Raw genomic sequence first — 55,181 nt, 5'->3', positions numbered from 1 at the left:
GGGACGCAGTGCCATGCTGCGTTTTGAGGCGATGACGCGTCAGATACCAGTCCGCGATGATCGAAGCCTGCTGCTCGACAGTGTAGCTCTGCAGTTTTCGTTCGAGAGAAAGTTCGCCATAGTCGTAGACCCCACCTTCAAACAATCGGGTCATCTTCAACCAGACGCCCGACTGGATCTGCCATACGTGCGCGAGTTCGTGGATCAGCAGCGACATCGCCGATGGCGTGATCGAGAAATCGCCGAGGTAAATGGTTTCCGGGAAATACACCTCGCCGTCCGGAGCCATGGCAGTCGTGGCGGGCTGCCAGAAGGCGTAGCGCCCACGATGAACGATCACCGATTTGAAATCGATGTTGGGACCATACACCCACTGCGCTTCCCGCAATTCGCCAATGGTCAACAAGCGTGTATTTTTGTCGTCCGTCATTGAAAATGGTTTCTGCGGGCGCGCATCGCCATCGTTCTGCTAATCAGCGCGAATGCAACGCAACTCCCGGCTACGATGCCGCAGACAATCAATACGGTCGATAGCGGACGGGTGCTGACTATCACGTCGATCGGGTCCGAGGCTGTCAGCCAAAAACACAGCCACGCCGTTGTCATCCAATATAGCGCAGCCACAAAAGACTTGGCCAAATGCCGAAGAGCAACGGTGATACCAACCATGGCTCCTTGTTTTCATAGACGTGTGGCGCCGTCAATATGGCGGCTGAGGTACTAGCTCTGCTCCCGGGCATTTGCCGCATGCGATAACCAAGACGGCGATATTGACCGTGATTGCGGATTGCATCGCGGGTAGCGCCCGCCTCTCGATCAAGGCACAAAGCCATACATGGACCCCCTATCCCTATTCGGCCTAGCCGCAGTCTCGTTCACTCTGCTATGCTACGCCAAGGAAGCCGGCTCGCACTGGTGGACGCTCGGCTTCGCGTTCGGCTGCGTGCTCGGCTCGATCTACGGTTTCCTTCAGGGCGCGTGGCCGTTCGGGGTGGTCGAGCTCATCTGGACGGTGGTCTCGTTCCGTCGCTGGCTCAAGCTGCGCCAAGCCGTACCGCCTGCCGTGGAACCGCTCGCTTGACACTGCGTTCGCCCGCGCCTAGTTGAACTCTCCCCGACACGACGGTTCCGGCGGCGCTTGTTTGCGTTCGTCGCTATCGTGCGTTCGGATCATCGCTAAGAGATGGGCTTTGTGCAGCCATGCCGAAGCCCGTGGAGCAGGAGAACCAAGTTCATGGCACGTATCGCGGGTGTTAATATCCCGACCAACAAGCGCGTGGTGATCGCGCTGACCTATATTCACGGCATCGGTTCGACCAAGGCCAAGGAAATCGTCGCGAAGCTCGGCATCGCCGACACCGCCCGCGTCCAGGACCTGACCGACCAGGAAGTCCTGCACATCCGCGAGACGATCGACGCCGATCACACCGTCGAGGGCGATCTGCGCCGCCAGACCTCGATGAACATCAAGCGCCTGATGGATCTCGCCTGCTATCGCGGCCTGCGTCATCGCAAGGGCCTCCCGGTCCGCGGCCAGCGCACGCATACCAATGCGCGCACCCGCAAGGGCAAGGCCAAGCCGATCGCCGGCAAGAAGAAGTAATCCGCTTTTTCAACGGATTACTCCGCCGGCGCTGGTCCCAACGGGCCGCCCGGCGTCACGCAGATACAGGTCAGGAAATACACCATGGCACGCGAACCTCAGCGCATTAAGCGGCGCGAGCGCAAGAACATCACCTCTGGCGTCGCTCACGTGAATGCCAGCTTTAACAACACCATGATCACGATCACCGATGCCCAGGGCAACGCGATCTCGTGGTCGTCGGCCGGCGCAATGGGCTTTAAGGGCTCGCGCAAGTCGACTCCGTACGCGGCCCAGGTCGCAGCGGAAGACGCCGGCAAGAAGGCCGCCGAGCACGGCGTCCGCACGATCGAAGTCGAGGTCAAGGGCCCCGGCTCGGGTCGCGAATCGGCCCTGCGCGCGCTTCAGGCAGTCGGTTTCCAGATCACGTCGATCCGCGACGTGACCTCGATCCCGCACAACGGCGTGCGCCCTTCGAAGCGTCGTCGCGTCTGATTCTCCGTCTCCCGTGCGCGGTTGATCGCGCCGCACGGGTGTATTTTATTGGTCGGCGGACACACCCGTTCGCCGGCCCCCAAATTAGGGGAAGCATGTGTCTGTCAACGCAAAGAACTGGCAGGAACTCAAGAAGCCCAGCGGCCTGGAGAAAAAGGCCGGTGGCGACACCAAGCGCAAGGCGACCTTCATCGCCGAGCCGCTCGAGCGTGGCTTCGGCCTGACGCTCGGCAACGCGCTGCGTCGCGTGTTGCTCTCGTCGCTGCAGGGCGCGGCCGTCACCTCGATCAAGATCGAGAACGTGCTGCATGAGTTCTCGTCTCTGGCCGGCGTCCGCGAGGACGTGACCGACATCGTCCTCAACGTGAAGCAGATCGCGATCCGCATGCAGGGCGAGGGGCCCAAGCGCCTTCAGCTCTCGGCAACGGGTCCGGGTGAAGTCAAGGCCGGCGACATCGCCGTCTCGGGCGACATTGAGATCATGAACAAGGATCTCGTGATCTGCCACCTCGATGAGGGTGCGACGCTCAACATGGAGCTGACCGCCGACATCGGTAAGGGTTACGTGCCCGCGACCGCAAACCGCCCGGCCGATGCGCCGATCGGTCTGATCCCGGTCGATGCGCTGTACTCGCCGGTACGGCAGGTTTCGTACAAGGTCGACCCGACCCGCGTCGGTCAGGACTTGGATTACGACAAGCTGACACTGACGATCGAAACCGACGGCACGATCACCCCGGAAGACGCAGTCGGCTATGCCGGTCGCATCCTCCAGGACCAGCTCGCGCTGTTCGTCCACTTCGACGATTCGTCGGTCACGCGTTCGTCGGCCCCGATCGGCCAGGCAGCACCCGCTGCCGGTGGTGCGGAGCCCGCAGGCGACACCCAGCAGATCAACCGTTACCTTCTCAAGAAGGTCGACGAGCTGGAACTGTCGGTGCGTTCGGCGAACTGCCTCAAGAACGACAACATCATCTACATCGGCGATCTGGTCGGCAAGACCGAAGCCGAGATGCTGCGTACGCCTAACTTCGGCCGCAAGTCCTTGAACGAGATCAAGGAAGTGCTGTCGTCGATGGGTCTTCGCCTGGGCATGGAAATCCCGGGCTGGCCACCTGAGAACATCGAAGAGATGGCCAAGAAGCTCGAGCAAGAGATAATGGGCTAGGGCCAAGTCGCACCGGGTTAGCGCAAGCTAACCCGGAGACGACGCCAGCCCGGCCGGCGGGTTTCACCCGACCGACGACGCGGCTTTGCCGCGGCGCCATCCGGTTAAAGGCGAAAGGCCAAGCTAAGGAAGCGTCGTTGGCGTGACCTTATCGTAACCTTTGAACTACGGCGATCGGTCGCGGCCTCAACGGCGACCAGCTCCCGGGTACCTCATACGGCCCCTGAACGAACGAAAAGGTATTAAACATGCGCCATCGCGTAGGCGGCCGTAAGCTTCAGCGGACCTCGGCCCACCGTCTTGCCCTGTTCCGCAACATGAGCGCCGCGCTCATCAAGCACGAGCAGATCACCACCACCGTCGCCAAGGCGAAGGAACTGCGTCCTTACGTCGAGAAGCTGATCACGCTCGCGAAGAAGGGTGGCCTGTCCAACCGTCGTCTCGCGCACGGCAAGTTGCTCGACGATGCGCAGCTGATCAAGTTGTTCGACACGCTCGCGACCCGTTATGCGGATCGCAACGGCGGTTACACCCGCGTCATCAAGGCCGGTATTCGCATGTCGGACGCCTCGCCGATGGCCGTCATCGAGTTCGTCGACCGCGACGTCTCGGCGAAGGGCCAGGATTCGGGTCCGGTGATGTCGGACGAGAATTACAACGAAGCGGCATAATCCCCGCCTATCGTTAGTCGAATTGCAGGCCGCGTTTCCCATACGGGAGGCGCGGCCTCTTTCGTTACGGGTCCCATCCGGCTATGCGCCCGACATGGAGCACCCAGACAGCATTCTCATCGTCGATTTCGGCAGCCAGGTAACCCAGCTGATCGCCCGCCGCGTGCGCGAGGCTGGCGTCTATAGCGAGATCGCCCCCTTCCAATCCGCCGAGGCCGCGTTCGACCGGATGCAGCCCAAGGGCATCATCCTCTCCGGCGGCCCCGCCTCGGTCACCACCGAGAACTCCCCGCGCGTGCCGCAGCGCTTCTTCGAGGCGGGCATCCCGATCCTCGGCATCTGCTACGGCCAGCAGGTCATGTCCGCACAGCTCGGCGGCAACGTCATCGTCTCGGGCGACGGCGGCGAGTTCGGCAGCGCGTTCATCGAGGTCAAGTCGAACTGCGCGCTGTTCGACGGCCTCTGGGCTGAGGGCGAACGTCATCAGGTCTGGATGAGCCACGGCGACAAGGTCGACGCGATCCCGCCCGGCTTCACCCCCGTCGCCACCTCGACCGGCGCGCCCTACGCGATCGTCGCCGACGAGGCGCGGCGGTTCTACGGCGTGCAGTTCCACCCCGAGGTCGTCCACACCCCCGATGGCGGCAAGTTGATCGCCAACTTCGCGCGCCACGTCTGCGGCCTGAGCGGCGACTGGACGATGGCCGAGTTCCGCGAGACCAAGATCGCCGAGATCCGTGCGCAGGTCGGCAAGGGTCGCGTCATCTGCGGCCTGTCGGGCGGCGTCGACTCGGCGGTGGCCGCGGTGCTGATCCACGAGGCGATCGGCGAGCAACTCACCTGCGTCTATGTCGATCACGGCCTGATGCGCGCGGGCGAGAGCGAGCAGGTCGTCAGCCTCTTCCGCGGCGCCTACAACATCCCGCTGATCCACGTGAACGTCGAGGAGCTGTTCCTCAGCGGTCTCGCCGGGATTACCGACCCCGAGCTGAAGCGCAAGTTCATCGGCAAGACCTTCATCGACGTGTTCGACACCGAGGCCAAGAAGCTCGGCGGCGCGGAGTTCCTGGCACAAGGCACGCTGTATCCCGACGTGATCGAAAGCGTCAGCTTCACCGGTGGTCCGTCGGTGACGATCAAGAGCCACCACAATGTCGGCGGCCTGCCCGAGCGCATGAACATGAAGCTCGTCGAGCCGTTGCGCGAGCTGTTCAAGGACGAGGTCCGCGTGCTCGGCCGCGAACTCGGCCTGCCTGAGATCTTCGTCGGTCGCCACCCGTTCCCCGGACCCGGCCTCGCGATCCGCATCCCCGGCGAAGTGACCAAGGAACGCTGCGACATCCTGCGCAAGGCCGACGCGATCTACCTCGAGGAGATCCGCGCGGCGGGGCTCTACGACACGATCTGGCAGGCGTTCGCGGTACTGCTGCCGGTCCGCAGCGTCGGCGTGATGGGCGACGGTCGCACCTACGACAACGTGCTGGCCCTGCGCGCGGTAACCTCGACCGACGGCATGACCGCCCAGGCGTTCCAGTTCCCCGGCGATTTCCTGCCGCGCGTCGCGACCCGGATCATCAACGAGGTCAAGGGCATCAACCGGGTGACCTACGACTATACCTCGAAGCCCCCCGGCACGATCGAGTGGGAATGAGGAGGGGCGCCGTAACCCCGCGCAGGTTCATCATGCCGCGGTTGCATGTCCGGAAGATTAGCGCCCCTTTCTTCTGAACCGGGATCGATCGTTTTTTTGGTTCTCGAACCTCTTGAAACGCGATTTCGGGCGAAATATTTTGCCGCTGCCGGGCGCCGAATGGGTCCGGCGGGACATTGAGGGCGTCGGCTCTCCTCCGACGCTTCTCATGCCCAAATTGCTTCATCAGGAGGATTTGGAAATGAGAAACACGTTTGACTTTGCACCCTATCGGCGGTCGACCGTCGGCTTCGACCGGCTGTTCAACCTGCTCGAAACCGGGCTTCGCGAGGATGAAGGGTATCCGCCCTTCGACATCATCCGCGACGGCGAAGACCGGTACCGGATCACGCTCGCGGTCGCCGGATTCCGTCCCGACGAGATCGAGATCGTCGCGCAGCAGAATCAGCTCGTCGTCACCGGTCGCAAGGCCGACGAGAAGGACGGGGCCCAGTATCTGCATCGGGGCATCGCCGCGCGGTCGTTCGAGCGGCGGTTCCAGCTCGCCGACTTCATCGAGGTCGGAACCGCCCGGTTCCAGGACGGGCTGCTCAGCCTCGACCTTCAGCGCGTGGTACCCGAGGCAATGAAGCCGCGCCGGATCGAGATCGATGCGGTGCGGTCGGCAGAGCAGGTCGAAGCGCACCCTGAGAAAACGCTCGAAGCGGCGTAATTGCTCAAGCATTGCCGGCCCGGGTCGCCGGGTCGGCAATGCCTTTCCAAGTACCGGCAACAGGTCCGTCGCAGTCTTCTCGTGCCGGTTGCGATGGTCAACCGGGCGTATCCGCTCTATCCAGCTCGGCGATAGACAGATTGGGTACGAACGACAGATGCGAAGGTGCCGCCGTTTTTCGATATCGCATTGGCGTGGCACTGGCATCGCGAGCGGATATTCGACCATGCTGCGTTGCACGTCGGTCGGGTCCGAGTGAAATTCGACCGGCTCCGATCACTGACGGGAGTGCTGATGGCCGTCGTCGGTGCGCCGCTACTGCTCGGCGCGGCAGATCCCCCGGCTTGGACGCGGCCGCAGGCGCCGTTCCCGATCGCCGGGCCGATCACCTATGTCGGCAGCGAAGGGATCGCCGCCTACCTGATCAAGACGAATTCGGGTGCGATCCTGATCGACGGCACGCTCGCCGAGAATGCCGGCATGATCGCGCACAACATCGCCGCGACCGGCGTCCGTCTCCGCGATGTAAAGCTGATCCTGGTCACCCATGCGCATTTCGATCACGCGGCTGGCGTGGCTGCGCTCAAACGTGCGACCGGTGCCCGGGTGGTCGCTGGCGCGCGGGATGTCCGCGCGCTCGAAACCGGTATCCCACCGGGCGAGACCAGTTACGGGGTCATTCGCTTTCCAAAGGTGCCTGTCGATCGCGGCGTGCGTGACGGTGACACGGTCACGCTCGGCAACGTTACGCTGACCGCACGCGCCACGCCGGGGCACACGCCCGGGTGCACGACCTGGACAATGAGCATCCCCGCCAAGCCGCGTCCGCTTGACGTGGTCTTCCCATGCAGCGTCAGCGTTGCGGGCAACCGCCTGATCGGCAACCGCACCTATCCGGGTATCGTCGGCGATTACCGCCGCAGCATCGCGATGCTCGGCACGTTGCACGCCGACATCGTCCTGCCGTCGCACCCCGAACTCGCCGACGTGATCGCGCGCGGCAAGCGCCGTAAGGCGGGCGATGCGGCCGCGTTCGTCGATCCGACCTTGCTGCCGAAGATCGTCGCGAAGGCGCGGACTGCGTTCGACGCCGACCTCGCCAAGCAGGCACGCTGAGCGACGATGCTGGTTCTTTGCGGCATCGCGGTGATCGTCGCGGGCTTCCTGCTCCGGTTCAATCCGCTGCTCGTCGTCGCGGTGTCGGCGCTCGTAACGGGCCTCGCCGCCGGACTCGCTCCGCTCGCGATCCTCGCGGCGTTCGGGAAGGCCTTCAACGAGAACCGCTACGTCACCGTGATCTACATCGTGCTCCCGGTGATCGGGATGCTCGAACGCCACGGGCTTCAGGAACGCGCGAGGCTCGCGATCGGCAAGCTCCGCGGCGCGACGGTCGGGCGCTTGCTGATCGGCTACCTGTTGTTTCGCCAGCTAACCGCAGCGCTCGGCCTGACGTCGATCGCCGGTCCAGCACAAAGCGTACGCCCTCTGGTGGCACCGATGGCCGAAGCCGCAGCGGAGGCGCAGGGCGTCGCGCCCGGCGGGGACCGCATTCCCGCGATGGCCGCGGCGACCGACAATATCGGGCTGTTCTTCGGTGAGGACATCTTCATCGCGATCGGCTCGATCCTGCTGATGAAGGGCGTGCTTGAGGGCTATGGCATCGTCATCCAGCCGCTCCACCTTTCGATGTGGGCAATCCCTACCGCAATCGCCGCGTTCTTCATCCACGGCTTCCGCCTGTGGCTGCTCGACCGCCGACTGGCGCGCGCGGGGTGATCGGCACCGGCTTCATCTACGGTGTCGCCGGTCTGATGTTCGCGGCGTTCGGGGTCTTGAGCTTTACCGATCGCGCCAACCCGAAGCGCTTCGGCAATGCGGCGTTCTACGCGGTGCTGGCGATCAGCTTCCTGCTCGGCGGGCGGCTGGGCGATATCGGCAACGGTATTGTCGTCCTCGCGCTCGTCGCGATCGCCGGCTCGGGTGCGATGGGGCGGGGCGGGCGTGCCACCACAACGCTCGACCAACGGCGTGCCGAGGCGGCCCGGCTCGACAATCGGATATTTCTGCCCGCCCTGATCATCCCGGCTGCCGCACTCGGCGGCACGGTCCTGTTCCGCGCAGTCCCGAGCCTCGTCGACGCGAAGCAGGCAACGCTCGTCGCGCTGACTTGCGGCGTCCTGATCGCGCTGGTCGCGATGCACCTCTGGTTCCGCCCGCGTGTCGCGACACCGCTCGCCGAGGGCGTCAGGCTCATGGACGCGATCGGCTGGGCCGCCGTGCTTCCGCAGATGCTGGCGAGCCTCGGCGCGGTGTTCGCGCTGGCCGGCGTAGGCGATGTCGTCGGCGGTCTCGCCGGCCACGCGATCCCCGAGGGCAGCCTGATCGGCGCGGTGCTCGCCTATACGCTCGGGATGGCGCTGTTCACGATGATCATGGGCAACGCGTTCGCGGCGTTCCCGGTGATGGCCGCGGCGATCGGCATCCCGTTGCTCGTGCGGCATTACGGCGGCGACCCCGCGGTGGTCGCGGCGATCGGCATGCTCAGCGGGTTCTGCGGCACGCTGATGACGCCGATGGCGGCGAACTTCAATCTCGTCCCCGCCGCGTTGCTCGAGTTGAAGGACAGGAACGCCGTCATCCGCGCGCAGGTGCCGACCGCGCTGCCGCTGCTCGCGGTCAACATCGGCTTGCTGTACTGGCTCGGGTTCAGGTGACTGTGAGGGGTTTGCGATGACCGACTGGACGATGACGCGACGATCCGCGCTGACCGCGATGGCGGCGACGATCGCGGTACCCGCGGCGGCCAAGCGCTCGGTACGGTTGATCGCCGGCACCTACGCGCGCGAGGGTGGCAAGGGCCTCTACCCGATCGCCTACGATCCCGATCGCGACCGGTGGCAGGTCGAGGCCGCGATTGCCGGAGTCGACGACGCGTCGTTCGGCGTGGGAGGCGGGCCCGGCGGTGCCTATTATCTCGTGCGCGAAAAGACGCAGGGCGAGATATCGGCCTATGCGCCCGGCTGGACGAAGCGGGGCACCGCACCCACGAAGGGCGCCGATCCGTGCTACATTACGCTTGATCGTGCCAGCGGCTGCCTTGCGGTCGCGAATTATTCCAGCGGCGGCGTGGCGTTCCACCGGCTCGATCCGCGGACCGGCGTGCCGGGCGACCCGGTGCTGTTCGATCATGTCGGCAAGGGGCCCAACACGGCACGTCAGGAAGGGCCGCACGCGCATTGGGTCGGGTTCAGCCCGGACCGGCGGTGGCTCCACTCGATCGATCTCGGGACGGACACGCTCTACGCCTATCGCTTCGATCCGACAGCGCGAACGTTGGCTCGCCCGGTTGTTGCCTGGCATGCGGATTCCGGCGCGGGGCCACGTCACCTCGTCCATCACCCCAGATTGCCGCGCGCCTATGTCGTATGTGAACTCTCCAACACGCTGGTGACGCTCGATGCGGGCGCGGACGGCCGCTTCGTCACGCGGTCGCGCCTGTCGACGTTGCCGGCGGGCTATCGTGGCGCGTCACAGGCTGCGCATATCGCGATCGATCCGACCGGCCGGCGGCTCTACGTCTCGAACCGCGGCCAGAACGGCATCGCCGTGTTCGCGCTCGATGCGGCGGGCGTACCGACCCTACTCCAGCACATCGCCAGCGGTGGCGACTGGCCGCGCTTCTTCCTGCTGCTCGACGACGCGCGCCGGATGGTGGTCGCCAACGAGCGATCGGGCACGCTGGCGATCTTTACGATCGGTCTGGACGGCAAGCTGTCCGCCACCGGGCAGCAGCTCGCCGTACCGGGCGCGGTCTTCCTCGGCCGGCTTTGACCGGTCAGCGCGCGCGGCGTTCGAGCAGCGGCACCGCCGCCTCGTAGCGCGCCTGCGCCGCGAACGGCGTCGACCCGGTGGTCACGTCGATCGTCTGCCGCGCGATCGGTCCTGCGCCGGGTACGGCCGGCGACCAGCGTGGCAACCCGGCGGCGTTGGGATTGCCCATCTTGATGAAGGCGGCGAAATAGCCCTGGAAGACCGCCGAGATCCGGCGGTCGTCCGCGGTCCAGGCATAGGCCGGGTTGGTATCCAGATTGCCCAGCGCATATTCGATCTCCGCGCTGTGCACCGCGCCGAGCGGTGCGACATCGGGATTGGTCAGCGGCGGCAGCGCGCGCGGCCGCGGGTGCGCGAAATAATAATAATAGGTCGGCTGTCGCGACCGGCGATGCAGGTCGAACCATTGCCAGGTCGATGCGCCGAGAAACGCGTCGCTCGCCAGCGCGGTCGCGGCGGCGGGAACCGCGGCGTCGGACGCTGCCGGATACAGCGCGAACAACGCGTCCGGGTCCGCGTAGAGCGTGCCGATCGCGGCGCGGTAGTTGGCGACGGTGGGCGGCTGACCGCGCAGGATGCTGGTCCACGCGCCCTCCTGCGAATTCGAACCGACCAGCAGCGGCACGCGCGCGGCACGGCCGGCGGCATAGGTATCGATCGGCGGCTCGGTGAGGAACAGCCCGTCGACGATGAAGTCCGCCCCCGCGTGCGTCTGGGCCTGCGCCTTGAGCAGATCGGCCGCGGGCATCGCCCGCAGCGCGGCAAGCGAGGGCGCTCCGGCGGCGCGGGCAAATGCCTCGCCCTGCGTCGTGGCGGTGGCGAGCGACTTCGGCCGGAACGTCGGCGGCAGGACACCCCCGCTTTCGCCGATCGCGCGCGCGAACCGAGTCCGGGTCAGCGGCGACGTCATCAGCACGCTGACCGACATCGAGCCTGCGCTTTCACCGCCGATCGTGATCCGTGCGGGATCGCCGCCGAACGCGGCCGCGTTGCGACGGACCCATTCGAGCGCCGCCGCCTGATCGAGCAAGCCGTAATTTCCCGCGGCGTGTGCCGGGGATTCTGCCGCCATTTCGTTGGTCGCCAGGAAGCCGAAGACGCCCAGCCGGTAGTTGATCGTGACGACGACGATCCCCTGCCGCGCCATCGCCGCACCGTCGTAGCGCAGTTCGGAGCCGTCGCCGGCGATCGCGCCGCCGCCGTGGATGTAGAACAGTACGGGAAGCTTCGCGCCCGGCTTGGTACCGGCAGGCGTCCAGACGTTGAGCGTCAGGCAGTCCTCGTCGATCCGCGGCGAGCGAAATTTCATGTCGGCGAACAGAGGCTGTTGCATGCACCGCGGGCCGAACGCGTCTGCTTTGCGCACGCCGCTCCAACGGGCGGCAGGCTTGGGCGGTTGCCATCTGAGCGCACCGATCGGCGGCGTGGCGTAGGGGATGCCGAGATACGCGTCGACGGGCGCCGCTGCCGCCGCCGCCGTCGAAGTCGCCAGATGCGTGCCGCCGAGCGTGCCCTCCGCAACGCGCGCCTGTTGCGCGATCGCCGGTACCGCCAGCATGCCGCTCGCGAGAGCCGCTCCCCCTGCCATGGCCATTGTCGCTGCCCGCATGTCATCCTCCATTTTGGTTTGGTGCGATGGTTGCAGGTTGCCGGGACGTTGCCAAGCTGAACGGCGGTCGCGGGTCCATTCCCCCGTCGGACACCTGGTGGGAAACGATCCGGCGTATCGTCAGGCGCCAGTCGGTTCGACAACCCCGTCCGCAACGCCAAGCTCGAAGTCGGAGACGATCCGGATCGCGCCACCGAGGCGTCGATAATGTTCCGCCCGGCGATACGCACCGCTGTTGCGGACCGAGTAGCTGAACGGCGCACGCCCCGCGATCACGAGCAGCGTCGTCGTGTTACCGACCGCCGACACGATCCGGCCGCCGAGCGCCGCGATCCGCTCCGCCAACGCCCCGTCGCGCGGCGCGCCGAGGAGCGCGATGCGCTCGCCAGCGAGCGGTCCAGACGGCGCTGGACGAGGGGCGGGGCCAGGCTTGCGCGGCGGGGCGAGCCATTCGTCGAGCGCGATCCCGGTATGATCGATCGCCTTGACGATCACCCAGCCGGCCGCGCGCGCATCGCTGAGCGCGTCGTGATGCTTGTGCGCGATGCCGAGATATTGCGCGAGCAGGCCGAGGCGGTGGCTTTCCAGATCGGGCCAGGCGCGCTTGGCGACGCGGACGCTGTCGAGCCATACCGTCTCGATCGCCGGGCGGTCATGGACCCGGCAGGCGGCTGCGAGGGCACCCTTGTCGAAATACGAGTGCGCGACCGTCGTGCGGCCGCTCAGATGACGATCGACGATGGCATGGACGTCGGCGAAGCTCGGCTGGCCGACGACGTGATGCTCGGCGATGCCGTGGATGCGCGTGTTGAACAGGTGGAATTCGTCGCGCGGGTCGACCAGCGTCTCGTAGTCGAAGATCTCGCGGCCGTCGCGGAACCCGACGATGCCGATCTGGCAGATGCTGCTGACCCGCGAACACGCGGTCTCGACGTCGATGACGACGAAGTCGGGCTGCAGGGTGACGGCATCGGCGAGCATCGCGGTCGAGAGCATCCCACCTCCATGCACGCATGCGAGAGCTGGATAAACATCTTTGACGACAAGGACATGACGGTCGCGGAAAAGCTGGTGCCCCCGGCGAGATTTGAACACGCGGCCTACGGTTTAGGAAACCGTCGCTCTATCCGGCTGAGCTACGGGGGCATCCGGTTGCGCAGTACGACGGTCGGATGAGGCGATCAAGCGCCCGGTTCGCGATCGGCTTGAGCTGATTGCGTGGCCACTACGGGCAGGGCGATCAGACCGGCACTTGGGTGGTGGGGATCTTGTAGAGGCGCGATCAAGGGCGACGGGTATCGATTACGATGCCCCGTCGCCGCTTGCCGTACAGTGCGGGCGGTTAGGCCTTGACGTGCTGCGAGATGTACTTGTTCATCTCGAACATCGTGCACTTGTCACGCCCGAAGACCTTCTTCAGCTTCTCGTCAGCCAGAATCTCGCGCTTGTTCTCGGGGTTCTGGAGGTTGTTGGCCTTGATATAGACCCACACCTTGCTGATCACTTCGCTGCGCGGCAGACGATCGTTACCGACGATCTCGCCGAGCTCGGGAGAGGGCTGGACGGGGGCGTGGATGCCGCCGGTCTTGGGAGCTGTAGCCATAAGCATTCCTTCCTGTTGCGCGCGTGCGTTAGGCACTGCGCGCGTGGTCACGCCTTGGTGAGCGCGTCCGCCTTGTGCGCTGCCTTGCCGCCCTTGTCACTCCTTACGATGAACTGCGGCTCCTCCTTGGACGCCTTGACGGTGTGCCCCTTGATCTTGGTATCGGTGGTCTGCTTCTTTTCGACCGTGCCGTGCGCCTCGCCGCCATGCGATTTCCAAGTGACCTCGTCGCCCTTCTTCGGATCCTTCATCGCGCCATCTCCTTGATTTGAAAGGATCAAGCGCGGGAACGCGACATTGGTTGCATCGCCTGCGGGTTGCGAAGCCGCGGCTCGGGGGGCATCAGGGCGGCAATCAAGGAGACCAACCGATGAAGACCCGCGCCGCCGTAGCCTTCGAGGCAAAAAAACCGCTCGAGATCGTCGAACTCGACCTCGAAGGGCCGAAATTCGGCGAAGTCCTCGTCGAAATCATGGCGACGGGCATCTGCCATACCGACGCGTACACGCTCGACGGGCTTGATTCGGAAGGGTTGTTTCCGAGCGTGCTGGGGCATGAAGGCGCCGGCATCGTCCGCGAAGTGGGCGCAGGCGTGACCAGCGTCGCGGTCGGCGATCACGTGATCCCGCTCTACACGCCCGAGTGCCGCCAGTGTAAGTCGTGCCTGAGCGGCAAGACCAACCTGTGCACCGCGATCCGCGCCACGCAAGGGAAAGGGTTGATGCCGGACGGCACGACGCGGTTCAGCTACAAGGGGCAGCCGATCTTCCACTACATGGGCTGCTCGACCTTCTCGAACTTCACCGTCCTGCCGGAGATCGCGGTCGCGAAGATCCGCGAGGACGCGCCGTTCGATACGTCGTGCTACGTCGGCTGCGGCGTGACGACGGGCGTCGGCGCGGTGGTGCACACGGCGAAGGTCCAGCCGGGCGACACGGTCGTCGTGTTCGGGCTTGGCGGGATCGGGCTGAACGTGATCCAGGGCGCGAGACTGGCCGGTGCCGGGATGATCGTCGGCGTCGACATCAATCCAGACCGTGAGGAGTGGGGCCGCCGCTTTGGCATGACGCACTTTGCCAATCCCAAGGATGTGGGCGACATCGTCCAGCACATCGTCGCGCTCACCGATGGCGGCGCGGACTATACGTTCGACGCGACCGGCAACACGACCGTGATGCGGCAGGCGCTCGAGGCGTGCCACCGCGGCTGGGGCACCTCGATCGTGATCGGCGTGGCCGAGGCGGGCAAGGAGATCTCGACGCGGCCGTTCCAGCTCGTCACCGGGCGCAACTGGCGCGGGACGGCGTTCGGCGGCGCGCGGGGGCGGACCGATACGCCGAAGATCGTCGACTGGTACATGAACGGGATGATCGAGATCGACCCGATGATCACGCACCGCCTGACGCTCGACGAGATCAACAAGGGCTTCGACCTGATGCACGCCGGCGAGAGCATCCGCTCCGTCGTGATCTACTGAGAGGGGGGCATGTTCACGCACATCATGCTCGGCGCGAGCGATATCGCCGCGTCGAAAGCGTTCTACGACGCGGCGCTGGGCGCGCTCGGCGTGCCCGAGGGCGTCGTCGATGAATGGGGGCGGGTGGTCTATGCGCACGACGGCGGGCGCTTCCTGCTGACCAAGCCTATCGACGGCGAGCCGGCTAGCCACGGCAACGGCAGTACGATGGGGTTCGCTGCGGCCTCTACCGATGCGGCCGATGCTTGGCATGCTGCAGGGCTGGCGCACGGCGGGACGGCTTGTGAGGATCCGCCGGGCGTGCGTGAGGCCACCGGGGGGCGGAAGCTGTACCTCGCCTATCTGCGCGATCCGTCGGGCAACAAGATCTGCGCATTGCACCGGGTCGCGTGATGGAAACCGTCTCCACCAGCAAGGCGTATGGCGGCACGCAGGGCGTCTACCGCCACGCGTCGACCGCGACCGGCACGGACATGACCTTCGCGGTCTATGTGCCGCCGCATGACGAGGGCGCGCGGTTGCCCGTGTTGTGGTTCCTGTCGGGCCTGACCTGCACGCACGCCAACGTCATGGACAAGGGCGAGTATCGGCGCGCGTGTGCCGAACTGGGCGTGATCCTTATCGCGCCGGATACCTCGCCGCGAGGCGACGGCGTGCCGGATGACGAGGCGTACGACTTCGGCAAGGGCGCCGGCTTCTACGTCGATGCGACCGAGGAACCCTGGACGAAGAACTTCCGTATGCGGTCCTATGTCGAGGATGAATTGCCGGCGCTGATCGCGGCGGAGTTTCCGGTGGCGGATATGGCGCGGCAGGGAATCTTCGGGCACTCGATGGGTGGGCATGGTGCGCTGACGATCGTGCTGCGCAACCCGGAGCGGTTTTGCAGCGTGTCGGCGTTTGCGCCAATCGTAGCGCCGTTGCAGTGCGCCTGGGGCGAGAAGGCGCTCGGCGGCTATCTCGGGGCGGATCGGACGGCATGGCGCGTGTATGACGCCTGTGCGCTGATCGAGGATGGTGCGCGGGTGAAGGACATCCTGGTCGATCAGGGGGATGCGGATGGTTTCCTGGTCGAGCAGTTGAAGCCCGAGTTGCTGGTGGCGGCGTGCGAGGCGGCGGGGATCGACCTGACGTTGCGGATGCAGCCAGGGTATGATCACAGCTACAACTTCATCTCGACGTTCATGAGCGATCATGTGGTGTGGCACGCGGAGCGGCTGAAGCGCTAACCGCGGCTTTGATGGTTCGAGGCCGTCGGTCTGCAGGTCGTGCCCTCACCCTCGCCGTCTTCGCCGTCTCTCCCTCTCCCGGTGGGAGAGGGAAGGGGCCCGCGGCGTCTTCGCCGTGGGAAGGGTGAGGGCAAGGGAGAGTCCGCGGTCTGTATAAGCCAGCACGTAGCTCCACCCACACGTCATCCTGACGAAAGTCAGGACCCAGGGTCACGAACGCTATGCTGATTGGCTCTGGATCCTGACTCGTCAGGATGACGGCGGCGTCGTGGGGATCCTCCCCGCCCGGGGGATGTGGTTGGCGCTGCCAGACGGAGGGGGCGGTAAGGGAAACGTCTGTTTCGTGCCCGCCCCCTCCGTCACTTTCGGCGCCACCTCCCCCTGGCGGGGGAGGATCAGTCAGATCGCCATCCTGTCCGACGGCTTCGTAACGCAACGGCCTTGCCTCGAACGTGCCCTCAGAACTTGAACCCGGCCGCCACGCCATACCGGCGTGGTTCGATTGTGAAGATGTTGGTGAATAGCCCGGCCGACTGGTCGGTCACATACTGCCCGGTCGTCGCATCGTTCTTGGTCAGGTTCTGCACATAGGCGCGGACGTAGAAGCGGTCTTCGCGGGCGTTGAGCTGGACCTGCATGTTGACCACCTCGTAGCCGGGAATCCGGTCGATCGCGGTGTTGAAGATGCTCGCCGCGAACCCGCCGGTATAGTTGAGGTCGGCACGCGGGACGAGGCTCATGCCGTTGGCGAAGTCGATCGTGTACTGCGCGCCGACCGACCATTTGTACGTCGGTGCCTGTGGAAGACGGTTGCCGCGGATGTTGGTCGTCACTCCGTCGAGCACCGACACGCCGCTCGCCGCGGCGTTGGCCCCGAGCGCGGAGCAGATCCCGAACGCGCCGGTCGCCGCCACCGTCGGGATCGCGGTCGGTGCGCGCAGACCGATCTGCGAATTGACCGCCGCGACATAGCCGTTCGACAACGCCGCGTTGCCCGCCACGTTCGGGACGACGACGCAGTTCGACGCGTTGGTGATGTCCTTGATGATCACCGCGTCCGACCGGCCGCCCGACACGTCGCGCGGGTTGACCAGCAGCTTGTCGGTCGACACCTTCGAATGCAGGTAACTCGCGTTCATGTTGACCACGAACGCCGGGATCGGGCTCATGATCGCCTCCGCCTCGACGCCGTAGATATCGGCGTCGACATTGTCGTTGACTGAGGTCCGCGCGACGATCCGGCTTAGCTGCAAGTTCTTGTACTGATAATAGAAGCCGGTGAGATTTAGCCTGAACTGGCCACCGCCGAAGGTGTTCTTCGAGCCGATCTCGTACGCGTTGACCTGCTCGGGCAGGAACGTGCTGCTGACGTTGAACATCGGCAGCAGCGGCGGATTGATCCCGCCCGATTTATAGCCGCGCGAGTAGGATGCGTAGAGCAGGTTGTTCTCGGTGATCCGATAGTCGAGCACCGCGCGCCCGGTCAGCCGGGAGAAGCTGACCTGCGCGTTGGCGAACTCCTGGCGGCCCGGCAGGTTAGGGTCGAAATCGACCGTGCCGTAGTTCAGCCCCTGCTCGATTCCGGTCGCGCCGATCGGCGTCAGCACGTTGAGCGCGAGGTTGCGCGCCTCGTCGGTCTTCTTGTCGTGGTTGTAGCGCAGGCCGACGGTCAGCTTGAGCTTGTCGGTGAACTTGAAATAGGTCTCGCCGAAGATGCCATAGGATTTCAGGCGGAACTCGGTATCGCTGTTGCGATAGAAGGGCGTCGACAGGAAATAGCCGTTGCCCGCGGGCAGCCCGGCCCCCGCCGCGTTTGCCGAGCCGAGAATGCCCGAGGCGTAATCGAGCCCGAACGCGTTGACGAAATAATCGGTGTTGGTGGATTTGCTGTCGACATAGATGCCGCCGAGCAGGAAGTTGAACATGCCCTCGAAATTGCTGTCGAGATGCGCTTCGGCGGAATATTGGCGGTTCACCTGGCGCGAGCGATCGAAGTCGAGGCTCTGCGGATAACAGCCGATCGAATTGCCGCCGTAGATGCCGACGTTGTTGGGGTCTGCCGCCGACTGGCACGCGCCGCCCGCGGGCCCGTTGGGGATCAGCGTCTGGCGCACGCCGTTCAGGAACGCGAACGGCGATCCGGAGCGGGCGAGCGCGTTGAGCGTCGCAAGCCCGACATTGTTGGCCAGCGGGTTCTCGACCGCGAGGTTATAATCGGTCGTGCTGTCGACCGCGTTGCGCGTGTAGCCGCCGGTGAAGTTCAGGCTGACCGGGCCGAAATCGTGGAAGATCTTGGCGGTATATTGCTCCTCCTCGGCGAAATAGGTCGGGCTGTAGTCGAGCGACACGGTCCGCACGTTGGCCGGGTTGACGACGCCGGTGTAGGTATCCTGACCATAGAGGCTCTGCAGCCCGAAGCGGGCGAGCGCTGGGTTGTTGACCGCGAAGAACTCGTTCGAACTGAGCACCGCCGACAGCGTCGAATTGCCGTTCGCTGTCTCGTTGGCGAGCCGGTCGGGCAGGCAGCCGAGGATGCCGGTCGGGTCGCGGTGGCAGAGTTGCTTCTGCAACCGCGAACGGTCGTCCTTCTCGCGGAAATAATAGCCGATCAGGTCGACCCGGGTATCGCTGGTCGGCTCCCACGACAGCGTGCCGCGGATCGAATACAGATCGCGCCCGTCGATCTTGCGGCCGTCGTAGAGGTTCTTGGTATAGCCGTCGCGGTTGAGATACGTGCCCGCGACGCGGATCCCGAGCGTATCGGTGAACGGCAGGTTGAGCATCGCCTTCACGCGCTTCGAATCATAGTTGCCGTATTCGAACTCGGCAGCCGAATGTACGCCGGAGAGGTCGGGCTTTGCCGAGATGAAGTTGACCACGCCCGACGTGGCGTTGCGGCCGAACAGCGTCCCCTGGGGCCCGCGAAGGACCTCGATCCGCTCCAGGTCGAAGAACTCGCTCTCGAACAGCCGGGTGGTGACCAACGGCATGTCGTTGATGTGGATCGCGGTCGCGGTGTCGCAGGTCGCGCCGGTGCACAGGTCGCCGATCCCGCGGATCGTGAAGCTCGACGTCGTGAAGTTGGTCTTGGTGAAGGTGATGTTGGGCAGCGTCTGCTGGAGCGCGCTCGGATTGACGATCTGCTGCTTGGCGATGTTGTCCGCGGTAAAAGCGCTCACAGCGATCGGAACATCCTGCAGACGTTGCGATTGGCGTTGCGCGGTAATCACGATATCCTGCGACGCGTAGGGATCGGCGGTGGACACGTCTCGTGTCGTCTGCGTCGACGGCGCTTCCTGCCCGGGACCATTGGTGGGCGCGGTGTTTTCGGCCGATGTGGTGGTGGCGGTCTGCGCCATTGCCGGCGCAATCGACAGGAGTATCATCGCCGATGCGGCGAGCAATTCGAACTTTGCCATGGCAGTCCTCTCCCCGATCGTGCCGGTCTATGCCGATTCACGATTTAGATTTTCAGGTATGGCGAAGTAACGACCAAAAAAATCAACCGTCAACGCTTTTTGAAGCCCGGATTACGGGGATTTACGGCGCGTTGCTCAAATGAAACAGTTGCAAAAGAGGACCCATGTTCCGATGTTTGGGTATGCTGACAAAGGGTGTTGCGATGCGGGATGAACTGAACGGGTCCGACGGGCGGCCAGCTGGGGGCGATGTACTGGGTCCCGACGGCAAGGTGATTGTGCCCGAAGACGTAGCGTCGGCGATCCGTACGCTGATCCGCTGGGCGGGCGACGATCCGACCCGCGAGGGGCTGCTCGATACGCCGCGTCGTGTTGCACGTGCGTGGAAGGAATATTGCGCAGGCTATGGCGACGATCCGGCGAAACACCTCGAACGCGTGTTCGAGGAGGTCGGCGGGTATGATGAGATCGTCCTGCTGAAGGACATCCCGTTTCAGTCGCATTGCGAGCATCACATGGCGCCGATCATCGGCAAGGCGCACATCGCGTACCTGCCGCGCGACCATGTCGTCGGCATTTCGAAGCTCGCGCGCGTGCTGCACGGCTTCGCGCGGCGGCTGCAGGTGCAGGAGCGGCTGACCGCGGAAGTCGCCGACTGCATCTGGGACAACCTCAAGCCGCAGGGCGTCGCGGTGGTGATCGAGGCGAGCCATGCCTGCATGACGGCGCGCGGTGTCCGCACGCCGGGGGTGACGATGGTCACGAGCCGGATGATGGGCGTGTTCCGCGATGACGAGCGCAGCCGCAAGGAAGTGCTGGCGTTGATGGGGCGCGGCGTCTGATGCGAACCGTCCTGGTGACGGGCGGGGCGAAGCGGTTGGGTGCGGCGATCGTCCGGCGGCTGACTGCGGACGGGCATGCGGTGGTCGTGCACCAGGGGCATTCGCCTGATGAGGCGGCGGCGCTGGTGGCGGAGATCGTCGATGGCGGCGGGCGTGCTGCTGCGGTGGCGGGTGACCTGAGCGATCTCGGCGAGATCGGCGACCTGTTCGCGGCGGCGCGGGCCGCGATCGGGGGGCCGATAGACGGGCTGGTGAACTGTGCGTCGAAGTTCGAGTTCGATCGTCCGCCGAGCGTCGATCCGGTGCTGTTCGCCGAGCTTGGTGCGATCAACTGTGGCGCGCCGGTGCTGCTCGCGTCGGCGCTTGCGTCGCAGTACGATGTCGTAGATGGCGCGGTGGTCAACGTGCTCGACCAGAAGGTGGCGAACCTCAATCCGGACTTCTTCTCGTACAGCTGCGGCAAGATCGCGCTGGAGGGGGCGACGACGATGCTGGCGCAGGCGCTCGGCCCGCGTATCTCCGTGAACGCGGTATCGCCGGGGCTAACCTTGCCGAGCGGGGACCAGAGCGAAGAAGAGTTCGCGGCCGTGGCGAGCGACAATTTGCTCGAGCGTCCGGTTGGCGCCGAGGCGATCGCGGATGCGGTCGCGTGGCTGCTGAACGCAAAAGGCGTGACGGGGCAGAATGTATTCGTTGATTGCGGACAACGGTTTCTGACACGCGATGGCGATGTGATGTTCGAGGGACGCAATGGCTGAGTTCACGACGATCCTCGACGGTTTCGAAGTCATGATGCGGCTTGGCATCCATCCGCACGAGGTCGCGCCGCAGCGCGTGGTCGTCTCGGTCGAGATGACGGTGATGTATTCGGGCCCGCTCGGCGAGGATGCGATCGAGGAAGTGCTCGACTATGATTTCGTCCGCACGGGGATCCGCGCGCTGACGGCGGAGCGCCCGTTCGCGTTGCAGGAGACGCTCTGCGAGGCGATAGCCGGGCTGTGTTTGGCGGACGAGCGGGTGAGGCGGGTCAAGGTCCGCACGGTGAAGGCCGATGTCTACCCCGACGCCCGCGTTGGCTGCGAGATCGTCCGCACTCGCTAATCCTCCCCGCATGCGGGGAGGGGGACCAGCGTAGCTGGTGGTGGGGGCGTGCCGCCAGCGTTACGCGTGGGGAGGCCCCCCTCCACCCCCACGCAAGCGCGTGGCGGTCCCCCTCCCCGTGCCGGGGAGGATTACCCGAGCGCAAATGGCGCACTGCCCCCTCTCCCCTCCGGGGAGAGGGCTGGGGTGAGGGGCTGTTCCAGGCGGAGCACTGCTTGGCTGCCCCTCACCCCGACCCTCTCCCCGGAGGGGAGAGGGAGGTGCGCATCAGGCTCGGTTGGCGGCCGACAATACCGCGCGGACCGAGGCGGTGGCGATGTCGGTGTCCATGCCTACCCCGAACACAGTCTTGCCCTCGGCCGTCCGGCATTCGACGTACGCCGCCGCCTGCGCATCCGCGCCATGGCCGATCGCGTGCTCGTTATAGTCCACCACGTCGAGCGTAGGCCCGGTCGACTCCGCGATCGCCGCGATCACGCCCGAGATCAGGCCATTGCCACGCCCGGAGATCGACCGCTCCTCGCCGTTGATCGCCACACGACCGATGAACAACCGCTGCCCTGACGCACCGCTTTCCTCATAGTCGCGCAGTTCCACCCGGTCGTCGGCCTGCGGCATGTAGGTCCGCTCGAACAGGCCCCAGATATCCGCGGCGTTCAACTCGCGGCTGGTCTCGTCGGCATAGGCCTGGACGTGCCGGCTGAAGTCCGCCTGCAACCGCTTCGGCAGCTTCAGCCCCTTGTCCTGCTCGATCACCCAGGCGACGCCGCCCTTGCCCGACTGCGAGTTGACGCGGATCACCGCCTCGTAGCTGCGGCCGAGATCGGCGGGGTCGATCGGGAGATACGGCACCTCCCACAGCGTGTCGTTCTTCGCCTCCTGCGCAGCGAAGCCCTTCTTGATCGCGTCCTGATGCGACCCCGAGAAGGCCGTGAAGACCAGGTCGCCGGCATAGGGCGTGCGCGGGTGGACGGGGATGTTGGTGCAGTAATTGACCGTGTTCACGACGCCGTCGATGTCCGACAGGTCGAGCTTCGGATCCACCCCTTGCGTGTACATGTTGAGCGCGACGGTCACGAGATCGCAATTGCCGGTGCGCTCGCCATTGCCGAGCAGGCAGCCCTCGACGCGGTCCGCGCCCGCCATCATGCCGAGCTCCGCCGCCGCGACGCCGGTGCCGCGGTCGTTGTGCGTGTGCAGCGAGATCGCCACCGCGTCGCGGTTGCGGATGTTGCGCCCGAACCACTCGATCTGGTCAGCATAGATGTTCGGCGTCGCGCACTCGACGGTGGCGGGCAGGTTGAAGATGATCGGGTTCTCGGGCGTCGGCATCAGGACGTCCATCACCGCCTCGCAGACTTCGAGGCTGAAATCGAGTTCGGCGGTCGAAAAGGTCTCGGGGCTGTATTCGAACTGCCAGCGGACGTTGGGCTGCTTGGCGGCTTCGTCGCGCAGCACCTTGGCGCCATCGATGGCGATCTGTTTCACCTGCGCGCGGTCCATGCCGAACACGATCTTTCGCCACGCCGGCGACACCGCGTTGTAGAGATGGACGATCGCCGTCTTCGCGCCGATCAGGCTGGCGAAGCTGGTCTCGATCAGGTCGCGGCGCGACTGGGTCAGCACCTGGATCGATACGTCGTCGGGGATGCGGCCGGTTTTCACGAGGCCGGAGATGAAGTCGAATTCGGTCGCGCCGGCGCTCGGGAAGCCGACCTCGATCTCCTTCAGACCGACCTTGCAGAGCAGGTCGAAGAAGCGCGTCTTCTTTTCCGCGTCCATCGGGTCGATCAGCGCCTGGTTGCCGTCGCGCAGATCGGTGGAGAGCCAGCGCGGCGGCTTGACGATGGTCTTCGACGGCCATTGGCGGTCGGGCAGGTCGACTTGGGGGAAGGGACGGTATTTGGTCGATGGGTCGCGCAGCATGGCTCGTGTCTCTCGTATCGTCGGGAGCGTTCGGGTCAGCCCTTAGGCGCGAGGCGCGGGGCATGGCCACCGCGCAAACGATCGGCGCGCCTAAGGGCGCGTAAGTCGAAGCAGCAGGAGGCGGCCGTGCGTCATTGATGGCGTCCTATCGCGCGGACACGTCCCGTGTCCAGCGCGATAGGGATTTTATATGTTGATTGCGCTCCGTGGGAGCTCGGGGGTATATTATTGCGCCGAGAACGCGGCGTTGATTGTCAGGTCAACCTTGTCCGACACGACCGGGGCGTAGGCGCCGAGGTTGAAGTCGCTGCGCTTGATCGAGGTGGTCGCGCGGAAGCCGAAGTTGAGCTTCTTGTTCATCGGGTTCGCGCCGGCGCCGACGAAGGTCGCCTGGAGCACGACGGGCTTGGTGACGCCCTTGAGCGTGAGGTCGCCAGTGATCGTCGCCTTGTCGCCGGTAGCGACGACCTTGGTCGAGACGAACTTGGCGCTCGGGTAGGTCGCGGCGTCGAAGAAGTCCTTCGACTTCAGATGGCCCGCGAACGGCGCTGCGGTGACCGAGAGCTGGTCGATCGCGAAATTCACTTCAACCTTGGTCGCGTTCGGCTTGGCGGGATCGATCGTGATGCTGCCGCCCGATGCGCCGAGCTGCCCTTCGAGCATCGAGAAGCCCATGTGGTTGACCTGCCACGTCACCTGCGTGTGGTTCGGATCGACCGCGTAGGTGCCGGCGGCGACGCGTGCCTTGACGGGGGCGCCGGGGATGGCGGCGGTCTGCGCCATGATGGGCGCGGCGGTGAGGGCGAGGATCGTGGCTAGGACTAGGCGCATGCGGGGTCTCCTGTTTGACGCGCGATGCTGACCGACGGGAGGGGGCGCGTCAAACGACGTTATGCCAACGCTGTGTTTCGGATTTGGGTTGTGGGGGAGGGGGAGAAGAGAGCACCGCTCGTTCTTGTTCCCCCGCGGACGCGGGGGCCCAGCTAAACCACGACCACCGCCCGAGACCCTGGACCCCCGCGTTCGCGAGGGAACAGAAAGGAGAAGCCGGCCCCACCTTACAATACCACCCCGGCGAAGGCCGGGGCCCAATTGCGGGATGTTGCCGACTGAGGACGGCGCTCCTTTACTAAAGCCTTCCCAATTGGGCCCCGGCCTTCGCCGGGGTGGATTGGGGGTATGGGAGCAACCGAAACGCGCTCCTCACGCCAACCCGTCGGCCCCGGCGAAGCCGTGCCCTATGGGCAGGCTTCGTCGTGCCGGCCGCGCTCACGCGCGTTCGCTTCGCTCAGTTGCGCTCGCGATCCACCAGAGCATTCTTCCCAATCCACGGCATCATGCCGCGCAGTTCGCTGCCGATCTTCTCGATCGGATGCGCCAGCGCCTGCTTCCGCGCCGCCTTCAGTTCCGGCTGCCCCGCACGGTTGTCGAGGATGAAGTTCTTCACGAACCGGCCCGACTGGATGTCGGCCAGTACGCGCTTCATCTCGGCCTTGGTCTCCGATGTGATGATCCGCGGACCCGTCGTGATGTCGCCATATTCCGCAGTGTTCGAGATCGAGTAGCGCATGTTGGCAATGCCGCCCTCGTACAGCAGGTCGACGATCAGCTTGGTTTCGTGGAGGCACTCGAAATACGCCATCTCGGGCGCGTAGCCGGCCTCGACCAGCGTCTCGAACCCGGCCTGGATCAGGTGGGTGATGCCGCCGCACAGCACGGCCTGCTCGCCGAACAGGTCGGTCTCGCATTCCTCGCGGAAGTTGGTCTCGATGATGCCCGAGCGACCGCCGCCGACGCCCGATGCATATGCCAGAGCGATGTCGTGCGCGTTGCCCGACTTGTCCTGGTCGATCGCGATCAGGCAGGGGACGCCGCCGCCGCGGACATATTCGCTGCGCACGGTGTGGCCGGGGCCCTTGGGCGCGATCATGATGACGTCGAGATCGGCCCGCGGCTCGATCAGGCCGAAATGCACGTTGAGGCCGTGCGCGAACGCAATCGTCGCGCCCTGCTTGAGGTTGTCGTGCAGGTCGGCAGCATAGATCGCCGCCTGATGCTCGTCGGGGGCGAGGATCATGACGATGTCCGCCCAGGCGGCGGCTTCCTTGTTCGACTTGACCGCGAAGCCCGCCTCGATCGCCTTCTTGGCGGTGGCCGAGCCTTCGCGGAGTGCGATCGCGACGTCCTTGACGCCTGAATCGCGGAGGTTCTGTGCGTGGGCATGGCCCTGCGAACCGTAGCCGACGATCGCGATCTTCTTGTCGGTGATGAGGTTCAGGTCGGCGTCGCGATCGTAATAGACACGCATTGGATGGTCCTTTCGATAAGATGTGTCCCTCCGCGAAGGCGGAGGTTCAGGCTGGGCTCCCGCCTTCGGACGCCCTTCAAAGTATTACTTTGAAGGAAAGCCCTTCGCGGGAGAACAAAACTCGTGGTGGTTAGGCCGGCTCTTTGCCGCGGGCGATCGCGACGATGCCGGTTCGGGCGACTTCGATCAGACCGACTTCGCCCATGAGTTCGACGAACTTGTCGATCTTGTCGATCCCGCCGGTGACCTCGAACACGAAGCTCGACGTCGTCGCATCGACCACGCGCGCCCGGTAGACGTCGGCGAGGCGCAGCGCCTCGATCCGGTGGTCGCCGGTGCCACGCACCTTCACCAGCGCGAGCTCGCGTTCGACGTGCGCGCCCTGTGCCGTCAGGTCGGTGACCTTGTGCACCGGCACCAGCCGATCGAGCTGGGCAATGATCTGCTCCATCGTCGCCGGCGACGCGCTGGTGACGATAGTGATCCGGCTGACCGACTTGTCCGCGGTGATCTCGCTCACCGTCAGGCTCTCGATATTGTAGCCGCGCGCGGTGAACAGGCCGGCGATCCGGGCGAGGATGCCCGGTTCGTTGTCGACAATAACGGCCAGCGTGTGCCGCTCGGCCTTTTCCTGGGAAATGTGCATCTTAAACCAGCGCCTTCGCTTCGTCGTCCATCGTGCCGGACACTTCATTCGCCTGCAGGATCATGTCGGTATGCGCCGCGCCCGACGGGATCATCGGGAAGCAGTTGGTCAGCTGCGACACGCGGCAATCGACGATCACCGGGCCGTCATACGCCAGCATCTCGGCGATCCCGCTGTCGAGCTGGTCGCGCGTCTCGATCAGGATGCCCTTCCAGCCATACGCCTCGCCGAGCTTGACGAAATCGGGCAGCGAATCCGAATAGCTCTCGGCATAGCGGCTCTCATAGGTGAGCTCCTGCCACTGGCGGACCATGCCCATATATCGGTTGTTGAGGATGAAGATCTTCACCGGCAACCGGTATTGCGATGCGGTCGCCAGCTCCTGGATGTTCATCTGGATCGACGCCTCGCCGGCGATGTCGATCACCAGCGCATTCGGATTGCCGAGCTGCGCGCCGATCGCGGCGGGCAGGCCATAGCCCATCGTGCCGAGACCACCGCTCGTCAGCCACTTGTTCGGCTTCTCGAACCCGAAATGCTGCGCCGCCCACATCTGGTGCTGGCCGACCTCGGTCGTGATGATCGGCGACCGCGCCTGCGTGGCGTCGAACAGCGCCCGGATCGCGCGCTGCGGCATGATCTCGGTCGGATCGTTCTCCGGGAAATCGAGACACTTCACCGCGCGCCAGCCGGCAATCCGCCGCTGCCAGTCGGTCGTGTCGGGCTTGGGATGCTGGCGGCTCTTCCAGATCCGCACCATGTCCTCGAGCGCATGGCCGACGTCCGCGATGATCCCGAGATCGACGCGCACGGTCTTGTTCACCGACGAGCGATCGATGTCGATATGCACCTTCCGCGAGTTCGGGCTGAACGCGTCGAGCCGCCCCGTCACGCGGTCGTCGAAGCGCGAGCCGAGCGCGACGACGAGGTCGGCCTGGTTCATCGCCATGTTGGCCTCGTACGTGCCGTGCATCCCAAGCATGCCGAGCCACTGCGGGCCGGACGCGGGATAGGCGCCGAGGCCCATCAGCGTCGACGTCACCGGCGCGCCGGTGATGCGGACGAGTTCGCACAGCAACTGGCTCGCGGCCGGGCCGGAATTGATGATGCCGCCGCCCGTGTACAGGATCGGACGTTCGGCCGCGGCGAGCATGTCGACGAGCTGCTCGATCTGCGACTGGTCGGCCTTCACCTGCGGGCGATAGGTCTTGTGCTGGATCGGGCCGGGCTTCTTGTAGCGCGCGGTCGCGACCTGCACGTCCTTGGGAATGTCGACGACCACCGGGCCGGGACGACCCGAGGTAGCGATATGGAACGCCTCGTGGATCACGTCGCCAAGCTTGGCGGGATCCTTCACGAGGTAATTATGCTTCGAGCAATGGCGCGTGATGCCGACGGTATCGGCCTCCTGGAACGCGTCGGTGCCGATCAGCGCGGTCGGCACCTGGCCGGTGATCACGACCATCGGGATCGAATCCATCAGCGCGTCGGTGATCCCGGTGACCGCGTTGGTCGCGCCCGGGCCCGAGGTGACGAGCACAACGCCGGGCTTGCCGGTCGAGCGGGCATAACCCTCGGCCGCATGCGTCGCAGCCTGTTCGTGGCGCACGAGGATGTGCTTGATCCGGCCACTGCGGAACAGCGCGTCGTAGATCGGCAGCACGGCACCACCCGGATAGCCGAAGACGACCTCCACGCCGAGATCGCACAGCGCCTCGATCAGGATATCGGCTCCACTCTTCTCGGTCATTTCATATCATCCTTTGCGAGAACGCTGCCTTTAGCGTCTCGTGGAGGGGGCGGCTACCGATATAAAAGATGCGTGTCAAACATCATTTGAGCAATATAGTTTCAAATTGCTGCATGCGCGTTGGGAGATCTAGGGCTTCGGTGCGGGTCCAAGCAGCGGGTGGCTGGTGCCGGAGCCACGTATATTGGCGCTTGGCATAGCGTCGCGTGGCGAGCGATCCGGCGGCGATGGCGTCGGGTTGCGAGGTCTCGCCGCGGACGAGCGCGGCGATCTCGGGTACACCGATCGCGCGGCGGATCGGGGCGTCCTGCGGGATGTCGGTGCGGGCGAGCAGCGCGGCGATCTCCTCGCGGCTGGTATCGGCCATCTTGGCGAAGCGCTGGTCGATGCGCGCGTTGAGCCAGTCGCGGTCGGGGATCAGGATCAGCGCGCAGACGTCGATCGTGTCGCCGATCCCGCCGACCTTCTCTGTCTGCCAGTCGGCAAGCGTGCGGCCGGTGCCGCGGACGACTTCTAGCGCTCGGGCGACGCGGGTGGTGTCGGCTGCGTTGAGCTTGGTCGCGGCTTGCGGGTCGAGTTGCGTGAGCGCGGCGTGCGCCTCCGCCACGGGGAGGGCGCGGACTTGCTCGCGAAGGGTCGGGTCGATGTCTGGGACGGGTGCGATACCGTCGAGCAGCGTGCGGATATAGAGCCCCGTGCCGCCGACCAGGATCGGCAGCTTGCCCTCGGCGAGCGTGTCGCGGATCGCCTGCGTCGCCTCGGCGGCCCAGCGCGCGGCGGAGTAGCTCGCGTCGGCGGCATCGACATGGCCGAACAGCTGGTGCGGGGCGCTCGCTTCTTCTTCGACCGAAGGCCGCGCAGTGAGGATGCGGAGGTCGGCATAGACCTGCGCGGAATCGGCGTTGATGACGACGCCGTCGTGGCGCGCGGCGATGGCCAGTGCGAGCGCGGACTTGCCGCTCGCGGTCGGCCCTGCGATGAGCGCGACCTTCGGGAGCGCGCCCGTTGATTGGGAGATGGGTATGTTCACGGCAACGCTTATAGCCTCGGGCACGCTGACCGCAGGCGATATTTCAACCGCGATGGACCGCTTGCGCGACGCAGGCTGCGCACCGGGCGCGAGCGGCTGGATCGATGAGGGCGAGGCGGCGGACCTGATCTTCGGGATGGCGCCGGACGCAGCCCGGGTCGCGCTGGAGGGTGCGTTCGTCGGTACCGACGTAGTCGTTCAATCGAGCGTGACGCGTACCAAGACGCTGCTGGTCGCCGACATGGACTCGACGATGATCACCGTCGAATGCATCGACGAACTCGCCGACTACGCCGGCATCAAGCTGCAGATCGCAGAGATCACCGAACGTGCGATGCGCGGCGAACTCGATTTCGAAGCGGCGCTGGACGCCCGCGTGGCGCTGCTGAAGGGGCTGGCGGAAAGCGACATCGAGCGCTGCCTGGCCGAACGCGTGAAGATCATGCCGGGCGCGAAGGCGCTGGTGCGGACGATGCGGTCGCGGGGCGCTCTTGCGGTGCTGGTATCGGGCGGCTTCACGCGGTTTGCCGAGCCCGTGGCAAAAGAGATCGGCTTCGACCGTGCGATCGCCAACGTGTTGAAGATCGAGGGCGGAACGCTGACGGGGACGGTGACCAAGCCGATCGTCGGGTCGAATACGAAGCTGACGACGCTGCACGCCGCGATCACCGAGCGGGGGATTGCGGTGGAGGAATCACTCGCGGTCGGTGATGGCGCGAACGATCTGGCGATGATCGAGGCGGCGGGGCTGGGGGTAGCGTATCACGCCAAGCCGATCGTCGCGGCGGCGGCGGCTGCGCGGATCGATCATGGCGACCTTACTGCGCTGCTCTATGCGCAGGGTATCGCGAAGCAGCACTGGCTGCTGGACTAGCCGTCGTTGCGATCCTTCCCCGCTAGGGGGAGGTGGCACCGAAGGTGACGGAGGGGGAGGACACGGAACGCTGGTTTCCCTTACCTCCCCCTCCGTCTGGCAAGGGCCAGCCACCTCCCCCTGGCGGGGGAGGATCAGAGGGTCGCGTCAGCCCTTCGCCAGCGGCGTGCCGCTCGCGTCGCACACATAGGTCGCTAGTTCCTCGCGCAACGGCAAACCCTTGATCGGGCGCAGCGGACCGTCATGCGCTACGTTGGTCTCGACCAACGCACGGTTGGGGCCGACACCAAGCACGTGGAACAGGCGCTTGCCGCAATCCGTCTCGGTGCGCGCATAAGCGACCTTACCGTCATGCTCCTGGCGCAGGATCGCGATGATCGTCCCGCCGACCGCCTTGCGCTCACGCAACAGGAAGTGGCGCGATGTCGGATCGGACGGGGTAGGGATCAGCCGCCCCTTCACCGTCAGCTGCTCGGGCTTGGGCACCGCAACCTCGGTCTCGGCCAGATTACGCAACGACACGCCGTTATCCACCATCGCGTCGGTATTGATAGTCGCAGGCTGCTCGCCAGAACACGCGGCCAACAGCGCTGCGCCGGCAAGTGCCAGCGCCAAGGTCTTCGAAATCATTCATCTAGCTCCCGGTCGATGTCGAAACGAAACGACCGGTCCGGCTATTTGATCCCTGCCGCATCGCAGCGCACGTCTGCGAATGCGGCGGGTCGGCGCAATATGGCGGTAGGGCCGCGGCAGTCCGCGCCACGGCCGTGAAGGTTCAGGGCGCGACGATCACGCAGGGAACACCCGCCGCCGAGCAGGCGCGCGTCGCATCCGCCTTCGATGCGAAGCCGCCGGCCTGCAACCGCGTCACGCTGCCCGCCTCGGCGTAGAACGGCTGGGCGCCGCGAAGCTTGCCACGCACTTGGTTCCACAGCGTTTCCGCGTTGCCCTGATCGCGGAATGCGCCGAGTTGGACCCGCCAGTTTCCGGTCGCGCGAACCACGGCTGGCTTGGGGGCGGCAGATTTGGTCGCGCTCCGCTTTGCAGCTTCCGATTTGGCCACCTCCGCCTTGGACGGCTTTGCGGGCGATGGCGCGGCTACGGGCTCGCGAACCGGAGCAGGCACACGCGCCGGCAACGAACTGGCAGGCAGGTTCGCGGGCCGCGGCATGTCGGCGGGACGCGACGCAGGCACGGTAGCCACGCCGACTGTCGATCGCGGCGGCGTCGAAGGCGGCGACGCCTGCGCCTGCAACGCATAATGCTGCGCCAGCGCGGTGCCCTTTTCGCGGTCCGCCGGCGAGATATACTGGTCCATCTGCGTCAGCGTCTGCGAGGCGGACTGGAGCCCCGATGCCGAAGCGCGGCTCATCAATGCATAGGCGCGCGGATAATCCCGCGTCACGCCGTCGCCGTTGAACAGCATCGTCCCCAGCACGAGCTGCGTCCTGGGTTCGCCGCGCGCCGCCGATTTCTCGAGCCACGGCAACGCATCGGTCTTCTTGCCCGACTGGAACAGCGCCAGACCGTAATTGTCCTCGGCCTGGAGATGCCCCTGCATCGCCGCCTTGCGGAACCAGCTCTCGGCCAGCGTCAGGTCGAGCGGCACGCCGCGACCGAGCTTGTACGCCTGCGCAAGATTGAATTGCGCATCGGCGTCGCCGGCGATCGCGAGCGGACGCCAGACGCCGACCGCGCGTGCGAAATCGCCCTTTGCCCAGGCATCGACCCCTGACTTGACGTCGGCCCCCGCCGGCGCGGCTGCCGACACGCGATCCGCCGTCAGCATGCCCCCCGTCGCCAGCATGCTGCCCAGCACCACAGCACCCCAGAAACGTCCGTGCCCAGCCTTCATCGGTCTACCTCGTGTCAATATCGCACCACCATGCCGCCGTTCGTCCGGCAAGGGAAGGCGGGGCAGGAATTCTGCCCCGATCGCATCCATTATGACTCCTAAATGCACCCATTATGACGTCGCGTTAACCTATTCTTATGCCCGCGCATGGCATTCCCTCGGTCGACAAAAGGGGTTCGGGGACTATGCGCGTTCTAGCGTTCGCATCGCAGAAAGGGGGATCGGGGAAGACGACCTTGACCGGCCATCTCGCGGTCCAGGCCGAGCGTGCCGGACACGGTCCCGTCGTCCTGATCGACATCGATCCGCAAGCGTCGCTGTCCGACTGGTGGAACGAGCGCGTCGCGGACGAGCCCGCCTTCGCGCAGACGACCGTCGCACGCCTCGCCGCCGATCTCGAGATCCTCCGCCAGCAGGGCTTCAAGCTGGCGATGATCGACACCCCGCCGGCGATAACGATGGCGATCCAGAGCGTCATCCAGGTCGCTGAACTGATCGTCGTGCCGACCCGCCCCAGCCCGCACGATCTGCGCGCTGTCGGTGCGACGGTCGACATGTGCGCCCGCGCCGGCAAGCCGCTGATCTTCGTCGTCAATGCCGCCACGCCCAAGGCGCGGATCACCGCCGACGCGACGCTCGCGCTGTCGCAGCATGGCACGGTCGCTCCGGTAGTCATCCACCAGCGCACCGATTTCGCGGCGTCGATGATCGATGGCCGGACGGTCATGGAGGTCGACGCGAAGAGCCGCTCGACCGCCGAGATCGAGGCGCTGTGGACTTATGTCTGCGACCGGCTAGAGAAAAATTTCAGACGCACCGTCTTCGCCGTGCCGGCCGCCGCGGCAATCCGTCCTGCTGCCGGGGGCTTCGGCCGTCGGATCGTCGGGTGACGCGATGACCCAGCCCAAACCGATGGCATCGCTGTCGCCCTCGTTGCTGGCGCGCAAGGGTACCGCGCGGCCGGCCATGCGGCCTCAGGATGTAACTGGCGCGGCACCGGCCGATGTCGGCGAGGATCTCGGCTGGAACGACCTGGGCGAGGGGCCGGACCGCGACGGGATGCCGTCCGTGCTGATCGAACGCGACGCGCTGGCGACCGAACTCGAACAGCGCACGGTCGCCGTGACACCGGTATCGCTTGCCGCCGCATCGCGGATCGGCCGCGAGGCCGCTGCAAAGACCAGAGTTACGAAGGCGGCGTTCACGTTGCGGCTCGATGCCGATCGGCACCTGAAACTCAGGCTGGCGAGCGCCGTCACCAAAACCTCTTCGCAGCAGCTGGTCATCCAGGCGCTAGACGAATTCCTGCGCCGCCTGCCCGAAGTCGATGCGCTCGTCGCGCAATTGCCGCGGGCAAAGCCCCGCAAACGTTAAAACAGGGATTTTCCCGATGAACACGCGTGCACTATTTCTTGGCGGCGTCTCCGCTCTGCTGCTCGGCGGAACGATGGTAGGCTGTGCGGCCAATGGCGGCGGCGTGGCATCGGCCGGCGATCGCAGCGCCGTGCTGGCGGCAAAGGGCGCTGCAAACGGTGCCGCGGGTGACGCGGGCAGGGCGCAGACCGCCTTGGCGAGCCGCAATGGACCGGCTGCGGTTGGCTATGCCGAACACGCGGTGGCGCTGATGCCGCAATCGGCCGCCTATCGGATGCTGCTGGGGCAGAGCTACCTCCAGGCCGGCCGTTTCACCTCTGCGGGCCACGCCTTCGCCGACACGCTTCAGCTGTCGCCCGCCAATGGAAAGGCCGCGCTAAACCTTGCCTTGTCGCAGATCGCGACGGGGGATTGGCAGGCGGCCCGGCGCACGCTGGACAGCAATGCAGCGATCATCCCGGCAAGCGACCGCGGGCTGGCGATGTCGCTGGCCGGCGACACGGCGGGCGGAATCGCGGTCCTCACGGAAGTCGCGCGGTCGCCGCAGACGAGCGCGAAGGTCCGCCAAAATCTCGGGCTGAGCCTCGCGCTGGCGGGGCAATGGCAATCGGCGCGCGTCGTCGCGGCGGCGGACATGGCGCCTGCGGATGTCGATGCGCGGCTTGAGCAATGGGCGACCTTCGCGCAACCCGCCAAGGCCTCGGATCAGGTTGCGAGCCTGCTCGGCGTGCGGGCGGCGGCGGATGGCGGCCAGCCGGTTGCACTGGCGTTGAACACGCCTACGCCAATGCTGCCGGGAGCGCCGGCTGCACCCGAACAGGCTCTTGCGGCGGCCGATCCGGTTGCGGTGGAGGCTCCGGTAGAGGTCGCTGCCGTACCAACCGCCGCGCCTGTCGCGGGTTTCTCGAAGGTGTCGTTCGGGCCACGGCAGGAATTCGTCCAGGCCCTGCCGACGATGATGCTCCGCCCGGCGGGCGGTCCGATCAAGCTCGCCGCAATGCCTGCTCCATCGGGACGCGGCATGGCGAGCGCGGCCTATCAGGTGAAGGCGCCAGCCGCCGGCCATTGGTACGTGCAGTTGGGGGCGTTCGACAGCGCGGGCGTTGCACGGGATGCATGGGGTCGTGCCGCCAAGCGGTTCGCGGTGCTCGCCGGCTACACGCCCAACGGCATGAATTTCAAAGCGGACGGCGAGGATTTCTACCGTTTGTCGGTCGGTGGCTTCAGTCGGTCTGCGGCGGATACGATGTGTCGCCAGTACCGCGCGAAGGGCGGCGCGTGCTTCGTCCGGATGGGCGCGGGCGATGCGATGGCGCAGTGGCTGCGGAAACCGGGGATGCAATTGGCTGCGCGTTAGAGGCGCTGCCCGCAGAGTGCCAACCACCCCGGCGAAGGCCGGGGCCCAACTGGGGAGCGGAGGTAACTCAGGGGCTGCCCTCAGTTACAGCGACCTTTCCAATTGGGCCCCGGCCTTCGCCGGGGTGGTATGGTGGGTGTATACCCAGCCTCACCGAACCTCGCGGCCACCTTTCCACAATCGCAACACCCGGCCCTGTACCGGTAGCCCATCAAATGGCGTATTCCCCGCCTCGGCCTTGAACGCCTCGCCGACGATCTGCCAAGGCGCCAGTTGATCGAACAGCATCAGGTCGGCAGGCTTCCCCATCTCCAGCGTCCCCGTATCGAGCCCCAGCACCCGCGCCGGGTTGCGCGCCAGCAGCGCGAACAGCCGCTCCAGCGTCAGATGCTCGTCGCGCACCAGCATCAGCGCGAGCGGCAGCAGCGTCTCCGCGCCCGCCATGCCGCTGCTCGAATCGGTGAACGGCAGTCGCTTCTCCTCTGGCCCGCGTGGCTCGTGGCCCGAGCACAGCACATCGATCGTTCCGTCCGCGATCGCCGCCAATGCCGCACGCCGGTCGCTGTCCGCGCGAAGTGGCGGCGAGAGCAGCGCAAACGAGCGGAAGTCGCTGACCGCGATCTCCGACAAATGGAGATGCGCGGGCGTGACCCCGCAGGTCACCGACACGCCGCGACGCTTTGCCGCGCGGATCAGGTCGAACCCGGCCGCCGTAGTCACCTGGCGGATGTGGATCCGCGCGCCGGTATCCTCGGCGAGCATCAGGTCGCGTGCGATCGCCAGCGCCTCGGCCACCGCCGGCGCGGCGGGGAGGCCGAGCCGCGTCGCCGTCTCGCCTTCGGTCGCGACTGCGCCGGCGGTGAGGCCACCATCCTCGGCATGCGCGATCACCGTTACGTCGAGATCGCGCGCATAGGCCAGCACGCGCCGCATCACGCCACTATCGGCGATCCAGTGCTTGCCCGTGCCGACCGCCTTCGCGCCCGCCGAGAGACAGATCGCCATCTCGGCAAGATCATGGCCTTCGAGCCCGCGCGTGGCGGCGGCGATCGGGTGAATCCAGAGGTCGGGCTTGCCGATCAGCGCCGCACGCTGGACGATGCCGGGGTCGTCCAGCACGGGCGACTGATCGGGCATCAGGCCGATCCGGACGATCCCACCGGCCCGGAACGCGGCGCGATCGACCTTGGCCACGCCGAGATCGACGATCCCCGGCGCTATGGTCTTGCCAGCGCAATCGATCACTTCGGCATCGGCCGGAATGTCGACGATCCCGGTCGCGACGATCACGCCGTCGCGGACCAGAAGATTGCCCTTCGTCACGCCGCCGACGGGGCAGACGAGCGTGGCGTTGGTGAGTGCGAGGATCATGCCCAACCCTCCACGCCGCGCGCTCTTCGGGTCAGCACGTCGAGGCAGGCCATGCGGACCGCGACCCCCATCTCGACCTGCTCGGTGATCGCCGAGCGGGCGTGATCGGCAACCGCCGAATCGATCTCGACGCCGCGGTTCATCGGGCCGGGGTGCATTACCAGTGCCTCGGGCGCGGCCTTGGCCAGCCGGTCGAGCGTCAGGCCGTAGCGCAGCCGATACTCGCGCGTGGAGGGCACGTAGGCGCCATCCATCCGCTCGTTCTGCAACCGCAGCATCATCACCACGTCCGCACCCTCCAGCGCCTTGTCGAAATCGGTGAACGCGGTGACGCCCATCCGCTCGATCATTGGCGGCATCAGCGTCGACGGCGCGCAAACGCGGACCTCCGCGGCAAGCGCGGTGAGGGCGAGGATGTTCGACCGCGCGACGCGGCTGTGCAGCAGGTCGCCGCAGATCACCACGCGCTGGCCCGCGATCGAGCCTTTTCGCCGCCGGATCGTCAAGGCGTCGAGCAGCGCCTGGGTAGGATGCTCATGCCGCCCATCGCCGGCGTTGAGCACCGGGCAGTCGACCTTGTCCGCGATCAACCGCACCGCGCCGCTCGACATATGCCGGATCACGATCACGTCGGCGCGCATCGCGTTGAGCGTCATCGCGGTGTCGATCAGCGTCTCGCCCTTCTTCACGCTCGACTGCGCGGCGTGCATGTTGACGACATCCGCCCCCAGCCGCTTGCCCGCGATCTCGAACGACAGCAGCGTCCGCGTGCTGTTCTCGAAGAACGCGTTGATCTGGGTGAGCCCCGCCAGCCTCTTGTCGGGCGTGGCGTGCGTGCGGTTGGCATCGACCCACGTCTCCGCCTCGTCGAGCAGGAACGCGATCTCGTGTGGCTGGAGCCCGTCGATGCCGGTGAGATGCCGGTGCGGGAAGACGGCGCCGCCTTCGATGAGGGCGGCGGGGCGGTGATCTGAGGTTCGCATTAAAGCCGCGGGATAGTGGCGCGCGGGGCAGGGGGCAAGGCTCAGATGGGCGTGTGCGCGATCCGGTACAGCGCGCCGCGCTCGCCCGACCATATTCGGTAGAGGTCGGGGTCCTTTGGCCAGGCTGTGCTTGGCGTGTCGATCAGCCAGACGAAGTCGAACGCCGCCCGCGGCATCGTCGCGAGTGCGTGGGGGAGGTCGTATTCCGCGTCGTACCGGCATCCCGCGGGAAACAGCGTCTGGCTGCCGGCATAGACGAAGCCCGCGGCGTCCGGGCGATGCACCGTCAGTTGCGACGACGGCATGTCCCACACGCCGTTGGCGAATGCGTCGCGGCGGACGATCGCCATCAGCCCGAGATGATCCATCCGGTGGCTGCTCCACGTCGACTCGCAGGGGAGCGTGGCGAGCACGAACACGCGGCTGCCACGCGGGATGTGGTCGAGCGCGGCGAGCTGGTCTTGCTGTAGCACCGCGGTGCGTGCCCAGCCGATCGTCTGGACCGTCAGCCGCAGTCCGAGGAACGCCACCGCGGCGATGGCCAGCAGGTTGAGGGTACGCTGCGCCATGCTGGTCGGCGACAGCGACAAGATCGCCAGCGCCAGCGCGCAGGGCAGCACCCGCATGTCGGCGAGCGCGGAGCCCATGATCATGCCGGGCATGATGCAGAATGCCGCGAACACCGCTGCCGCCGCGCAGGCTAGACGTGGTTCCATGCGGAAGCCCATCCCGCGCAGGCCGAACACGACGAGCGCGTAGAGCAGCGCGGCACTGGCGATATCGAACACGGCGTTCTGATCGCGCAGCACGGCGAGGACGAAGAACAGCTTCAGCGATCCGTCGAACCAGTGCGAGATGCCGATCGTCGACGGACCGCCCGGCTGGAGCAGCAGGAGCGCGAGCGGGGCGGCGAGTGGCAGGCAGGCGATGATCGCGCGCCAATAAGGGGCGCCATCGCGTCGCGCGGTCGCGAGCTCGATCGCGAACAGGACGAGGCCGAGCAGCCCCCAGCCGGCGAGGTGCGTGATCCAGATTGCTAAGCCGATCGGCACGAAGACCGCGGCGCGGACGATGCCGCGATCCAGCCGCAACCCCAGACGCAACCAAAGCGCGATCGCGGGGAACACCAGCGCGAGCGACAGGCTGTAGTTGAGGAAGCCGTAGTGGAACGGCATGCCGAACACGAGCGGCAACGCGAACGGCGCGGTCGGGGGGAGGCGACCATGCGCCGCGCGTGCGATCAGCAGCATACCGCCGCCCGTCAGCACCGCGGTCGCGATCATGGTCAGCTTGGTGACGAGGACGATGCCGAACGCCGGACCGAATGCGGCCGCGATCAGGTCGACGCCCAGATTGCCGGAGAGCTGCCAGTGCGTCGCGAACCATTGGTGCAGATACGGTGATGTGCCGATCCGCGCGACGATCGTGTAGCGCGCCAGATGGCCGAAGATGTCGGTCAGCGGCGGGATCGCCGGCCATAGCAGCGGGATCGCGAGCAGCAGGCTGACCAGCGCGCTATAGCGGCGCGTGGCCCACCATGGCTTCGGCCTGTTCTGGTCGGTGGCGTGCGGCATGAGCAGGCCATCGCATGCCATCCGGCAAGGGACGGTTAACGGCGTGCTAAATCTGCGCGGTCACCAGCGCGTCGATCGCGCCTTGGAGGATGTACGCCGCCGCCATCTTGTCGACCAGTTCGGCGCGCTTGGCGCGGCTGGCGTCCTGTTCGATCAGCGTGCGGGTGACCGCGACGGTCGACCAGCGTTCGTCCTGGAGGAGGATCGGCAGGCCCATGTCCTTGAGGTTCTGCGCGAACGCGCGCGTCGATTGCGAGCGCGGGCTCTCGCTGCCGTCGAGGTTGATCGGCAGGCCGATGACGAGGCCGACGACCGCCTGCGCCTTGATGATCTCGGCAAGTGCGGCCTTGTCCTTCTGGAATTTCGTGCGGCGGATCAGCAGGGCAGGGCTCGCGAACGACCAGCCAGCGTCGCAGAGCGCGGTGCCGATCGTCTTGGTGCCGACGTCGAGGCCGATCAGCCGGCCGCCGTTCGGGAGCGCATCGCGGAACTGCGCGGCGGAGAGCGTGATCATTGGAAGGCCTTCAGGCGGCGGTTGGCGTCGGCGCGGATGTTCGCCCAGAACAGGCTGTAGTCGTAGACGTGGTAGTTGTTGCCGGGGAGCACGTACGGCCCGAGGTTCGGGCCCTCGCCGATCAGCAGGAATCCGCGGTCGGCACAGCGTGCGGGGACGCTGCCGGCAGTGATCGTCGCGGTCTTCAGGTCCGCGGACGGGACGAGCGTGCCGAGGTTGGCGGTGGCGGGCGCGGCGGTGTACGGCATCCCGGTCAGCGGGTTGGTGCACACCATCGGCGTGCCTCTGCGCGGCTGGCCGTTGAAGCCTGTGGTCTGGTCGTACGCGTCGACGATCAGCGAGGGATCGGCGGGTTCGGCAAAGCTTTCCCACGACAGGATGCAGCCGGTCTGGTCGGCGGCGCGGCATTCGGGGAGGCCCATGCGCGGCAGGTCGGTCGCGCGCGAGACGGGCCAGCCGACGACATAGGCTGCGACGATCCGTGCCTTCAGCTTGGGGTCGGTGGCGATCCGGTCGCGGAGCAGGCGGGTGAGGTGCAATGCGCCCTGGCTATGCCCGGCGAGGATGATCGGGCGCTTCGGGCCGGCCTCCTTGAGGAACCGGTCGAAGGCGGCTGAGACGTCGCCATAGGCGAGTGCGAGCGCGCGTTCGCTGTCCGCGACGCTGGTCAGGAATGCACCAAACGTCGCCTGGCGATACCGCGGCGCCCAGAGGTCGCCGGCTTCGTTGAACGCGCTCGCCTGACCGCGCAAGAACAGTTCTGCCCGTGCATTGGTCTCGGGGTCGTCGATCGGCGCGTTCCAATGGTCGCGGTTGATGTACGAGGTCGGGTGGATGAAGAAGATCGCCGCGCCCGTGCCGGGCTTGCCGGACGTGTAGCCAGGCGGCGTCCAGAGCGCGGGATTGCCGGGCGCATCGGGACGCGCGAGCCACATGATCTTTCGCGCGTAGATGTTGCGCGGGGCTTCGCGTTGCGCCTGGAACGTCTCGCTGGGGACCATCACCGCGCGCATCAACTGCGTGCCGAACAGGCGGTAGGCGAGCAGCGCGGCGATCGCGAGGACGATCATCGCGGCGACGAAATAAAGAAACTTGCGGGCCAAGCGGGACCTTCCGTGCAGGCGGTCCCGCTCCCGTGCCGGAAGCTGGGGAAGGTTGCAACGGGCTCCCTAACGATCCTCCCCCGCCAGGGGGAGGTGGCGCGAAGCGACGGAGGGGGAGGACACGGAGCATCCGTTACACCTTGCCTCCCCCTCCGTCTGGCAAGTGCCAGCCACCTCCCCCTGGCGGGGGAGGATTCGACGATGGGCGGGAAACATATTGCGCCCCCGCCGCGCCGGGTGCTAGCCGCAGCCCATGTCCGTAGATACTGCAACCGTGAAGCGGATCGCGAGCCTTGCGCGCATCGCGATCACCGACGAGGACGCCGCCCGCATGGCGCCGGAACTCGGAAACATCCTCCACTGGATCGAGATGCTCGAAGAGGTCGACACGACCGGTATCGAGCCGATGACCGCCGTCATCCCCAACACGCTGCGGCTGCGCGACGACGTCGTCAACGCCGACCCGCTGACCGGCGGCGGCATCCGCGAGCAGGTTCTCGCCAACGCGCCCGTGGCCGAACACGGGTTCTTCGCCGTGCCGAAGGTGATCGAATAATGACCGACCTTACAGATCTCGGTATCGCAGGGATCCGCGACGGCGTCCGCGATGGCAGCTTCAAGGCGCGCGAAGTCGCCGATGCGTTCATCGTAAAGGTGAGCCAGGCCAAGGCGTTGAACGCGTTTCTTGTCGAGACGCCAGACCACGCGATCGCCGCCGCCACTGCTGCCGATACCGCGCGCGAAGCCGGCGAGACGCTCAAGCCGCTGGCCGGCGTGCCGATCGGCATGAAGGACCTGTTCTGCACCAAGGGCGTCACGACGACCGCGGCGAGCCACATCCTCGAAGGCTTCACGCCGACCTATGAGTCGACCGTCTCGCAGAATTTGTGGGACGCGGGCGCGGGGATGCTCGGCAAGCTGAACATGGACCAGTTCGCGATGGGCTCGTCGAACGAGACGTCCGCATTCGGCAACGTGATCTCGCCGTGGAAGCGCAACGATGGCGGCAATGCGTCGCTGGCACCAGGCGGCTCGTCGGGTGGCTCGTCGTCGGCGGTCGCCGCACGGCTCTGCCCCGGCGCGACCGGCACCGACACCGGCGGCTCGATCCGCCAGCCCGCCGCCTTCACCGGCATCAGCGGCATCAAGCCGACCTATGGCCGCTGCTCGCGCTGGGGGACGATTGCGTTCGCCTCGTCGCTCGACCAGGCGGGGCCGATGGCACGCGACGTCAAGGACTGCGCGATCCTGCTCGAGGCGATGGCCGGGTTCGATGCCAAGGACGGCACCTCTTTGCAGCTCGACGTGCCGAAGTGGGAAGCGGGTTTGTCGGGCAATCTCAATGGCCTGCGCGTCGGTATTCCCAAGGAATATCGCGTCGACGGGATGCCCGAGGAGATCGAGGCGCTCTGGCAGCAGGGCATCGCCTGGCTCAAGGACGCTGGTGCGACGATCGTCGAGGTCTCGCTCCCACACACCAAATACGCGCTGCCGGCCTATTACATCATCGCGCCCGCTGAGGCCTCGTCGAACCTCGCGCGCTATGACGGCGTCCGCTACGGGATCCGCGACCTGCCGACCGGTGCCGGCTTGCAGGACATGTACGCCGCGACGCGTGCGGATGGCTTCGGCCCCGAGGTGAAGCGCCGCATCATGATCGGCACCTACGTGCTGTCGGCCGGCTTCTACGACGCGTATTACACGCAGGCGCAGAAGGTCCGGACGCTGATCGCGCGCGATTTCGAGCGGGCTTGGGAGACGTGCGACGTGCTGCTGACGCCGACCGCACCGTCGGCGGCGTTCGCGCTCGGCGAGAAGTCGGCCGATCCGATCGCGATGTACCTGAACGATGTCTTCACCGTGCCGTCGTCGCTCGCTGGCCTGCCGGCGATGTCGGTGCCGGGCGGTCTCGACAAGCAGGGTCTGCCGCTCGGGCTGCAGATCATCGGCAAGCCGCTCGACGAGCAAGGCGTGCTGAACGCAGGGCTCGCAATCGAACAGCGAGCAGGATTTACCGCGCGACCAGAGGCTTGGTGGTAACATGAGCGACTATCGTATCCAGGGCGAAACTGGCGAGTGGGAGGTCGTGGTCGGCCTCGAAGTGCACGCGCAGGTGACGTCGAACGCCAAGCTCTTCTCGGGTGCGGCAACCGCGTTCGGCGCGGAGCCCAACACGCAGGTGTCGCTGGTCGACGCGGCGATGCCGGGCATGCTGCCGGTGCCGAACCGCGAGTGCATCCGCCAGGCGGTCCGCACCGGCATGGCGATCGAGGCGCAGATCAACAAATGGTCGCGGTTCGATCGTAAGAATTACTTCTACGCCGATCTGCCGCAGGGCTATCAGATCAGCCAGCTCTATCATCCGATCGTCGGTGAAGGCGCGATCGACATCAGCCTCGACGAGAAGAACCCCGATGCCGCGGGCAAGCGGATCGGCGTCGAGCGCATCCATGTCGAGCAGGATGCCGGCAAGCTGATGCACGACCAGCATCCGACCCAGTCGTACGTCGATCTCAACCGGTCGGGCGTCGCGCTGATGGAGATCGTGTCGAAGCCGGATCTGGCATCGCCTGCGGAAACAGGGGCTTACTTGCGGAAGTTGCGATCGATCCTGCGCTATGTCGGGTCGTGCGACGGCAACATGGAAGAGGGCTCGATGCGCGCCGACGTCAACGTCAGCGTGCGCAAGCCCGGCGACGAGCTGGGCACGCGGACCGAGACGAAGAACGTCAATTCGGTGCGCTTCGTGATGGCGGTGGTCGAGCAGGAGGCGAGGCGTCAGGTCGAGGTGCTCGAAGCCGGCGGCAAGATTCAGCAGGAAACGCGGCTCTACGATCCCGATCGCAACGAGACGCGCTCGATGCGGTCGAAGGAAGATGCGCATGATTACCGCTACTTCCCGGATCCCGACCTGTTGCCGCTGGTGCTCGACGACGCGTTCCTGGCCGAGTGCCGGGCTTCGCTGCCCGAGCTGCCGGACGCGAAGCGCGCGCGGTACGAGGCGCTCGGGATTGCACCGTATCAGGCGACGGTACTGACCGCCGAGGTCGAGGCTGCACGCTGGTTCGATGCGTTGCTCGACGCGGGCGTGAAGCCGGCGGCGGCGGCGAACTGGACGACCTCGGAGTTGTTCGGCGCGCTGAACCGCACGGGCAAGGACATCGAGAACTCGCCGGTGTCGCCGGCGCAGGCGGCGGAACTGCTGGGGCTGATCGCGGATGGCACGCTGTCGGGTAGTCTCGCCAAGCAGGTGTTCGAGGTGATGCTCGAGACTGGCGACGGCGCGGCGAAGGTCGTCGAGGATCGTGGGTTGAAGCAGACCAGCGATACCGGGGCTATCGAGGCTGTGATCGCTGACGTGATGGCGGCGAACGCTGACAAGGTTGCGGATTACCGGGGCGGTAAGGACAAGCTGTTCGGGTTCTTTGTGGGCCAGACGATGAAGGCGATGGGGGGGAAGGCTAACCCTGCTGTCGTGAACGAGGTTCTGAAGGGGATGCTTGGGGAGTCGGTGGCTTCGTAAAGCTACCAACTTCCTCGCTCGCTCGCTCTCCCGCACCTGCTGGTCTCCCGCCCTTTCCGTTCTCCCGCGAAGGCGGGAGTCCAGGGTAACGGAACGCAACGCTGCTTGATTCCTGGGCCCCCGCGTTCGCGAGGGAACAGGAAAAGTATAGTTCGCCCGCCCTCAACAGGCACCACCCCGGCGAAGGCCGGGGCCCAGTTGGGGGACGTTGCTGACTGAGCGCGGCGCTTCGTTACTGCGATCTTTCCAACTGGGCCCCGGCCTTCGCCGGGGTAGCGGTAGTTGGGTGGGGTTGGGGAGAAACCGAGAGCGGAGAAGCCTTACCCATCCACCTTCTGCGGATGATGCGGCACTAGGATCAGCGTGTTATCCTCCACCCGCCACGAGGCAAGCCGCGAAAGGAAGTTCATCCCCAGCACGTTCGTCTCGCCAAACGCCGGCGACACCACCACCTGCAAGTCCCGCGCGACGATCGCGCCTAGCCGCAAATTGGCGATCTTGCCTGTCTTCGCCGCGATAGACCCATTGGCGGTCTGCAACACGATCGGCACAACCCCAACGCTCGCGTCGATTCCCGCAGCGTCTGCCGTCTGCTCTGAAATCGCGGTAATCGTCGCCCCGCTATCGATCAGCAGTCGACGACTGACCCCGTCGATCGTCGCCCGCGCCCAGAAATGGCCATCCGGCGACATCCGGATACGGACCTCGCCGCCGACCACCTGCTGGTCCTCGATCTTCAGGAACCGCGCGATCTTGCCGACATACGGGTCGAACTGGCGCCGTTGGTCGACCGCGACGAACAGCAAGCCGACCAGCACGAGCGTCATGCCGATATTCACCAGCGTCCGCACGATCGGAATGCGCTGCGCGACGACGAGCACGACGACGGCGATGCCGAGCGCGACATACAGCGTGTGCAGTTGGCTGGAGTTGGGCAGCGTGAAGATCGACGGGTCCTGAAACAGAGGTGAATGCAGTATCTTAGCGTAGTCGCGGCAACCTGTATCGGTGCTGACCGACGCGCGGGCGGACGACGCGCGAAAAAGGACCGATCCGAAACCGGCCGGATTGCCGTTCCCACGGATTGCGCGTGTAAGTCGAACGCGCTTCACTGAGACGGGGAGGCGGCAGATGGCGACCAGATGGACAATGACGGTCGCGATCCTGACGCTCGTCATCGGTCAGCCGTCGGCTGCATCAAGCCAGTCCAGCGGCGAGCGGCGGCTCGCGGCGATGACGCCGGCGCAGTTCCAGGCCCGAACAACGCTTCAGGACGACGCTTTAGACACTGTTGCGACGATCACCACGGCGAACGGATTCGTCGAACGAAAGCCGCTGCTGGGGCCCGCGCTCGATGACGTCTTTCTTCGAGCTTTTATCGACAAGACGACGGGCCGTACCGCGTATCAGGCGTATGTCAGGATACGGTATCGCGACTATGGCTGGGCGAATTGGAATACGGCCAATTATGCAACGCCCGCGGGACCGCGCGCGGTCGCGGCGCAACGGATTGCGCGCGTCAGGGCATCATGTTCGAGGGGCTTTGCCTGCTTGAGGTCCGAGACCGTCGGGTTTGCGATCGCCGCGCCACTATTGAATGCTAATGCCAAACTGTATGTGGGTGAGGGAACACCGTCATGGCCATTCAAGATATCGGCGCAAAACGGCGGTGAACGCTCGTTCCTGTTCTCGATGGCGGAAATCTCAGGCCTGTTGATGGCGGTCGATGCGTATCGCACCTACCACCATCTGCCGACCTCTTAACGCTTACTGCGCGTCGTCGTCCTGGTTCTTCACGACGCCACCGGTCCCACCGACGCCATCATGCAGGCCGCTGTCGGTGAACGTCTCGGGTTCGTCGCCGCCTTCGCCGCGCTCGACCGCGTCGGAGCGCGACTCCACCGCCTGTTCGATGTCGCTGCGGGTGTCGTCGTCACGATCCTCGGGGAGCGTTTCGGGGTTCGTGCCGGAATGCGGATTACTCATGCTCAAAACTCCGGCTGGACGGGTGCGGGATCGTTCGACGGTGTGCCCGGTGCTGGCACGTCGATGTCGGGTGCTGGCGGATTGAACTCGGGCGGCGGCGCGGTCGGCTCGACGGGCGATGACGGCGTCGGAAATTCTGCCGGGGGTTGAGTAGCCATGATGTCTCTCCTTCTGGGTGTTCAACGCCTGTAATCATCGGGAGTTGCCTATCTGCTTGCCCCGGCATGCAACGTTGGTATAGACGCGCCCGCTACGGCGATGTCCTGTGCGGGCGTGGCGGAACTGGTAGACGCGCTTGGTTTAGGTCCAAGTATCGCAAGATGTGGGGGTTCGAGTCCCTTCGCCCGCACCAGCCCGCCGCGCAGGCGAGGCGACCGCCCGAAGAATTATCCTGAATGCTCTTTTAGACAAAGGCCGGACATGCAGACTGTCGAGACGTTGAACGAGGGCCTCAAGCGCGCCTTTACGCTCACCATCACCGCGAAGGATATCGATGCCAAGGTCGATGTCGAGCTGAAGCGCCTCGCGCCGCAGATGAAGATGCCGGGCTTCCGTCCGGGCAAGGTGCCGGCGAACCTCATCCGCAAGATGCACGGCCCGGCGCTGACGCAGGACGCGCTGAACGCGGCGATCCAGGAGAGCGTCCAGACGCTCGTCGCCGAGAAGCAGCTTCGCCCTGCGATGCAGCCTTCGGTCGAGCTCGAAGACGGCTATGACCTCGGCAAGGACGCCGTGGTCAAGGTCGAGATGGAGGTCCTCCCGCAGGTTCCCGCACCTGCGATCGACGGCATCAAGCTCGAGCGCCTGACCGTGCCCGTCGCCGACGACGCGGTCACCGAGCAGCTCCAGAAGTTCGCCGACCAGCAGAAGAAGTGGGACGACGCAGCCGACGATTACGCCGCGGCGATGGGCGATCTCGTCACCGTCGATTTCGTCGGCAAGACCGCCGACGGCGTCGCGTTCGACGGCGGCACCGGCACCGACATGGGCGTCGAGCTCGGTTCGGGTCGTCTCATCCCCGGCTTCGAGGATCAGCTCGTCGGCGTGAAGACCGGCGACGACAAGGTCCTGAACGTGACCTTCCCCGAGGAGTATCAGGAGAAGTCGCTCGCGGGCCAGCCGGCGACGTTCGACATCACCGTCAAGTCTGTGAAGACCGCGGGCGAGAGCAAGATTGACGAGGATCTGGCGAAGTCGCTCGGTCTCGAGAGCCTCGAGCAGCTCACGGGGCTGTTGAAGGGTCAGATAGAGCAGGAGCATAACGGTCTCACGCGCACGCACATGAAGCGCAAGCTGCTCGACCAGCTCGCCGAGGGTCACGACTTCGAAGTGCCGCCGTCGATGGTCGAAGCCGAGTTCAACCAGATCTGGTCGCAGCTCCAGCACGAAGCCACGCACGAGGCCGATCCGGAGGCCGCGATGGCCGAGATGGAAGGCGAGCGCGACGATTACCGCAAGATCGCCGAGCGGCGCGTGCGCCTTGGCCTGCTCCTGTCCGAGATCGGCCAGGCGAACGGCGTCGAGGTTTCGAACCAGGAAATGCAGCGTCTGCTCGCCCAGGCCGCGCAGCAGTATCCGGCCGAGCAGCGCCAGCAGTTCATGCAGTACGTCCAGCAGGAGCCGATGGCCGCTGCCCAGCTGCGCGCGCCGCTGTACGAGGACAAGGTCGTCGACTTCCTGTTCGAGAAGGCCGAGATCACCGACCGCGAAGCCACGCGCGAGGAGCTCGAGGCCGCGATCGAGAGCGAGGACGGTTTCGCCAGCGGCACGCACACGCATGATCACGACAACCACAAGCCGAAGAAGAAGGCCGCAGCCAAGAAGGCCAAGCCAGCGTCGGACGAGACTGCTTCGGATGACGCCGTGACGGGCGAGGCACCTGCTTCGGACGCGACGGAAGAGGCCAAGCCTGCGAAGAAGGCGCCTGCCAAGAAGAAGGCGGCTCCTGTCGAAGCGGAGACCGCCGTGACGGAGTCGTCGCCGGTTGCTGCCGAGAACGCAGAGGGCACCGAAGCTGCCGACGCACCGGCGAAGAAGCCGCGCGCGAAGAAGGCTCCGACCAAGACCGAGGCGTAACGCAAGTGTGAGCGCCTCAGTAAGTGAGGCGCTCCACCCAACCGGGTCACCTCCCCGGCGTAGGCCGGGGTCCAATTGGAAAGGTAGCTGTAACGATGCGCGATGCTTCGTTATGGACCTGTCCCGATTGGGCCCCGGCCTCCGCCGGGGAAGTGCATTTTAGGGTTGTTCGGTGACTGAAATACCGTCTTCAACTCCGCAAGGGCAGGGCATGACCGAACCGAGAATCGCCGTCCTGCTCCCGTGCTACAACGAAGAAGCGGCGATCGCGCAGACGATCGCCGGGTTCCGCGATGCGCTGCCCGGTGCCACCATCTATGTCTACGACAACAACAGCGCCGATCGCACGATCGAGGTCGCGCGCGCCGCGGGCGCGGTCGTCCGCACCGAACGCATCCAGGGCAAGGGCGCGGTCGTCCGCCGCATGTTCGCTGACATCGACGCCGACATCTACGTCATGGCCGACGGCGACGCGACCTACGACGCCGCCTCCGCCCCGAATCTGGTAAAGCGCGTCCTCGACGAGCAACTCGACATGGTCGTCGGCTCGCGCATCAGCCAGGTCCAGGAAAGCTACCGCCGCGGACACCGCTTCGGCAACGCGCTGCTGACCGGCATGCTCGCCCGCCTGTTCGGTCGCAGCTTCACCGACATCCTCTCGGGCTACCGCGTCTTCTCGCGCCGGTTCGTGAAGAGCTTCCCGTCGCTGTCGGCCGGGTTCGAGATCGAGACGGAGATCAGCGTCCACGCGCTCGAACTCAAGATGCCGATCGGCGAGGTCGAAACGCCTTATTACGCGCGCCCCGAAGGCTCCGAATCGAAGCTCAGCACCTATGGCGACGGCTGGCGCATCCTCCGCACGATCATGACGCTCTACCGGATCGAGCGTCCGCTCTGGTTTTTCGGCGCGATCGGCAGCGTGTTCGGCCTGCTCGCACTGATCCTCGGCATCCCGCTGGTGCTCACCTACATCGAGATCCATCAGGTCCCACGCTTCCCGACCGCGATCCTGATCACCGGCCTCGGCATCTTCGCCGCGCTCAACGTCTTCACCGGCCTGATCCTCGACACGGTCGTCCGCGGCCGCCGCGAAGTCCGCCGCCTGGCCTACCTGGCCTACCCCGCCCCGGGCATCTGACTCCCTCGCCCCTCCGGGGAGAGGGAAGGAGGAGCCACTTGGCGACGGGAGGGTGAGGGGCGGTTGGTGCGCGCCAACATCCCCTCACCCTCCCACCCGCAAGCGCGGGCGGGCCCCTCCCTCTCCCCGGAGGGGCGAGGGCTTAGCAGGGCTTGAACTCCCCTCCCGGACCGCCGATGTTAGCGGTTCACTGGGGCATAAGAGAGATTTCCATGCACAATCCGTTCGAGACCGGCGATTTCGCGAGCCCGTTGGCCAGCGCCGGGCTCGGCCTGCAGCAGACGCAAGCAGGCCTGGTTCCCATCGTCATCGAGCAGTCGAACCGCGGCGAGCGTTCGTTCGACATCTTCTCGCGCCTGCTCCGCGAGCGCATCATCTTCGTAACCGGCGGCGTCGAGGACGGCATGGCCTCGCTGATCACCGCGCAGCTGCTCTTCCTCGAGTCCGAGAACCCGAAGAAGGACATCTTCATGTACATCAACTCGCCGGGCGGTGTCGTCACGGCGGGCATGGCGATCCACGACACGATGCGGTACATCCGCCCGCGCGTCGGCACCGTCTGCATCGGTCAGGCCGCGTCGATGGGCAGCTTCCTGCTCGCGAGCGGCGAGCCCGGCATGCGCGTCGCGATGACCAACGCGCGCATCATGATCCATCAGCCATCGGGTGGTGCACAGGGCATGGCCAGCGACATCGAGATCCAGGCCCGCGAGATCCTGCGCATCCGCAAGCGCATGAACGAACTGTATTCGCAGTATACCGGACAGCCGATCGAAGAGATCGAGCGCCGGATGGACCGCGATACGTTCCTCGAAGCGAACGAAGCGAAGGATTTCGGTCTGATCGACGAGGTGTTCGACAAGCGTCCGGCGGTATCCGAGGATGCCCCGAAGCCTGCCTGATACCCGCCTGAACGACACTGGCATGGGGTGAATCGTAAACCCCGCCGGTTTATTTGATTGTAGGAACTCCGGGGTGCGTTACGGTAGCGGCCCCGGAAACGGCACGTGCACCGACATGCGCGAGAGGTGATTGAATGACGAAGCTGAGCGGTGGCGACTCGAAGAGCACCCTCTATTGCTCGTTCTGCGGGAAGTCGCAGCACGAGGTCCGCAAGTTGATCGCCGGGCCGACGGTCTTCATCTGCGACGAGTGCGTCGAGCTATGCAACGACATCATCCGTGAGGAGACGAAGTCGGCGCTGGTGTCCAAGAAGGACGGCGGCGTGCCGACTCCGCAGGAGATCTGCGACGTCCTCGACGATTACGTGATCGGCCAGAAGCGCGCCAAGCGCGTCCTGTCGGTGGCGGTGCACAATCACTACAAGCGGCTCAACCACGGCGCCAAGGGTGCCGATGTCGAGCTGTCCAAGTCGAACATCCTGCTCGTCGGGCCGACCGGGTGCGGCAAGACGCTGCTCGCGCAGACGCTCGCCCGCATCCTCGACGTGCCGTTCACGATGGCCGATGCGACGACACTCACCGAGGCGGGTTACGTCGGCGAGGATGTCGAGAACATCATCCTCAAGCTGCTCCAGGCGTCCGACTACAACGTCGAGCGGGCGCAGCGCGGGATCGTCTACATCGACGAGATCGACAAGATTTCGCGCAAGGCCGAGAACCCCTCGATCACGCGCGACGTGTCGGGCGAGGGCGTGCAGCAGGCGTTGCTCAAGCTGATGGAAGGCACCACCGCGTCGGTGCCGCCGCAGGGTGGGCGCAAGCATCCGCAGCAGGAATTCCTGCAGGTGGATACGACCAACATCCTGTTCATCTGCGGCGGTGCGTTCTCGGGTCTCGAGAAGATCATCGGCGATCGCCTCCAGGGTAAGTCGATCGGTTTCGGCGCGTATGTCGCCGGGCCGGACGAGCGCAAGACGGGCGAGACGCTGAAGTCGGTTGAGCCTGAGGATCTGTTGAAGTTCGGGCTTATCCCCGAGTTCGTCGGCCGTCTGCCGGTAATTGCGACGCTCGAGGATCTCGACGTCGACGCGCTGGTGAAGATCCTGAAGGAACCGAAGAACGCGCTGGTGAAGCAGTACCAGAAGCTGTTCGAGATGGAGGACGTCGCGCTCGGCTTCACCGACGACGCGCTGGTCTCGGTCGCCAAGAAGGGCATCGAACGCAAGACCGGCGCGCGCGGGCTTCGCTCGATCCTGGAGAGCATCCTGCTCGACACGATGTTTGACCTGCCCGGGATGGACGGTGTCGACGAGGTGATGATCGACAAGGACGTGATCGAAGGCCGCAAGGAACCGATCCGCGTCTATGCGGAGAAGAAGAAAACTGGCGACGCTGCTTAAGCGGAACTGGTTTAAGATACGGAGAGGGGCGTCGAGTGATCGGCGCCCTTTTTTGTTTGCTGAGATATTGCGGTCCACTCTTCTGTAGTTCCCCCGCGAAAGCGGGGGCCCAGGGTACCAAGCGGTAGCGGTCGTAACTCTTGGACCCCCACCTTCGCGGGGGCACGGTGAACTGTGACTTGAATCTCAACGAGCGATCGATCCGCCCGTCCTCGCCGATTTCCCCATTGCTGCTTCTCCCATTCTTGCTTCGGAAAGGGGCGAGCCTGGTTGCAACGGCACCACGGGAAGGTGCCGAATCCGGTGCTAAATCTGCGCAGTCAAAAGCCGAACGCGTTCCAAATCCGTTGGACGTCCGAACAGCCTGAGCATCTCGGCCAGTTCAGCACGGTCAGGCACATAAACTACGGACCCTTCGACGAGGACAGGCACGCGCGTCCGGGGCAGCACCTCGGTCCAGCCCAGCCCCGTAGCAACATGAAACCCCGCCATGATCTCGACTACCAAAGGCGGTGACTCCCACCGCCCGAACAGCGTCGACCGGAAGAGCGCACTCGCACCGTCATTGGTAGGTACGATCCCTACCCGATCCATTACCCGCTGAGCATCTGCCACGCTCATGAGCACATCGACATCGCCGACCTCGATCGGCGCACCGCCGCGCTGGAAATGACCCACCACGGGTCTTGAGCATCCCGCATCGCATCGACGGTCATGACGAGCGTTTCGCGGAGATCGGAAGTCAGCATCGCCGCAACCTAGCCGATCCTTACCACTCCGCAATCGCCCCGACTCGGACCCTTATCGGCCCTCGCGCATTCGTTATCCAAGTGGAACGAGGGAGCATGCATGACGATCGAAGTGGCCGACCGACCGAACGAACACGTGGTGGAGACGATGCCGGACCGTCTGGCGCTGCCGATCTGGACGCTGATCGCGCCGGGCTTGGGGCTGCTCGCCGTCCTCGTCGGCCTCGCCAAGATGGGCACGCTCGGCACCGCCGCCGCAGTCATCGTCCTGATCGGCAGCGTGCTCGCCGCCGTCCATCACGCCGAGGTCATCGCGCACAAGGTCGGCGAGCCGTTCGGGACGCTCGTCCTTGCGATCGCGGTCACCGTGATCGAGGTCTCGCTGATCGTCTCGCTGATGCTCTCCAACGCCGGTGACGCGACCACGCTCGCGCGCGACACGGTGTTCGCGGCGATCATGATCATCCTCAACTTCATCATCGGCATCTGCCTGCTCGCGGGCGCGGTGCGGCATCATGAGCAGCGGTTCACGCTGAAGGGCATGACGGCGGCGCTTGGCGTGCTTGCGGCGATGGCGGTGCTGTCGCTGATCCTGCCGAATTACACCTCATCGACGCAGGGCCCGACCTACGCGTCGTCGCAGTTGATCTTCGTCGCGGTCGTGTCGCTGATCCTCTACGGTACGTTTGTGCTGGTGCAGACGGTACGCCACCGCGATTATTTCCTGCCGTCGACCGACGACAAGGACGATCACGCTGCGCCGCCATCGGGCCGCGCGACGGGCATCGCCTTCGCCGCGCTGCTGGTGGCGCTGGTGTCGGTGGTGCTGCTCGCGAAGACGCTGTCGCCGACGATCGAGGCGGCGGTGCTCGGTGCCGGCCTGCCGCTTACCGTGGTCGGCGTGGTGATCGCGGCGCTGGTGCTCGCGCCCGAAAGTCTTGCCGCCTACAAGTCGGCGCGGCGCAACCGGTTGCAGACCAGTCTCAACCTCGCGCTCGGCTCGGCGCTGGCGACGATCGGGCTGACGATTCCGAGCGTGGCGATCGTGTCGCTGGTGCTCGACCTGCCACTCACGCTTGGCATCGACGCGAAGAGCATGACGCTGTTGGCTCTGTCATTGTTCGTGGCGACGCTGTCGCTCGGCACCGGGCGGACTACGGTGTTGCAGGGCGTCGTCCATCTCGTGATCTTCGCCGCTTATCTGTTCACGACGGTGGTGCCGTAAGTTCAGGGACCCTGCGTCGACAAATAGGCGATGACGTCGGCGCGGTCCTTTGAATCGGGGAGGCCGGCGAAGGCCATCGTCGTGCCGGGCACCATCTTGCGCGGGTTGGTGAGCCAGGCGTCCATGCGCTTTGCATCCCAGTTGCCGCCGAGCGACTTTAACCCGGCGGTGTAGGAGAAGCGCGGGCGTCGCTCGCCGATCGGGCCGCCCATAACGTCGTAGAGGTTCGGCCCATCGGTATCGCCCGCATATTGCCCGATTGTGTGGCAGGCGGTGCACTGACGAAAGACGCGTTCGCCGCTGGCGATCTGGCTGGTGGTGCCGGAGTCGGGGCTCGAACCGCAGCCTGCGAGCGCCAGTGCCAGCAGGGGCCACCGCGGCAGGGTCATCGCTTCTGGCGTGCGGCCAAGGCGAGACCGGCGGCGATCTGCACGACGGCGTAGAGGCGACGGCGGCCGGGACGGTCGACGAACGGCTTCACGACTTTCTCGGTCCCGAGCGCATCGTCCTTCCAGAGATCGACGTGGCGGCGGGGTTGGAGCAAGCCGATCAAGCCGTCGCCGACCATGAAGATCGCTGCCATCTCCGCCGCGCGCGACGCCCAGATGTTCTCCTGCGGACGCAGGGGGCCAGGAGTCACGAGCGTCGTCTCCTGGGGCCCTGGGCCCCCGCTTTTACGGGGGAACGGTGGAAAGGTCATTGGGGCTTGGCCTTCGCAGCTTGCGCGGCTTTCCAGGCAGCCACGTCCTCCAATGCAACACTACGCCGCAAGACCAGCGCATCCGGATCGATCACGACATGCGCGCCCGCCGGGACCGACAAGCTCGCCTTCCCGCCCGTCATCGGCAAAGTCCGCGTCTTCCCATCGATCTGTACCTGTACCGGCAGCGGGAACGGGCCGTTACCCGGCACCTTCCAGGCCAAAGCCAGCGTATTTCCCGTCCGCGTCTCGACCAGTTCGGGCAAAGCCGCCTGCCGGAGATACACGTCGAAGAACCACGCATAGTCCTTCCCCGTCACCTTCCGGACGAGCGCTTCATATTCCTTCGTCGACCCGAACCGCGGCGCGAAATTGCCCGGCTTCGGATCCGCGCGCCCGTACACCGCCAGCCGTGTCACGTCGAAGAACGCCTTGTCGCCGATCAGTGCCCGCAGCGTGTGGAGCATCCACGATCCCTTATAATAGATGTCCTGCCCCGCACCGCCCTTGTCGAGTTCGTACACCTCCTCTTCGGTGGTGACGCGCTGCTGCGTGATCGGCTTGCGGTTCATGATCGACGCGCGCTCGCCCTGCATCATCGCTGCATAGCGCGCACGCCCCTCGCGCCACTGGCCATAGAGCGGCTGCATGTACGTGCCATAGCCCTCGTGCAGCCAGTAATCGTCCCAGTTCGCGGCGGTCAGCTGATTGCCGAACCACTCATGCGCGAATTCGTGCTGGAACAGCCAGTCGAACCCCTCCGGCGCCTTCGCGTACTCGTTGCCGTACGCGTTGATCGTCTGGTGCTCCATGCCCTTGTGCGGCGTCTCGACCACGCCGAGCTTCTCGTCGCCGAACGGGTAGGGGCCGATCATGCTCTCGAAAAAATCGAGCGTTGGCGCGAACTCGGCGAACAGCTTTTCGGCCTGCGCCTTCTCGCCCGGCAGATACCAGTAATACATCGGGATGCTGTTGCCGAAGCGGCTCTTGTACGCGCCGCTGATTTCCTCGTACGGCCCGACGTTCAGCGCGATACCATAGGTGTTGGGATGCTTGGCGCGCCAGTTCCACGTCGTCCGGCCGTCCGCTAGCGTATCGACGCCGAGCAGCACGCCGTTCGACGGCGCCTTCAGCCCCTTCGGCACGGTGATGTGGAGCGTCACCAGCGCGGGCTCGCCGGTCGGGAAGTCGAGGCACGGCCAGAACAGGTCGCAGCCATAGCCCTCCGCGGTCGTTGCGAACCAGGTGCGGCCGTCGGGCGTCTTCGACCAGACCATGCCGTCGTCCCACGGCGCCTTCACCGCGACGTGCGGCGTGCCGCCATAGGTGATCTTCGCGGTGACCTTGCCGCCCGCGGGGACGGGCTTTGGCAGCGTGATCATCAGTCGTCCCTCGGGATTGCTCCAGGCCGAGGGCTCGAGCGGAAC

At 65.7% G+C, this 55,181-nt stretch carries 56 protein-coding genes and 2 tRNA genes (2 of these 58 running past the window's edge); 31 read left to right on the top strand and 27 right to left on the bottom strand.

Annotation, left to right across the window (positions count from 1 at the left end; translation table 11 throughout):
- On the bottom strand, positions 1-430 hold the 5' portion of the coding sequence (locus C8J43_RS17260; RefSeq protein WP_133031953.1) for a type IV secretion protein Rhs. Its footprint begins 50 nt before the window's first position; only the first 430 of its 480 coding nucleotides appear in the window; the start codon lies at positions 428-430; its stop codon lies beyond the left edge, outside the window.
- 405 nt (positions 431-835) lie between these two features.
- Here C8J43_RS17260 and C8J43_RS17255 point away from each other — a divergent pair, with 405 nt between their 5' ends.
- The 11 genes from C8J43_RS17255 (at position 836) to C8J43_RS17205 (ending at position 10,110) form a co-directional block, all read left to right on the top strand.
- The gene (locus C8J43_RS17255) at positions 836-1,081 is read left to right on the top strand and encodes a hypothetical protein (protein ID WP_133031952.1); all 246 of its coding nucleotides are present in this window, start codon (positions 836-838) and stop codon (positions 1,079-1,081) included.
- 153 nt (positions 1,082-1,234) lie between these two features.
- Positions 1,235-1,603: a 30S ribosomal protein S13 gene (gene rpsM, locus C8J43_RS17250; protein WP_056015521.1), complete on the top strand. Its 369-nt coding sequence runs from the start codon at positions 1,235-1,237 to the stop codon at positions 1,601-1,603.
- Positions 1,604-1,687: 84 nt separating this feature from the next.
- Positions 1,688-2,077 carry a 30S ribosomal protein S11 gene (rpsK, locus tag C8J43_RS17245; protein WP_031395237.1) on the top strand — a complete coding sequence of 130 codons (390 nt, stop codon included), beginning with the start codon at positions 1,688-1,690 and terminating at the stop codon, positions 2,075-2,077.
- Between the two features lie 97 nt (positions 2,078-2,174).
- A complete protein-coding gene (locus C8J43_RS17240) occupies positions 2,175-3,245 on the top strand; it encodes a DNA-directed RNA polymerase subunit alpha (protein WP_031395236.1) in 1,071 nt (356 codons plus the stop codon).
- Positions 3,246-3,493: 248 nt separating this feature from the next.
- Positions 3,494-3,916, top strand: coding sequence for a 50S ribosomal protein L17 (gene rplQ / locus C8J43_RS17235; RefSeq protein WP_133031951.1), 423 nt, complete (start codon positions 3,494-3,496; stop codon positions 3,914-3,916).
- A 94-nt stretch (positions 3,917-4,010) separates the two neighbouring features.
- On the top strand, positions 4,011-5,567 hold the full coding sequence (gene guaA, locus C8J43_RS17230) for a glutamine-hydrolyzing GMP synthase (protein ID WP_056482672.1): 1,557 nt from the start codon (positions 4,011-4,013) through the stop codon (positions 5,565-5,567).
- Positions 5,568-5,808: 241 nt separating this feature from the next.
- Positions 5,809-6,279, top strand: a complete 471-nt coding sequence (locus C8J43_RS17225) for an Hsp20 family protein (protein WP_056047944.1) — start codon at positions 5,809-5,811, stop codon at positions 6,277-6,279.
- 294 nt (positions 6,280-6,573) lie between these two features.
- Positions 6,574-7,395, top strand: a complete 822-nt coding sequence (gene bla / locus C8J43_RS17220) for a subclass B3 metallo-beta-lactamase (protein ID WP_133031950.1) — start codon at positions 6,574-6,576, stop codon at positions 7,393-7,395.
- Positions 7,396-7,401: 6 nt separating this feature from the next.
- The gene (locus C8J43_RS17215; protein WP_133031949.1) at positions 7,402-8,055 is read left to right on the top strand and encodes a DUF969 domain-containing protein; all 654 of its coding nucleotides are present in this window, start codon (positions 7,402-7,404) and stop codon (positions 8,053-8,055) included.
- Positions 8,052-8,993, top strand: coding sequence for a DUF979 domain-containing protein (locus tag C8J43_RS17210; protein ID WP_133031985.1), 942 nt, complete (start codon positions 8,052-8,054; stop codon positions 8,991-8,993). Before C8J43_RS17215 ends, C8J43_RS17210 begins: the two co-directional genes overlap by 4 nt.
- 16 nt (positions 8,994-9,009) lie before the next feature.
- Positions 9,010-10,110, top strand: a complete 1,101-nt coding sequence (locus tag C8J43_RS17205) for a lactonase family protein (RefSeq protein WP_133031948.1) — start codon at positions 9,010-9,012, stop codon at positions 10,108-10,110.
- Positions 10,111-10,114: 4 nt separating this feature from the next.
- Here C8J43_RS17205 and C8J43_RS17200 read toward each other — a convergent pair whose 3' ends face one another.
- From C8J43_RS17200 to C8J43_RS17180, 5 genes are all read right to left on the bottom strand, one after another.
- The gene (locus C8J43_RS17200; protein ID WP_207893438.1) at positions 10,115-11,719 is read right to left on the bottom strand and encodes a carboxylesterase family protein; all 1,605 of its coding nucleotides are present in this window, start codon (positions 11,717-11,719) and stop codon (positions 10,115-10,117) included.
- Between the two features lie 120 nt (positions 11,720-11,839).
- Positions 11,840-12,715 (bottom strand): exonuclease domain-containing protein, encoded by an 876-nt coding sequence (locus C8J43_RS17195; protein ID WP_243645647.1) that lies wholly within the window; start codon positions 12,713-12,715, stop codon positions 11,840-11,842.
- A 73-nt stretch (positions 12,716-12,788) separates the two neighbouring features.
- Positions 12,789-12,865: transfer RNA gene (locus tag C8J43_RS17190), tRNA-Arg, on the bottom strand.
- A gap of 196 nt (positions 12,866-13,061) precedes the next feature.
- Positions 13,062-13,322, bottom strand: a complete 261-nt coding sequence (locus tag C8J43_RS17185; RefSeq protein ID WP_133031946.1) for an SWIB/MDM2 domain-containing protein — start codon at positions 13,320-13,322, stop codon at positions 13,062-13,064.
- A 47-nt stretch (positions 13,323-13,369) separates the two neighbouring features.
- Positions 13,370-13,573 carry a DUF2945 domain-containing protein gene (locus C8J43_RS17180; RefSeq protein WP_056482645.1) on the bottom strand — a complete coding sequence of 68 codons (204 nt, stop codon included), beginning with the start codon at positions 13,571-13,573 and terminating at the stop codon, positions 13,370-13,372.
- A gap of 119 nt (positions 13,574-13,692) precedes the next feature.
- Here C8J43_RS17180 and C8J43_RS17175 point away from each other — a divergent pair, with 119 nt between their 5' ends.
- Genes C8J43_RS17175 through fghA form a run of 3 tightly spaced genes read left to right on the top strand, consistent with a single transcriptional unit; the run spans position 13,693 to position 16,028 of the window.
- A complete protein-coding gene (locus C8J43_RS17175; protein WP_132741396.1) occupies positions 13,693-14,799 on the top strand; it encodes an S-(hydroxymethyl)glutathione dehydrogenase/class III alcohol dehydrogenase in 1,107 nt (368 codons plus the stop codon).
- A gap of 9 nt (positions 14,800-14,808) precedes the next feature.
- The gene (locus tag C8J43_RS17170; RefSeq protein ID WP_133031945.1) at positions 14,809-15,192 is read left to right on the top strand and encodes a VOC family protein; all 384 of its coding nucleotides are present in this window, start codon (positions 14,809-14,811) and stop codon (positions 15,190-15,192) included.
- Positions 15,192-16,028 carry an S-formylglutathione hydrolase gene (gene fghA / locus C8J43_RS17165; RefSeq protein ID WP_133031944.1) on the top strand — a complete coding sequence of 279 codons (837 nt, stop codon included), beginning with the start codon at positions 15,192-15,194 and terminating at the stop codon, positions 16,026-16,028. Before C8J43_RS17170 ends, fghA begins: the two co-directional genes overlap by 1 nt.
- A 458-nt stretch (positions 16,029-16,486) precedes the next feature.
- On the opposite strand, the gene C8J43_RS17160 is transcribed toward fghA, so the two are convergent.
- On the bottom strand, positions 16,487-19,447 hold the full coding sequence (locus C8J43_RS17160; protein ID WP_133031943.1) for a TonB-dependent receptor: 2,961 nt from the start codon (positions 19,445-19,447) through the stop codon (positions 16,487-16,489).
- 203 nt (positions 19,448-19,650) lie between these two features.
- Here C8J43_RS17160 and folE point away from each other — a divergent pair, with 203 nt between their 5' ends.
- Genes folE through C8J43_RS17145 form a run of 3 tightly spaced genes read left to right on the top strand, consistent with a single transcriptional unit; the run spans position 19,651 to position 21,390 of the window.
- Positions 19,651-20,289 carry a GTP cyclohydrolase I FolE gene (folE, locus tag C8J43_RS17155; protein ID WP_243645646.1) on the top strand — a complete coding sequence of 213 codons (639 nt, stop codon included), beginning with the start codon at positions 19,651-19,653 and terminating at the stop codon, positions 20,287-20,289.
- Positions 20,289-21,047, top strand: coding sequence for an SDR family NAD(P)-dependent oxidoreductase (locus tag C8J43_RS17150; protein WP_133031942.1), 759 nt, complete (start codon positions 20,289-20,291; stop codon positions 21,045-21,047). Before folE ends, C8J43_RS17150 begins: the two co-directional genes overlap by 1 nt.
- Positions 21,040-21,390 (top strand): dihydroneopterin aldolase, encoded by a 351-nt coding sequence (locus C8J43_RS17145; protein WP_133031941.1) that lies wholly within the window; start codon positions 21,040-21,042, stop codon positions 21,388-21,390. The genes C8J43_RS17150 and C8J43_RS17145 overlap by 8 nt, the downstream gene beginning before the upstream one ends.
- 267 nt (positions 21,391-21,657) lie before the next feature.
- Here the strand turns inward: C8J43_RS17145 and leuA are convergent, their stop codons facing one another.
- The 6 genes from leuA to miaA all read right to left on the bottom strand — a co-directional run bounded on the left by leuA (position 21,658) and on the right by miaA (position 29,050).
- Positions 21,658-23,316 (bottom strand): 2-isopropylmalate synthase, encoded by a 1,659-nt coding sequence (leuA, locus tag C8J43_RS17140; protein WP_133031940.1) that lies wholly within the window; start codon positions 23,314-23,316, stop codon positions 21,658-21,660.
- 225 nt (positions 23,317-23,541) lie between these two features.
- Positions 23,542-24,147: a YceI family protein gene (locus C8J43_RS17135; RefSeq protein ID WP_133031939.1), complete on the bottom strand. Its 606-nt coding sequence runs from the start codon at positions 24,145-24,147 to the stop codon at positions 23,542-23,544.
- 457 nt (positions 24,148-24,604) lie between these two features.
- Complete coding sequence (ilvC, locus tag C8J43_RS17130; protein ID WP_056048109.1) at positions 24,605-25,624, bottom strand: ketol-acid reductoisomerase; 1,020 nt, start codon at positions 25,622-25,624, stop codon at positions 24,605-24,607.
- Positions 25,625-25,754: 130 nt separating this feature from the next.
- A complete protein-coding gene (ilvN, locus tag C8J43_RS17125; protein ID WP_056048113.1) occupies positions 25,755-26,270 on the bottom strand; it encodes an acetolactate synthase small subunit in 516 nt (171 codons plus the stop codon).
- 1 nt (position 26,271) lies between these two features.
- On the bottom strand, positions 26,272-28,020 hold the full coding sequence (locus tag C8J43_RS17120) for an acetolactate synthase 3 large subunit (protein WP_133031938.1): 1,749 nt from the start codon (positions 28,018-28,020) through the stop codon (positions 26,272-26,274).
- Positions 28,021-28,102: 82 nt separating this feature from the next.
- The gene (miaA, locus tag C8J43_RS17115) at positions 28,103-29,050 is read right to left on the bottom strand and encodes a tRNA (adenosine(37)-N6)-dimethylallyltransferase MiaA (protein WP_243645645.1); all 948 of its coding nucleotides are present in this window, start codon (positions 29,048-29,050) and stop codon (positions 28,103-28,105) included.
- Here miaA and serB point away from each other — a divergent pair.
- Complete coding sequence (serB, locus tag C8J43_RS17110) at positions 29,043-29,924, top strand: phosphoserine phosphatase SerB (protein ID WP_133031937.1); 882 nt, start codon at positions 29,043-29,045, stop codon at positions 29,922-29,924. The genes miaA and serB overlap by 8 nt on opposite strands.
- A gap of 147 nt (positions 29,925-30,071) precedes the next feature.
- Here the strand turns inward: serB and C8J43_RS17105 are convergent, their stop codons facing one another.
- Both C8J43_RS17105 and C8J43_RS17100 read right to left on the bottom strand, forming a co-directional pair.
- Positions 30,072-30,554, bottom strand: a complete 483-nt coding sequence (locus C8J43_RS17105) for a hypothetical protein (RefSeq protein ID WP_133031936.1) — start codon at positions 30,552-30,554, stop codon at positions 30,072-30,074.
- Between the two features lie 145 nt (positions 30,555-30,699).
- Positions 30,700-31,779, bottom strand: a complete 1,080-nt coding sequence (locus tag C8J43_RS17100) for an SPOR domain-containing protein (protein WP_347812516.1) — start codon at positions 31,777-31,779, stop codon at positions 30,700-30,702.
- 185 nt (positions 31,780-31,964) lie between these two features.
- Here C8J43_RS17100 and C8J43_RS17095 point away from each other — a divergent pair, with 185 nt between their 5' ends.
- From C8J43_RS17095 to C8J43_RS17085, 3 genes are read left to right on the top strand one after another with little or no spacing between them, the layout of a single operon-like run.
- A complete protein-coding gene (locus C8J43_RS17095) occupies positions 31,965-32,669 on the top strand; it encodes a ParA family protein (RefSeq protein WP_056048126.1) in 705 nt (234 codons plus the stop codon).
- 4 nt (positions 32,670-32,673) lie between these two features.
- Positions 32,674-33,153, top strand: a complete 480-nt coding sequence (locus tag C8J43_RS17090; RefSeq protein ID WP_121903386.1) for a hypothetical protein — start codon at positions 32,674-32,676, stop codon at positions 33,151-33,153.
- 16 nt (positions 33,154-33,169) lie between these two features.
- Positions 33,170-34,510, top strand: coding sequence for an SPOR domain-containing protein (locus tag C8J43_RS17085; protein ID WP_133031935.1), 1,341 nt, complete (start codon positions 33,170-33,172; stop codon positions 34,508-34,510).
- Between the two features lie 150 nt (positions 34,511-34,660).
- Here C8J43_RS17085 and C8J43_RS17080 read toward each other — a convergent pair whose 3' ends face one another.
- The 5 genes from C8J43_RS17080 to C8J43_RS17060 are packed head-to-tail and all read right to left on the bottom strand — an operon-like array spanning position 34,661 to position 40,055.
- Positions 34,661-35,881, bottom strand: coding sequence for a dihydroorotase (locus C8J43_RS17080; RefSeq protein ID WP_133031934.1), 1,221 nt, complete (start codon positions 35,879-35,881; stop codon positions 34,661-34,663).
- Positions 35,878-36,864: an aspartate carbamoyltransferase catalytic subunit gene (locus C8J43_RS17075; protein WP_133031933.1), complete on the bottom strand. Its 987-nt coding sequence runs from the start codon at positions 36,862-36,864 to the stop codon at positions 35,878-35,880. Before C8J43_RS17075 ends, C8J43_RS17080 begins: the two co-directional genes overlap by 4 nt.
- A 41-nt stretch (positions 36,865-36,905) precedes the next feature.
- Entirely contained in the window at positions 36,906-38,438 is a 1,533-nt protein-coding gene (locus C8J43_RS17070; protein ID WP_133031932.1) for a hypothetical protein, read from the bottom strand.
- 46 nt (positions 38,439-38,484) lie between these two features.
- Complete coding sequence (gene ruvX / locus C8J43_RS17065; protein WP_060524389.1) at positions 38,485-38,952, bottom strand: Holliday junction resolvase RuvX; 468 nt, start codon at positions 38,950-38,952, stop codon at positions 38,485-38,487.
- Positions 38,949-40,055 carry a DUF3089 domain-containing protein gene (locus C8J43_RS17060; RefSeq protein ID WP_133031931.1) on the bottom strand — a complete coding sequence of 369 codons (1,107 nt, stop codon included), beginning with the start codon at positions 40,053-40,055 and terminating at the stop codon, positions 38,949-38,951. Before C8J43_RS17060 ends, ruvX begins: the two co-directional genes overlap by 4 nt.
- Positions 40,056-40,308: 253 nt before the next feature.
- Between C8J43_RS17060 and gatC the strand changes: the two genes are divergently transcribed.
- From gatC to gatB, 3 genes are read left to right on the top strand one after another with little or no spacing between them, the layout of a single operon-like run.
- On the top strand, positions 40,309-40,611 hold the full coding sequence (gene gatC / locus C8J43_RS17055) for an Asp-tRNA(Asn)/Glu-tRNA(Gln) amidotransferase subunit GatC (RefSeq protein WP_133031930.1): 303 nt from the start codon (positions 40,309-40,311) through the stop codon (positions 40,609-40,611).
- Positions 40,611-42,095, top strand: coding sequence for an Asp-tRNA(Asn)/Glu-tRNA(Gln) amidotransferase subunit GatA (gene gatA, locus C8J43_RS17050; protein WP_133031929.1), 1,485 nt, complete (start codon positions 40,611-40,613; stop codon positions 42,093-42,095). The genes gatC and gatA overlap by 1 nt, the downstream gene beginning before the upstream one ends.
- A 1-nt stretch (position 42,096) precedes the next feature.
- On the top strand, positions 42,097-43,578 hold the full coding sequence (gatB, locus tag C8J43_RS17045) for an Asp-tRNA(Asn)/Glu-tRNA(Gln) amidotransferase subunit GatB (RefSeq protein ID WP_133031928.1): 1,482 nt from the start codon (positions 42,097-42,099) through the stop codon (positions 43,576-43,578).
- Between the two features lie 320 nt (positions 43,579-43,898).
- Here the strand turns inward: gatB and C8J43_RS22395 are convergent, their stop codons facing one another.
- Positions 43,899-44,756, bottom strand: a complete 858-nt coding sequence (locus C8J43_RS22395; protein WP_243645644.1) for a TIGR02281 family clan AA aspartic protease — start codon at positions 44,754-44,756, stop codon at positions 43,899-43,901.
- Between C8J43_RS22395 and C8J43_RS17035 the strand changes: the two genes are divergently transcribed.
- On the top strand, positions 44,728-45,342 hold the full coding sequence (locus C8J43_RS17035) for a hypothetical protein (protein WP_133031927.1): 615 nt from the start codon (positions 44,728-44,730) through the stop codon (positions 45,340-45,342). The two genes, C8J43_RS22395 and C8J43_RS17035, sit on opposite strands and share 29 nt — an antisense overlap.
- A 3-nt stretch (positions 45,343-45,345) precedes the next feature.
- Here the strand turns inward: C8J43_RS17035 and C8J43_RS17030 are convergent, their stop codons facing one another.
- Together C8J43_RS17030 and C8J43_RS21965 are read right to left on the bottom strand one after the other, a co-directional pair.
- Entirely contained in the window at positions 45,346-45,564 is a 219-nt protein-coding gene (locus C8J43_RS17030) for a hypothetical protein (protein ID WP_133031926.1), read from the bottom strand.
- A gap of 2 nt (positions 45,565-45,566) precedes the next feature.
- Positions 45,567-45,722, bottom strand: a complete 156-nt coding sequence (locus C8J43_RS21965; RefSeq protein ID WP_165899661.1) for a hypothetical protein — start codon at positions 45,720-45,722, stop codon at positions 45,567-45,569.
- A gap of 109 nt (positions 45,723-45,831) precedes the next feature.
- Here C8J43_RS21965 and C8J43_RS17025 point away from each other — a divergent pair.
- The 5 genes from C8J43_RS17025 to clpX all read left to right on the top strand — a co-directional run bounded on the left by C8J43_RS17025 (position 45,832) and on the right by clpX (position 51,080).
- Positions 45,832-45,916, top strand: a tRNA-Leu gene (locus C8J43_RS17025).
- A gap of 68 nt (positions 45,917-45,984) precedes the next feature.
- A complete protein-coding gene (gene tig / locus C8J43_RS17020) occupies positions 45,985-47,640 on the top strand; it encodes a trigger factor (RefSeq protein ID WP_133031925.1) in 1,656 nt (551 codons plus the stop codon).
- Positions 47,641-47,851: 211 nt separating this feature from the next.
- Positions 47,852-48,778 (top strand): glycosyltransferase family 2 protein, encoded by a 927-nt coding sequence (locus C8J43_RS17015; RefSeq protein ID WP_133031924.1) that lies wholly within the window; start codon positions 47,852-47,854, stop codon positions 48,776-48,778.
- A gap of 212 nt (positions 48,779-48,990) precedes the next feature.
- Positions 48,991-49,680, top strand: a complete 690-nt coding sequence (locus C8J43_RS17010) for an ATP-dependent Clp protease proteolytic subunit (RefSeq protein ID WP_056048165.1) — start codon at positions 48,991-48,993, stop codon at positions 49,678-49,680.
- 134 nt (positions 49,681-49,814) lie between these two features.
- A complete protein-coding gene (gene clpX, locus C8J43_RS17005) occupies positions 49,815-51,080 on the top strand; it encodes an ATP-dependent Clp protease ATP-binding subunit ClpX (RefSeq protein WP_056048170.1) in 1,266 nt (421 codons plus the stop codon).
- 306 nt (positions 51,081-51,386) lie between these two features.
- Here the strand turns inward: clpX and C8J43_RS17000 are convergent, their stop codons facing one another.
- Positions 51,387-51,761, bottom strand: a complete 375-nt coding sequence (locus C8J43_RS17000) for a hypothetical protein (protein ID WP_133031923.1) — start codon at positions 51,759-51,761, stop codon at positions 51,387-51,389.
- 168 nt (positions 51,762-51,929) lie between these two features.
- On the opposite strand from C8J43_RS17000, the gene C8J43_RS16995 reads away from it, so the two are divergent.
- Positions 51,930-53,054, top strand: coding sequence for an ionic transporter y4hA (locus tag C8J43_RS16995; RefSeq protein WP_133031922.1), 1,125 nt, complete (start codon positions 51,930-51,932; stop codon positions 53,052-53,054).
- 2 nt (positions 53,055-53,056) lie between these two features.
- Here the strand turns inward: C8J43_RS16995 and C8J43_RS16990 are convergent, their stop codons facing one another.
- The 3 genes in view from C8J43_RS16990 to C8J43_RS16980 are tightly spaced (at most 56 nt apart) and all read right to left on the bottom strand, a layout consistent with a single transcriptional unit that may run on beyond the window.
- Positions 53,057-53,443, bottom strand: a complete 387-nt coding sequence (locus tag C8J43_RS16990) for a c-type cytochrome (RefSeq protein ID WP_133031921.1) — start codon at positions 53,441-53,443, stop codon at positions 53,057-53,059.
- Positions 53,440-53,694: a hypothetical protein gene (locus C8J43_RS16985; protein WP_243645643.1), complete on the bottom strand. Its 255-nt coding sequence runs from the start codon at positions 53,692-53,694 to the stop codon at positions 53,440-53,442. The genes C8J43_RS16990 and C8J43_RS16985 overlap by 4 nt, the downstream gene beginning before the upstream one ends.
- 56 nt (positions 53,695-53,750) lie before the next feature.
- A protein-coding gene (locus tag C8J43_RS16980; RefSeq protein ID WP_133031920.1) for a M1 family metallopeptidase crosses the window boundary here: on the bottom strand, positions 53,751-55,181 show its 3' portion. It continues 297 nt past the right edge of the window; the window shows 1,431 of its 1,728 coding nt (coding positions 298-1,728); the start codon falls outside the window, past its right edge — the gene reads right to left on this strand; it ends in the stop codon at positions 53,751-53,753.

This window comes from Sphingomonas sp. PP-CE-1G-424 (assembly GCF_004341085.1).
Classification (GTDB): domain Bacteria; phylum Pseudomonadota; class Alphaproteobacteria; order Sphingomonadales; family Sphingomonadaceae; genus Sphingomonas.
This window is presented reverse-complemented; position numbering and strand designations above follow the sequence as displayed.

Coding starts and splice junctions, on each gene's coding strand:
- C8J43_RS17255 (WP_133031952.1), top strand. CDS start 836: ATGGACCCCCTATCCCTATTCGGCCTAGCCGCAGTCTCGTTCACTCTG.
- rpsM (WP_056015521.1), top strand. CDS start 1,235: ATGGCACGTATCGCGGGTGTTAATATCCCGACCAACAAGCGCGTGGTG.
- rpsK (WP_031395237.1), top strand. CDS start 1,688: ATGGCACGCGAACCTCAGCGCATTAAGCGGCGCGAGCGCAAGAACATC.
- rplQ (WP_133031951.1), top strand. CDS start 3,494: ATGCGCCATCGCGTAGGCGGCCGTAAGCTTCAGCGGACCTCGGCCCAC.
- guaA (WP_056482672.1), top strand. CDS start 4,011: ATGGAGCACCCAGACAGCATTCTCATCGTCGATTTCGGCAGCCAGGTA.
- C8J43_RS17225 (WP_056047944.1), top strand. CDS start 5,809: ATGAGAAACACGTTTGACTTTGCACCCTATCGGCGGTCGACCGTCGGC.
- bla (WP_133031950.1), top strand. CDS start 6,574: ATGGCCGTCGTCGGTGCGCCGCTACTGCTCGGCGCGGCAGATCCCCCG.
- C8J43_RS17215 (WP_133031949.1), top strand. CDS start 7,402: ATGCTGGTTCTTTGCGGCATCGCGGTGATCGTCGCGGGCTTCCTGCTC.
- C8J43_RS17205 (WP_133031948.1), top strand. CDS start 9,010: ATGACCGACTGGACGATGACGCGACGATCCGCGCTGACCGCGATGGCG.
- C8J43_RS17200 (WP_207893438.1), bottom strand. CDS start 11,719: ATGCGGGCAGCGACAATGGCCATGGCAGGGGGAGCGGCTCTCGCGAGC.
- C8J43_RS17195 (WP_243645647.1), bottom strand. CDS start 12,715: ATGCTCTCGACCGCGATGCTCGCCGATGCCGTCACCCTGCAGCCCGAC.
- C8J43_RS17185 (WP_133031946.1), bottom strand. CDS start 13,322: ATGGCTACAGCTCCCAAGACCGGCGGCATCCACGCCCCCGTCCAGCCC.
- C8J43_RS17180 (WP_056482645.1), bottom strand. CDS start 13,573: ATGAAGGATCCGAAGAAGGGCGACGAGGTCACTTGGAAATCGCATGGC.
- C8J43_RS17175 (WP_132741396.1), top strand. CDS start 13,693: ATGAAGACCCGCGCCGCCGTAGCCTTCGAGGCAAAAAAACCGCTCGAG.
- C8J43_RS17170 (WP_133031945.1), top strand. CDS start 14,809: ATGTTCACGCACATCATGCTCGGCGCGAGCGATATCGCCGCGTCGAAA.
- fghA (WP_133031944.1), top strand. CDS start 15,192: ATGGAAACCGTCTCCACCAGCAAGGCGTATGGCGGCACGCAGGGCGTC.
- C8J43_RS17160 (WP_133031943.1), bottom strand. CDS start 19,447: ATGGCAAAGTTCGAATTGCTCGCCGCATCGGCGATGATACTCCTGTCG.
- folE (WP_243645646.1), top strand. CDS start 19,651: ATGCGGGATGAACTGAACGGGTCCGACGGGCGGCCAGCTGGGGGCGAT.
- C8J43_RS17150 (WP_133031942.1), top strand. CDS start 20,289: ATGCGAACCGTCCTGGTGACGGGCGGGGCGAAGCGGTTGGGTGCGGCG.
- C8J43_RS17145 (WP_133031941.1), top strand. CDS start 21,040: ATGGCTGAGTTCACGACGATCCTCGACGGTTTCGAAGTCATGATGCGG.
- leuA (WP_133031940.1), bottom strand. CDS start 23,316: ATGCTGCGCGACCCATCGACCAAATACCGTCCCTTCCCCCAAGTCGAC.
- C8J43_RS17135 (WP_133031939.1), bottom strand. CDS start 24,147: ATGCGCCTAGTCCTAGCCACGATCCTCGCCCTCACCGCCGCGCCCATC.
- ilvC (WP_056048109.1), bottom strand. CDS start 25,624: ATGCGTGTCTATTACGATCGCGACGCCGACCTGAACCTCATCACCGAC.
- ilvN (WP_056048113.1), bottom strand. CDS start 26,270: ATGCACATTTCCCAGGAAAAGGCCGAGCGGCACACGCTGGCCGTTATT.
- C8J43_RS17120 (WP_133031938.1), bottom strand. CDS start 28,020: ATGACCGAGAAGAGTGGAGCCGATATCCTGATCGAGGCGCTGTGCGAT.
- serB (WP_133031937.1), top strand. CDS start 29,043: ATGTTCACGGCAACGCTTATAGCCTCGGGCACGCTGACCGCAGGCGAT.
- C8J43_RS17105 (WP_133031936.1), bottom strand. CDS start 30,554: ATGATTTCGAAGACCTTGGCGCTGGCACTTGCCGGCGCAGCGCTGTTG.
- C8J43_RS17100 (WP_347812516.1), bottom strand. CDS start 31,779: ATGAAGGCTGGGCACGGACGTTTCTGGGGTGCTGTGGTGCTGGGCAGC.
- C8J43_RS17095 (WP_056048126.1), top strand. CDS start 31,965: ATGCGCGTTCTAGCGTTCGCATCGCAGAAAGGGGGATCGGGGAAGACG.
- C8J43_RS17090 (WP_121903386.1), top strand. CDS start 32,674: ATGACCCAGCCCAAACCGATGGCATCGCTGTCGCCCTCGTTGCTGGCG.
- C8J43_RS17085 (WP_133031935.1), top strand. CDS start 33,170: ATGAACACGCGTGCACTATTTCTTGGCGGCGTCTCCGCTCTGCTGCTC.
- C8J43_RS17080 (WP_133031934.1), bottom strand. CDS start 35,881: ATGATCCTCGCACTCACCAACGCCACGCTCGTCTGCCCCGTCGGCGGC.
- C8J43_RS17075 (WP_133031933.1), bottom strand. CDS start 36,864: ATGCGAACCTCAGATCACCGCCCCGCCGCCCTCATCGAAGGCGGCGCC.
- C8J43_RS17070 (WP_133031932.1), bottom strand. CDS start 38,438: ATGCCGCACGCCACCGACCAGAACAGGCCGAAGCCATGGTGGGCCACG.
- ruvX (WP_060524389.1), bottom strand. CDS start 38,952: ATGATCACGCTCTCCGCCGCGCAGTTCCGCGATGCGCTCCCGAACGGC.
- gatC (WP_133031930.1), top strand. CDS start 40,309: ATGTCCGTAGATACTGCAACCGTGAAGCGGATCGCGAGCCTTGCGCGC.
- gatA (WP_133031929.1), top strand. CDS start 40,611: ATGACCGACCTTACAGATCTCGGTATCGCAGGGATCCGCGACGGCGTC.
- gatB (WP_133031928.1), top strand. CDS start 42,097: ATGAGCGACTATCGTATCCAGGGCGAAACTGGCGAGTGGGAGGTCGTG.
- C8J43_RS17035 (WP_133031927.1), top strand. CDS start 44,728: ATGACGGTCGCGATCCTGACGCTCGTCATCGGTCAGCCGTCGGCTGCA.
- C8J43_RS22395 (WP_243645644.1), bottom strand. CDS start 44,756: ATGACGAGCGTCAGGATCGCGACCGTCATTGTCCATCTGGTCGCCATC.
- C8J43_RS17030 (WP_133031926.1), bottom strand. CDS start 45,564: ATGAGTAATCCGCATTCCGGCACGAACCCCGAAACGCTCCCCGAGGAT.
- C8J43_RS21965 (WP_165899661.1), bottom strand. CDS start 45,722: ATGGCTACTCAACCCCCGGCAGAATTTCCGACGCCGTCATCGCCCGTC.
- tig (WP_133031925.1), top strand. CDS start 45,985: ATGCAGACTGTCGAGACGTTGAACGAGGGCCTCAAGCGCGCCTTTACG.
- C8J43_RS17015 (WP_133031924.1), top strand. CDS start 47,852: ATGACCGAACCGAGAATCGCCGTCCTGCTCCCGTGCTACAACGAAGAA.
- C8J43_RS17010 (WP_056048165.1), top strand. CDS start 48,991: ATGCACAATCCGTTCGAGACCGGCGATTTCGCGAGCCCGTTGGCCAGC.
- clpX (WP_056048170.1), top strand. CDS start 49,815: ATGACGAAGCTGAGCGGTGGCGACTCGAAGAGCACCCTCTATTGCTCG.
- C8J43_RS16995 (WP_133031922.1), top strand. CDS start 51,930: ATGACGATCGAAGTGGCCGACCGACCGAACGAACACGTGGTGGAGACG.
- C8J43_RS16990 (WP_133031921.1), bottom strand. CDS start 53,443: ATGACCCTGCCGCGGTGGCCCCTGCTGGCACTGGCGCTCGCAGGCTGC.